This is a genomic window from Amycolatopsis sp. lyj-109 (assembly GCF_046548995.1).
Lineage (GTDB): Bacteria > Actinomycetota > Actinomycetes > Mycobacteriales > Pseudonocardiaceae > Amycolatopsis.
On the sequence record NZ_JAJPWR010000032.1, the window covers coordinates 1 to 54940 of the forward strand.

Genomic DNA, 54940 nt, shown 5'->3' on the forward strand with positions numbered 1-54940 from the left:
TTGTGTGCGTGACCTGGGGAAACAAGGTCACCGTTTGCCGTGGCTGGTGGTCGTGAGTGGTAATTCGGGTTCTAACCCGAATTACCACTCACGACCAGCTGCGGCAGACCGGCAGGCCGACGTCCAGGATTGTCCTGGCAGGCTGTCTTCGGCCGCACCGAACAAAGATCTCGCCCTGCAGTACTAGAAGCCGAACGCCGTGCAGCTCGCCGTCGCCGTCTTCGACGGGTCGCTCACCGACGTCGCCGTCAGCTTCACCCTCGCCGCCAGGTCGGCGCCGTGGCCGCGCTTCGCGTACGCCGGCACCTTCACGTGCCCGCCGGCCTTCGCCGTCGCCAGCTCGTTCGGCAACCGGACCTCCCAGCCGCGCGCGTCCGTCGACACGCTCAGGCGGTACGTGTCCGTGTCGTACGGTGCCGCCACACCAGCGGCCGATCCCGTGTTGAGCAGGCCGAAGTCGCACGTTGCGAGCCCGCCGCGGGCGACGGCCGGGAGAGCGGGAGTCAGCGCCGCCCCGCGCGCCTGGCTGCCCGCGCCGTCCAGCGAGGCCACCGTCACCGTGTACGACAGGATCCCGCGGCGGTCGCGGGCCACGTCCGTGATCAGGAACCGCAGCCGGTTCGCCTGGTCGGTGTACTCGTACGGGCTCGCCGCCTCGGTGCCCGCCTTGAACATGGCGTCGTTGAGCTGCCGGTAGTCGCCGATGGTGATCTTCACCGGGGTGCCGTCGGCCTTCGTGTAGTCGGTGATGCCGATGTCGGCCGGGTTCGCGTCGATCACCCACTCGAAGGGCGCGTTGTCCTTGTTCTTGGTCTTCGCGATCAGTACCCCGGAATCCGGGGCGAAGGAGTCGGCACCCATCCGGTCGACGACCTCGACGGTGTAGTTGTCGTAGCCGCCGCCGTCGCAGAACGGGTCCGTCGCCTTGTCGCACCTCGGGCTCTTGTCGCCGCCGGTGAGCTTGATGTTCAGCCCGGTGAACGCCCCGGGCTGCGCTTCCGCCTCCCGGGCGGTGACGCGGGCCGACACCGGCCCGGTCGCGGCCAGCTCGTTCCGGTCGAGCTGGAGGACGTCGGCGGGGTCGACGATGCCGAGCTTCAGCTTGTTGCGCAGCATGTGCTGGGCACCCATCGAACTGCCCTGCGTCGCCGGGATCTGCCAGCGGGTGTGCGGGCCGCCAGGACCGTTGAACGTGCCGCGCGAGAGCATCTCCCACGCGCCGGAGTAGTCACGCCAGGGCGGGATGCCGAACGGGTTGTTGTAGTTGTCGCCGATGCCCAGGATGTGGCTGAACTCGTGGGCGTAGGTCGACTGGCCCGAGCTCTCGGCCTGCACCGAGCTGCCGTTCTGGGCGTTCGGCCAGATGCTGGCCGCGGACGCCCACGACGTCCACGGCACGTACCGGGTGGCCGCGTAGTTGGGCAGGTCGTGGTTGGGTGGGCCGAAACTGTCGGGCACGTTCTCCTTCGTCCCGAACTTCATCTCGCCGAACTCCTGCCAGGTCGAGCTCTCGTCCTGGCCGGCGGAGAGGTAGAAGACGAAGTCGAACTGGTTCGCGGTGTCGCCGACGGCGGCGCGCCAGGCGTCCCCGGCGTCCTTGCGGATGTCCCGGTTGCAGTTCGCGCTGGGCGGGCAGGCGCCCGGCTGGAACTCCATCCCGTACTCGTAGGACTTCCCGGGCATCCGGTACGGCCCGAACGCGGTCAGTTGCACGCCGAACCGGCCGCCGGAGTCCTCCATCCAGTACTCGTTGATCGTGTGGCCGTTGTTGAGGGCTTCGGGCTTGTTGAGGAAGTCCTGGTAGTACTTCGCGACGTTCGCCCGCGGGATGTTCGCGGCGGCCGGCGCGGGGTTGCCGAACACCGTCGAGTTCGCCGGCTTCGTGACGACGAAGTCCTGGTCCGGGTAGTCGGCGAGGACGACGGCGCCCTTGAAGGTGCGCTGGGTGGGTTTCACCTTCGGGTCGGCCCAGTTCGTGCCGGGGATCTTGCGGTAGTCGGACCAGGTCATGTGGTCCTGGTTCTCCCAGTGCGCGGCGTCGATCGGGGCGGGCCAGCCACGGGTGAGCGGCTCCGCCGCGGCGGTACCGGTACCGAGCCCGGTCAGGACGGCGACGGCGGCGAGCAAGGCGAGCGCTTTCGGGGTTCTGGGGCGCATCTGCGGCTCCTTCACTGGGAACCCACGGGGGTGGTGGTTCCCGAAGATCGACCGTATTGAGCCCCGCTGTCGTGGTTGTGCCTCGCGGCGAGGTCCACCCGCTTGCCCCACGACGAAAGTCTGGCCGGTTGTCAGCCCGGGCAACGAGCGCTCGGCGGACGTCTTGAATGACTCATTCCTGTCGTCGGAGGTCTTGAATGAGTCATTCAAGACGTGGGCCGAGGTCGCCGAGTGCTGTGGACAAGTCGGGCCGCGGACGCCGGGAACGCCGGAAACTGTCGGTGCTCGCCGGTAGCGTGGAAGACGGGGGGCGCCCCCGAGGGCGGCCGCGCCCGCCGGGCTGGTGTGACGCGGCGAACGCCTCCGCAGGCAGCGGGACTACGCTTGGCGCCCATGAGCGTGGTCTACGACTGCAGCAAGCGGGAGACCCGGGCCGACGGGCTCGCCGCCGCGGCCGGGGCGGTCCGGTCGAGCCGGCTGGTCGTCCTGCCGACCGACACGGTCTACGGGATCGGTGCCGACGCGTTCGACGCCGGTGCCGTCCAGGCGCTGCTGCGTGCCAAGAACCGCGGCCCGGACATGCCGGTCGGCGTGCTCGTCGGCTCCTGGTCCACTGTGGACGGCCTGGTGCTCGGCGTTCCGCCGCAGGCCCGGGCGCTCATCGAAGCCTTCTGGCCCGGCGACCTCTCCATCGTGCTGCCGCACGCGCCGAGCCTGCAGTGGAACCTCGGCGACGCCCGCGGCACAGTCATGCTGCGGATGCCGCTGCACCCGGTCGCGCTGGAGCTGCTGCGCGACGTCGGGCCGATGGCCGTCTCGAGCGCGAACGTCTCCGGGCGGCCGCCGGCCAGCACCGCGCAGGAAGCCCAGGAGCAGCTCGGCGACTCGGTCGCGGTGTACCTCGACGGCGGGTCGAGCGGCGAGGCCGTCGCCTCGAGCATCGTGGACCTCACGGGCACCGAACCGGTGGTACTGCGCGAAGGCGCCGTGGGCAAGGAAGCCATCGCGGAGGTGCTCGGTGTGCCCGCGGAATCGTTGGCCTGAAGCCGGATCAAGCGGAAAACGGCGGCACGATAGCGTGTCGCGGGTGACCCCGACCTCGCGAGCGTGACATCCCCGTGCCGCCCACATCCGGTCTCCTCCCCATCCGGGAATACATCCTCGTCGCGCTGACCGCGACGGCCGTGACCTACCTGCTCACCGGCGTCGTCCGCCGGCTCGCGATCCGGGTCGGCGCGATCGCCAACCCCCGCGCCCGCGACGTCCACGTCGCCCCGATCCCGCGGATGGGCGGGATCGGCATCCTCCTCGGCGTCGCCGGCGCGATGGGCCTGGCCCACCAGCTGCCCGCCCTGTCGCACGGCTTCGACGCCTCCTTCGACTCGGTCGGCGTGCTGCTGGCGGCCGGGGTGATTTCGCTGATCGGCGCGCTCGACGACCGGTTCGAACTCGACGCCTGGACGAAACTGGCCGGTCAGGTCATGTGCGCCGGCATCCTGGTCATCTTCGGCGTGCAGTGGGTGTCGTTCTGGGTGCCGTGGGGCGGCACCGGCGGCTCGTTCGGCTCGGTGCTGGTGCTGGACAAGAACCAGGGCGCGCTGCTCACCGTGGTGATGGTCGTGGTGATGGTCAACGCGATGAACTTCGTCGACGGCCTCGACGGGCTGGCCGGCGGCCTCGGCTTCATCGCCGCCGCCGCCACCTGCGCGTTCTCCCTCGGCCTGCTCGACAGCTCCGGCGGCGACGTCGGCACCTACCCGCCCGCGCTGATCGCGGCCACGCTCGCCGGCGCCTGTCTGGGGTTCCTGCCGTACAACTTCCAACCCGCGAAGATCTTCATGGGCGACTCCGGCTCGATGATGATCGGCCTGATGCTCGCGGGCGCGACGACGTCGGCGTCCGGGCGCGTGCCGTACCCGCAGTTCAGCGGCAAGGACGCGATCGCGCTGCTCTCGCCGCTGGTGGTCGTGGCGGCGGTGCTGTTCGTGCCGATGCTGGACCTGATCATGGCGGTCGTCCGGCGCACCCGCCGCGGGGAGAGCCCGTTCGCGGCCGACAAGATGCACCTCCACCACCGGCTGCTGGAGATCGGCCACTCCCAGCGGCGCGCGGTCCTGCTCATCTACTTGTGGGCCGGGATCCTCGCGTTCGGCGCGGTGTCGGTGACGCTGTTCGACGACGCCGCGGCGCTGTGGATCATCGGGGTCGGGCTGCTGTTCGCGGTGGTGGTCTCGGTCGTCCCGCGGCTGCGCTCGCGCAACCAGGCGGGCACCTGATCCGCCGGGGTCTCTACACTCGGGGTCAACCGAGCAGGGAGCCAGGTGTGAGCGAAACCGAACCGCACGAGCAGGAGAACCCGCACGCCAAGGTGGTGCTGCAGGCGGCCCGCGCGATGACGAAGGCCTCGCTGCTGGTGACCCCGCCCGCGGTGCTGGTGTGCATCGCGCTGTTCAGCATCCTCAACGGCCTGCCCGGCTTCCTGGGCTCGCTCGTCGGCGGGGTGCTCGCGATGCTGGCGTCGCTGTCGACCCTGGGCATGATGCGCTTCAGCGCGGGCCAGGACCCGATGTTCGTCATGGTGATCGCGCTCGGCGGGTACGTGGTGAAGGTCGTCCTGCTCTTCGGCGCGCTGACGCTGTTGAAGGGTGTCACCGCGCTGCACCCGATGTCGCTCGGCATCACGATGATCGTGGCCATCCTGCTCGCCGCCGCGGCCGAGTTCGCCGCCTTCCGCAAGACCAAGATCCCGACGATCATCCCGTCCTGACGCGGTCCGGTTGCCCGCTCGTTCCGTTACGGACGGTGAGCCGGGCTGCGGCCACCCGAGTGTGACCGGGACCACGTCCGAATATCTGCCCGCGCGCGCCGGGACCCGGCCGGAGCCGGTGCCTGCGACGTTGCGAACGCGGTCCCGGCCCGCACCGGACCTGGGTCCCGGGACGACCCGGGACCTAAGTCCTGGGCTGATCGGTTGGTTAGGAGTACGCCTGTCCGGCACTGATTGACCTGCTGGTATGGTCCGCGTCAAGGGTGGCGGCCTCGACCGCGCACTCCCTCAGACGAACCGCGATCAGCAGTGTGGCGACCGTGTAGTTCCGCCGCCCGGCCGCTGGTCCGAAGTAGACCGCAGGGCAGTGTTCACACGAGACAACCCCGTGTGCAGAACGTGAAGCCGTGTTCAGCGCACAGTGGGGCAGCCGCCTCCGACGTCCCGATACGTATCGGGTACGTTAAGTCCAGATCGTGACGATTCCCCCGGCGGAGTGAACGCCGGCCGGGAGAACCGGAAGGAGCCCAGTGGGCGCGCTGGTACTGACCGAGGGTGGCATTTTCACGCCCCCCGGTGCCGAAAGCTTCGAGTTGCCGGCGCTGGTCGCCGGTGTCACCAAGCCGATGCTGCTCGTCGTGCTTTCGGTTGTCATCATCGCGACGTACTTCCTGCTCGCCACCCGCAAGCTACAGGTCGTGCCGGGCAAGGGGCAGTTCGTCGCCGAGTCGATCTACGACTTCAGCCGCAACAACATCGCTCGCGAGCAGATCGGGTCGAAAGACTTCAAGCCGTTCGTGCCGCTCGTTTTCGCTTTGTTCACCTTCATCCTGGTGAACAACCTCTACGGGATCATCCCGCTGCTGCAGTTCCCGACCATGGCGCGGTTCGGTTTCCCGCTCGCCCTGTCGGTCCTCGTCGTCTACCCGGTGTACCACTACGTCGGGTTCAAGCGGCACGGTTTCAAGGGGTACTTCAAGAAGGAACTTGCGCCGGCGGGCGTGCCCAAGGCGGTCCTGCCCCTGTTCGCGCTGATCGAGTTCGCGGAGAAGTTCTTCCTCAACCCGCTCACGCTCGCCATCCGTGTTTTCGCCGCCATGTTCGCGGGTCACCTGATCCTGGCGGTGTTCACCCTCGGCGGCACCTTCCTGCTGACCGAGACCTCGGGCTGGGCGCTGAAGCCGGTTTCCCTGGTGGCGTGGATCTTCGCCATCGGGATGACGTTCCTCGAGGCCTTCATCCAGGTGCTGCAGGCCTACATCTTCGCCCTGCTGTCGGCCGGGTACATCGGCGCCGCGCTGGCGTCGGAGCACTGAGAACACAAGCCCCCGATCCGCGCGAGCGCGTGGACCGAAGTGAAGGGAAATGCACGTGAGCAACATCGTTCTGGCCCAGGCCGCGGAGCAGGCCGTCAACATCAACCCCGGTCTCGCCGCCATCGGTTACGGCCTGGGCGCGATCGGCCCGGGCATCGGTGTGGGTCTGATCTTCGCCGCCGTCATCAACGGCACCGCGCGTCAGCCGGAGGCGCAGGGCAAGCTGCAGGGCATCGGCTTCTCGACCTTCGTTCTGACCGAGGTGCTCGCCCTGATCGGCATCGTCATCTACTTCATCGCCTCCGCTCAGGGCTGAGTCACGCTCACCTCGCTTAAGGAGACGCCGTGCTGAACAGTGCCTTGGTCCTCGCTGCAGAGGGCGAAGTTCACAACCCGATCATTCCGAACATCTCGGAACTGATCCTCGGCATCGTCGCCTTCCTGATCCTGCTGTTCATCCTCAAGAAGTACGTCGTCCCTCGCTTCGAGGCCGCGTACGAAGAGCGTGCGCAGAAGATCGAGGGAGGCATCGAGAAGGCCGAGCGGGCCCAGGCCGAGGCCGAAGAGGCGCTGGCCAAGTACAAGGCCCAGCTGCAGGAAGCCCGCACCGAGGCCGCGAAGATCCGCGACGACGCCCGGCTCGAAGCCGAGCAGATCAAGGCGGAGCTGCGGGCCGAGGCGGAGGCCGAGTCCCAGCGCATCGTCGCCCAGGGCCAGGCCCAGCTGCAGGCCCAGAAGGCGCAGATCATCGCGGAACTGCGGGCCGACATGGGCCGCAACGCCGTCGAGCTGGCCAGCCGCATCGTCGGCGAGTCGCTCGAGGACGAGGCGCGCCGCCGCGGCACCGTCGACCGGTTCCTCGCGGAGCTTGACACAGCCGGTGCCTACCGTGCCTGATTCGGAAGCGGGGAAGTAGCCAAAGATGACGCTGCATGCTGCGAGCCGTGAAGCGCTCGGCCTCGCCGAGGAACGCCTCGGCGAGGTTCTGGCCGACGCGGGAGCCGACGCGAGCACGGTCGGCGACGAGCTGCTCTCCGTCGTCGACCTGCTGGACCGGGAGATCGGCCTGCGCCGGGCGGTGAGCGACGCTTCGGCGACGCCGGAGTCACGCTCCGAGCTGGTGCGCCGGCTGTTCGACGGCAAGCTGTCCGAACCGGCCCTCAAGGTGCTCGACGTCGTGGCGGGCAGCCGCTGGTCCAGCCCTCGTCAGCTGGTCGACGGACTCGAGTCGCTCGGGCACTCCGCGCTGCTCACCGCGGCCGAAAAGACCGGCAACATCGACGCCGTCGAGACCCAGCTGTTCCAGGTCGCGCGCGTGGTGGCCCACCACCCGGAGCTCGAGACCGCACTGTCGGACCTGGCCGGTCCCGCGGATGCCAAGCGGAACCTGGTGCGCGGGCTGTTCGCCGACAAGGTGGACGTGGTCACCGAGACCCTCGTCGAGCAGGTCGTCCGCCGGGCCAAGGGGCGCGGTGTCGGCGTCGGCCTCGACGCGCTGGTCAAGCTGGCCGCGGAGCGGCGTCAGCGCTCGGTGGCCTACGTGACCAGTGCGAGCGCCCTGACCGACGAGCAGACCGCCCAGCTGGGCACGAAGCTGAACGCCATCTACGGGCGGTCGATCGCGCTGCACGTCGAGGTCGACCCCAGTCTCGGCGGCGGGCTCGTGGTCCGCGTCGGCGACGAGGTCATCGACGGAAGCGCGGCGGGGCAGCTCGCGGCGTTGCGCAGGCGGCTGGCCCGGGCATAGCCCCAGGTCACACAAGACTTTGCATACTGGCAAGAACGAAGCGAGAGCGGGAAAGACATGGCCGAGCTGACGATCTCCTCGGATGAGATCCGTAGCGCGATCGAGAACTACGTCTCGAGTTACGCCCCGGACGTGAGCCGGGAAGAAGTTGGCGTCGTGATCGACGCGGGTGACGGTATCGCCCACGTCGAGGGCCTCCCCTCGGCCATGGCCAACGAGCTGCTCGAGTTCCCCGGCGGCGTCCTGGGCGTCGCTCTGAACCTGGACGCGCGCTCCATCGGTGCCGCGATCCTCGGTGACTTCGAAGGCATCGAAGAGGGCCAGCAGGTCAAGCGCACCGGCCAGGTCCTGTCGGTGCCGGTCGGCGACGGCTACCTCGGCCGCGTCGTGAACCCGCTGGGTGCCGCCATCGACGGCCTCGGCGACATCGAGACCACCGACCGTCGCGCGCTGGAGCTCAAGGCCGCCTCGGTGGTCGAGCGCCAGCCGGTGTCGGAGCCGCTGCAGACCGGCATCACCGCCATCGACGCGATGACCCCGATCGGCCGCGGCCAGCGCCAGCTGATCATCGGTGACCGCAAGACGGGCAAGACCGCCGTCGCCGTGGACACGATCATCAACCAGAAGGCCAACTGGGAGACCGGCGACCCGAAGAAGCAGGTCCGCTGCATCTACGTCGCCGTCGGCCAGAAGGGCTCGACGATCGCCGCGGTCAAGAAGTCCCTCGAGGACGCGGGCGCGATGGAGTACACCACCATCGTCGCCGCCCCGGCCTCGGACTCCGCCGGCTTCAAGTGGATCGCGCCGTACACCGGCTCGGCCATCGGCCAGCACTGGATGTACGAGGGCAAGCACGTCCTCATCGTGTTCGACGACCTGACCAAGCAGGCCGACGCGTACCGCGCGATCTCGCTGCTGCTGCGTCGCCCGCCGGGCCGCGAGGCGTTCCCCGGCGACGTCTTCTACTTGCACTCCCGCCTGCTGGAGCGCTGCGCGAAGCTGTCGGACGAGCTGGGCGCCGGCTCGCTGACCGGGCTGCCGATCATCGAGACCAAGGCGAACGACGTGTCGGCCTACATCCCGACGAACGTCATCTCGATCACCGACGGCCAGTGCTTCTTCCAGTCGGACCTGTTCAACGCCGGCCAGCGCCCGGCCATCGACGTGGGTATCTCGGTGTCCCGCGTGGGTGGTGCCGCGCAGGTCAAGGCGATGAAGTCGGTCTCCGGTTCGCTCCGGATCGACCTGTCGCAGTACCGCGAGCTGGAGGCCTTCGCGGCCTTCGCCTCGGACCTCGACGACGCGTCGAAGGCGCAGCTCGAGCGCGGTGCGCGCCTGTACGAGGTGCTCAAGCAGCCGCAGTACTCGCCGATCCCGGTCGAGGAGCAGGTCTGCACGGTGTGGCTGGGCACGAACGGCCACTACGACTCGGTCCCGGTCGAGGACGTCCGCCGCTTCAACCACGAGTTCCTCGACTCGGCTCGCCGCAAGCACGACGACGTCCTGGGCGCGATCCGCGACACCGGGAAGTTCGAGGACGAGACGGCCGACAAGCTGGTCGCCGCGGTGAACGAGTTCAAGAAGGAGTTCACCACCTCCGAGGGCAAGTCCCTGGTCGAGGCGGACGCCGACGCGATGGACGCCGACAAGGTCGGGCACGAGACCGTCAAGGTCAACAAGCCCGCCCCGAAGAAGTGAGCTGATAGCTCATGGCCGCACAACTGCGGGAACTCCGGTCGCGCATCAAGGCGACCAAGTCGATCGGCAAGATCACCAAGGCGATGGAGCTCATCGCCACCGCGCGCATCACCAAGGCGCGGGCGAAGGTCGCCGCCTCCCGGCCGTACGCGGACGAGATCACCAAGGTGCTCTCGGCGCTGGCCGGTGCGGCGGCCAACCTCGACCACCCGATGCTGGTCGAGCGCCCGAACCCGAAGCGGGCCGCTGTCCTGGTCGTGACCAGTGACAAGGGTCAGTGCGGTGGCTACAACTCCAATGTGCTGCGCGCGACCGAAGAGCTGCTCGCCCTCCTGCGTTCCGAGGGCAAAGAGCCGCAGGTCTACGTCACGGGCAATAAGGGCCTGAACTACTACCGGTTCCGCAACCGCCCGGTCGTGGACGGCTGGACGGGCTTCTCCGACCAGCCGACCTACACCGGCGCGGTGGCGGCCGGTGAGGCCCTGGTCGAGTCGTTCATGGCCGGTGTCGACGACGAGCACGGCAACACCGACGGCGTCACGGGTGTCGACGAGATCCACATCGTCTACACCGAGTTCGTGTCGATGCTGACGCAGCGCCCGGTCGCCAAGCGCGTCGCGCCGCTCGAGGTCGAGTACACGGATGGCACTGACGAGCAGAAGCCCGCCGGTGAGCTGCTTCCCAGCTACGAGTTCGAGCCGAGTGCCGAGAAGCTGCTGGCCGCGCTCCTGCCGAAGTACATCAACACGCGGCTCTACGCCGCCTTCCTCGAGTCCGCGGCGTCCGAGCTGGCCGCCCGCCGGACCGCGATGAAGGCCGCGTCGGACAACGCGAACGACCTGGTCGGCAACCTGACGCGGGAGATGAACCAGGCCCGCCAGGCGCAGATCACCCAGGAGATCTCCGAAATCGTCGGTGGCGCGAACGCGCTCACCGCAGCAGGAAGTGATGATTGATGACCAGTACTGAAGCCCCGCGCGCCAAGGGGCGCATCGTGTCGGTGACCGGTCCGGTCGTCGACGTCGAGTTCCCGCGCGGTTCCGTTCCCGAGCAGTTCAACGCGCTCAAGGTCGAGATCGAGTTCGAGCAGCTGCGCAAGACGGTGACCCTCGAGGTCGCCAGCCACCTGGGCGACAACCTCGTCCGCACGATTTCGCTGCAGCCGCAGGACGGTCTCGTCCGCGGTGCCGAGGTCACCGACACCGGCGGCCCGATCACCGTCCCGGTCGGCGACAAGGTCAAGGGGCACGTCTACAACGCCCTCGGCGAGTGCCTCGACGAGCCCGGCTACGGCGACGACCTCGAGCGCTGGGGCATCCACCGCAGCGCGCCGTCCTTCGACCAGCTCGAGGGCAAGACGGAGATGCTGGAGACCGGCCTCAAGGTCGTCGACCTGCTGACCCCGTACGTCCAGGGCGGCAAGATCGGCCTGTTCGGTGGGGCCGGCGTCGGCAAGACGGTGCTCATCAAGGAGATGATCACCCGCGTCGCCCGGAACTTCGGTGGTACCTCGGTGTTCGCCGGCGTCGGCGAGCGCACCCGTGAGGGCAACGACCTCTTCCTGGAGATGTCCGAGGACGGCGTCATCAACGACACCGCCCTCATCTTCGGCCAGATGGACGAGCCGCCGGGCACGCGTATGCGCGTCGCGCTCTCCGCGCTGACCATGGCGGAGTACTTCCGCGACGTCCAGAACCAGGACGTGCTGCTGTTCATCGACAACATCTTCCGGTTCACCCAGGCCGGTTCCGAGGTGTCGACCCTGCTGGGCCGCATGCCTTCGGCCGTGGGTTACCAGCCGACGCTGGCCGACGAGATGGGCCAGCTGCAGGAACGGATCACCTCGACCCGAGGCCGTTCGATCACCTCGATGCAGGCGATCTACGTCCCCGCGGACGACTACACCGACCCGGCCCCGGCCGCGACGTTCGCCCACCTGGACGCCACCACCGAGCTCTCCCGGTCGGTGTTCCAGAAGGGCATCTTCCCGGCGGTGGACCCGCTGGCGTCGACGTCGACGATCCTCGACCCGGCCATCGTCGGTGAGGACCACTACCGCGTGGCTTCCGAGGTCATCCGGATCCTGCAGAAGTACAAGGAACTGCAGGACATCATCGCGATCCTCGGTATGGACGAGCTCTCGGAAGAGGACAAGCTGACCGTTCAGCGTGCGCGCCGCATCGAGCGGTTCCTGTCGCAGAACATGCTGGTCGCCGAGGCGTTCACGCAGATCCCGGGCTCGACGGTGCCGCTGGCGGAGACCATCGAGTCGTTCGACCGCATCTCGAAGGGCGACTTCGACCACTACCCGGAGCAGGCGTTCCTGGGTATCGGTGGCCTCGAGGACCTCGAGAAGAAGTACAAGGAAATCACCAAGAAGTGATTTTCCGGGCGCGGCGGGGGTGGTGTCCTATGTGGACTTTCACCCCCGCCGTTCTCGTAGTCTGAGTCAGACCTATTACACTCGGTGGTAACACCCCGAGCGAAGGAGTGCTACGTGGCTGAGATGTCCGTGGAGCTGGTGGCCGTCGAGCGCCGTCTCTGGTCGGGTACTGCCACTTTCGTGGTGGCCCAGACCACCGAGGGTGAGATCGGCATCATGGCCGGTCACGAGCCCGTGCTCGGGCAGCTGGTCGAGGGCGGCGTGGTCAAGGTGACGACCACCGACGGTGAGACGGTCTGCGCGGCCGTCCACGGTGGGTTCCTCTCCGTGACCGGCACCGGGGTGAGCATCCTCGCCGAGAGCGCCGAGCTTTCGGACGAGATCGACGTAGAAGCGGCGAAGGCGGCCCTGACCGGGGACGACGAGACCGAGCGGGCGAGGGCCTCGGCCCAGCTCCGCGCAGCGGGCCAGACGGCCTGAGCGCGAGACGGGCAGGAGCCGGACCGTGATGATCACCGTGGTCGTAGCAGGGCTCCTGATCGTGCTCGCGGTACTGGCCGCCTGGTACGGCCAGCGCTGGATCCGGATGCGCCGCGGTGGTGGCGTGAGCGTCGCGCTGCGGTGGCGTCCGGACAGCCCGCGGTCCAGCTGGCACCTGGGGCTGGGCCGCTACGAGGGCGACGAGTTCGTCTGGTACCGGGTGTGGAGCCTGCGGACCGGCGCCGACCGCGTCTTCCAGCGTGAAAGCATGCAGATCGCCGACCGCCGTGACCCGTCCGGCACCGAGGCCTACGCCGTGCCCGAGGGTTCGACGGTGCTGCGCTGCGAGTCCGAGACCCAGGAAGCGATCGAGATCGCCATGGGGCCGGGCGCGTTGACCGGCTTCCTCTCGTGGCTCGAATCCGCCCCGCCGGGCCGACGCCTCCCGCGCGCCTCCTGACGTTCCAAAGCGGCACTTTCACGTGAAAGTGCCCCGACCCGGGTCTACGGAGAGCGGCACTTTCACGTGAAAGTGCCCCTCTCCGTAGACTTGGATCGTGACTCTCGTCGAGATCCCCGGCTCCAAGTCCGTCACCGCCCGTGGCCTGTTCCTGGCCGCCGCCGCGCACGGCACCACCACCCTCGGCCGTCCGCTGCACTCGGATGACACCGAGGGCTTCGCCGAGGGCCTGGTCAAGCTCGGTTACCGCGTCGACCGGCAGCCGGGCGAGTGGACCATCGAGGGCCGGCCGTCGGGACCGGGAGTCGCCGAAGCCGATGTCTTCTGCCGGGACGGCGCCACGACGGCCCGGTTCCTGCCCGCGCTGGCCGCGGCCGGCACCGGAACGTTCCGCTTCGACGCGTCCGGCCAGATGCGCCGCCGCCCGCTCGGGCCGCTGACCGACGCACTGCAGGAACTGGGCGTCGACCTGACCTTCGAGGGCGAGCCGGGCCACCACCCCCTGACGGTCCGCGCGAACGGCATCAAGGGCGGCGAGCTCACCCTCGACGCGGGGCTGTCCTCGCAGTTCCTGACGGCGTTGCTGCTGGTCGGGCCGCTGACCGCGGAGGGCCTGCGGATCACGGTGACCGACCTCGTGTCGGTGCCGTACGTCGAGATCACGCTGGCGATGATGCGCCGCTTCGGCGTCGACGTTCGCCGCGAGGGCCAGACGTTCGTGGTCCCGGCCCAGCCGTACCAGGCGTGCGAGTACCCGGTGGAGCCGGACGCGTCGACGGCGAGCTACTTCCTGGCCGCGGCGGCGGTCACCGGCCGCACGGTGACCATCCCGGGGCTGGGTTCCGACGCTCTCCAGGGGGACGTGAAGTTCGCCGACGTGCTGCGCGAGATGGGCGCGCACGTGGAGCTGTCGCCGGACTCGGTGACGGTCGCGGGCCCGTCGGACGGCCTGCGCGGCATCACGGTGAACATGCGCGACATCTCGGACACGGTCCCGACCCTGGCGGCGATCGCCCCGTTCGCCTCGGGCCCGGTGCGCATCGAAGACGTCTACAACACGCGCATCAAGGAGTGCGACCGGCTCGACGCCTGCGAGGAGACCCTGCGCGCGATGGGCATCGAGGTGGCGACCGGCCGCGATTGGATCGAGGTCCAGCCGGGCGAGCCGACGGGCACCCTGGTGGCGTGCCGCCGCGACCACCGGATCGCGATGGCGTTCAGCATCACCGGCCTGCTGGTCGACGGCGTCACGCTGGACGACCCGGACTGCGTGAAGAAGACGTTCCCCGGCTTCCACCAGGCGCTCGCCGACTTGCGTACGCAGTGGGCCTCGTGAGTGGTAATTAGGGTTCTAACCCGAATTACCACTCACGACAACTTGCGCCGAGACCTACTGGGGCTGCCCGCCCGGCTGCCACAGCACGTCACCCTCGGGATTGGCCAGCCGGGCGAGGATGAACAGCAGGTCCGACAGCCGGTTCAGGTACTTCACCGCCACCGGGTTGGTCGCCTCGGGCTCCTCCTCGTGCAGGGCCCACGCCGACCGCTCCGCCCGGCGCGCCACCGTCCGCGCCTGGTGCAGGAACGCCGCCCCCGGCGTGCCGCCCGGCAGGATGAACGACGTCAGCTTCGGCAGGCGCTCGTTGAACTCGTCGCACCAGCCTTCGAGCCGTTCGACGTACTTCTCGGTGATCCGCAGCGGCGGGTACGGCGGGTCGTCGGAGATCGGCAGGCAGAGGTCCGCGCCGACGTCGAAGAGATCGTTCTGGACCGCACGCAGCACGTCCGTCACTTCGGAAGGCAGAGAGCCGACCGCGATCGCCAGGCCGAGCACCGAGTTCGTCTCGTCGGTGTCCGCGTACGCGCCCAGACGGGCTGAAGTTTTGGGCACGCGGGACCCGTCGCCGAGCGCGGTCGTGCCGTTGTCGCCGACCTTCGTGTACACGCGGTTGATGCGAACGACCATGGACCCCACCATAGCGGCCCCCGCCCGGGCCGAATCCGGGCGAGAGGGCATGATTGGCGGCCATGAGCGAGCACTTCGACGTGCATGGCGGAGCCCGGCTGGTCGGCGAGGTCGACGTGGTCGGCGCCAAGAACAGCGTGCTGAAGCTGATGGCCGCCGCCCTCCTCGCGGAGGGCACCACGACCATCACGAACTGCCCGCAGATCCTCGACGTCCCGCTGATGGGAGACGTGCTGCGGAGCGTCGGCTGCGAGGTCGTGATCGAGGGTGACACCGCCACCATCACGACGCCGGCCGAACTGTCGTACCGCGCCGACTCGGCGGCGATGGGCAAGCTGCGCGCGTCCGTCTGCGTGCTGGGCCCGCTGGTCGGCCGGCTGAAGCAGGCCGTCGTGGCGCTGCCGGGCGGGGACGCGATCGGCTCGCGCCCGCTGGACATGCACCAGAACGGCCTGCGCAAGCTGGGCGCGACGAGCACGATCGAGCACGGCTGCGTCGTCGCGAAGGCCGAGACGCTGGTCGGCGCGCAGATCTGGCTGGACTTCCCGAGTGTCGGCGCGACCGAGAACATCCTGATGGCGGCCGTGCTGGCCGAGGGCACCACGGTCATCGACAACTGCGCGCGCGAGCCCGAGATCATCGACATCTGCACGATGCTCATCGAGATGGGCGCGAAGATCGAAGGCGCCGGGACGTCGACGCTGACTGTGCACGGCGTGGAGCAGCTGCACCCGACGACGCACAGCGTGATCGGCGACCGGATCGTGGGCGCGACCTGGGCGTTCGCCGCCTCGATGACCCGCGGCGACATCACCGTGCGCGGGGTCAACCCGCACCACCTCGACCTGGTGCTGAACAAGCTGCACCAGGCCGGCGCCGAGGTCGAAACGTTCGGGGACAAGGGTTTCCGCGTGATCCAGCCCGAGCGCCCGAAGGCGGTCGACTGGGTGACGCTGCCGTACCCCGGCTTCGCGACCGACCTGCAGCCGTTCGCGGTGGCGCTGTCGGCGGTGTCGGAAGGCACGTCGATGATCACGGAGAACGTCTACGAGGCGCGCTTCCGCTTCATCGAGGAGATGGTCCGCCTGTCGGGCGACGCCCGCACGGACGGCCACCACGCGGTGGTCCGCGGGGTCGAGCAGCTCTCGAGCGCGCCGGTCTGGGCGTCGGACATCCGCGCGGGCGCCGGGCTGGTGCTGGCCGGCCTGTGCGCGGACGGCGTCACCGAGGTCTGGGACGTCTTCCACATCGACCGCGGCTACCCGCACTTCGTCGAGAATCTGAACCGGCTGGGCGCGAACATCAAGCGCGTCGCCGGTGACCCCGACCGAAGCTGACGTCAGGCGCCCTGCGCGCCCAGTGCGCGCAGGGCGTAGGCCACCAGCCGGTCCAGGTAGTCCGGCTCGGCGGGAGCCTGCCGGACCACCAGACGCCAGTAGATCGGCGCGGCCAGGACGTCCAGCGCCAGCTCCATGTCGAGGTCCCCGGGTAGTTCGCCGCGCGCGATGGCCCGGCGCAGCATCGCCTCGCCGACCTCGCGCCGCGGCCCGCCGATGCTCGTGCGCGTGCTTTCCGCGGTCTCGGGGTTCCGCACGCCCTCGGCGACCAGGTCCGGCAGGATGCGCGAAAACAGCGGGTGCGTCAGCCAGTCGATCAGGGCCTGCATCGTTTCGCGCAGGTCGCCGCGCAGTGAGCCGGTGTCGACGTCGGCCGCGCGGGTCACGCTGAACTCCACGACGACCGCGGTGATCATCTCGTCCTTCGAACGCCACCGCCGGTAGAGCGCGCTCTTGCCGACGCCGGCGCGCTTGGCCACGGCCTCCATCGACAGCCGGCCGTAGCCCTGGTCGGCGAGTTCCTGCAGGACGGCGTCGGTGATCGCCTGCGTGACCTCGGGCTGGAGGACCGCGGCGCCGGTCGGGGTGCGTGCCATGGAGCGCAGTCTAGCGGGTGGACGAGACGGTATCGTCCCGTCTATGGTGACGTTGGGACGGTACCGTATCGTCCGAACGATGAAGGAGGCTGCGATGCGCGACTTCGTCGAGCACGCGCTCGATCTGCTGCTCGAGCACGACATGGCCGGCTTCGCCGGGCTCTGGTCCGAGGACGGCGTCCTCGAGTTCCCGTTCGCCGGCCCGGGCTACCCGAAGCGCGTCGAAGGGCGCGACGCGATCCGCGAGTACCTGCGCGACTACCCGAACCTGCTGGACATCCGGGAGGTCACCGCGAAGACCGTGCACGAAACCGCCGATCCGGCCGTGGTGGTCGCCGAGTTCACCGTCGCCGGGGTCGTGGTGGCGACGCGGAAGCCGTACGAGCTGTCCTACGTCGCGGTGATCACCGTCGAGGACGGCGAAATCCGCTCCTACCGCGACTACTGGAGTCCGCTCGCCGCGGCCGAGGTCCTCGGCGGTGTCGCGGAGCTGACGGCGGCGTTCGGTGGCTGACGTCCTGGTCCTCGGCGGCACCGGCACGACCGGCCGCCGGGTCGTCGCGGGCCTGCGCGGGAACGGCGTCCCGGCCCGGGCGGCCACGCGCAAGCCGGGCGAGCCCGGTCAGGTCCGGTTCGACTGGGCCGACCGGTCGACCCACGCCGGCGCGCTGCGTGGGGCATCCGCGGTGTACCTGCTGGCCCCGATCGGCGAGGCCGAGCCCGCGGCGCTGGTCGAGCCGTTCCTAGCGGACGCGATGGAGGCGGGCGTGCGGCGGGTCGTCCTGCTCAGCTCGTCGGCGGTCACGACGGACACCCCGGGCCTGGGCGACCTGCAGCGGCTGGTGCGCGCGGCGCCGGAGTGGGCCGTGCTGAAGCCGTCCTGGTTCATGCAGAACTTCACCGGCGAGCACCTGGTCGCCCAGGGCGTCCGGGACGGCGAGATCGTCACGGCCACCGGCGACGCCCGGGTCGCGTTCGTCGACGCCGGCGACATCGCGGCGGTCGCCGTCCGCGCGCTGACCGATCCCGAGCCGCACAACACCGAACACGTCCTGACCGGACCGGCCGCGGTGAGCTACGCCGAAGCGGCCGCGATCGTGGCCGCGCACCTCGGACGTCCGGTGCGGCACCGCGCGGTCGGCACCGCCGAGTTCGCCGAGCGCGTGACGGCGTCGGGGATCCCCGCCGGGTTCGCCCGCGTGCTCGCCGCGCTCGACGAGGACATCCGGCGCGGCGCCGAAAACCGCGTCACCCCGGTCGTCGAGCAGGTCACCGGGCGGCCGGCCCGTTCGTTCGAAACGTTTGTGCGGGAGGAAATCCGATGAAGCAGCTGATGTTCGAAGAAGACCCGCAGTTCTGGTTCGAAACCCTGCGCTTGTTCGGCCACGCGGCCTACGGCGGCTCGGACTTCGGCGAGGTCCTCGCGGCGGCGTCGACGGTGACGCCGGGCGACTACGACGGCTGGCACGACGCCTACCGCGCGCTGGCCGACCGGCTGTACGCCGAAGCCGCCGGCGCCGGGCCGGTCACCGCGCGCGACCTGCTGCTGCGCGCGTCGACGTACTACTTTTCGGCGGAGTTCTTCCTGCACGGCGATCCGGCGGACCCGCGGATCGCGGCGGCCTACGACCGCAGCGTCGAATGCTTCCGGCGCGCGGAGGTGGCCGAGCCGGTCGAAATCCCTTACGCGGGAACGGTTCTGCGCGGGTACTTCTACCGGGCGCCGGGTGCCGGCCCCAAGCCGTTGCTGATCATGCACAACGGCTTCGACGGCAGCGCCGAGGAATGCCACTTCATGGGCGCGGCGGCCGGTGCGTCGCACGGCTACCACGTGCTGACGTTCGACGGACCCGGCCAGCCGAGCGCGGTCCGGCGCGAGAAGCTCCTCTTCCGCCCGGACTGGGAGCACGTGGTGACGCCGGTGGTGGACTTCGCGCTGGCGCTCGACGGAGTCGACCCGGCGCGCATCGCACTGCTGGGGGTGAGCCTGGGCGGCGTGCTGGCCCCGCGCGCGGCGGCGTTCGAGTCTCGCCTGGCGGCGGTGGTCGCGGTGGACGGCGTGTACGACGCGGGTGCCGCGGTGACGTCGATGCTGCCGTGGCCGCGCGAGGAGATCGCGCGCCGCGCCCGGGCCCCGTACGACGAGGAGTTCGACGCGCTCCTCCTGGCGGGCCGCCGCGCGAGCCCGACGCTGCGCTGGGCCTGCGACCACGGCCGCTACGTCCTGGGTGCGGCGACCGACCGCGAGTTCATCGCGAAGTACCTGGAGTACACGCTGGAGGGTGGCGTGGCGGAGAAGATCGCCTGCCCGGTCCTGGTCTGCGAAGCGGCGGACGACCTGTTCTTCGGCGGCGAGCGGGAGACCGAGCCGCGGCGGCTGTACGCGCACCTGACGGGCCCGAAGACGCTGCTGACCTTCACCGCGGAGGAGGGCGCGGACGCGCACTGCCACGTCGGCGCCCAGCGGCTCGCGGCAGGCCGGATCTACGACTGGCTGGACCGGACGCTCTAGTGTTCGCCGGGCCGGCTCGCACCGCCGGCCCGGTCAGCCCTCCAGGGCGAGCACTGCGCCGAATCCCACCAGCGCGGTGCCCGTCGCGCCGTCCATCACCCGCCGCACCTTCCGCTGCCGCAACCAGCCCCGCACCCGGTGCACGAAGAACAGCAGCAGCACCTGCCACACCACGCCCAGCGCCGCCACCGTGTACGCCAGCAGCAGCGCGTCCGTCTGGTCCGTGACTCCCGGCGTCAGGAACTGCGGCAGCACCGACAGGTAGAGCACGATCACCTTCGGGTTGGTCATGTTGGACAGGAACCCTTCGCGGAACCGCCGTCCGCGGGAGGCGCGGGCCTTGCGGACGTCGTCGAGGGCTTCGTAGTTTCCGCGCCAGGCGCCGCGGAGGGCCTGGATGCCCAGGAAGACCAGGTAAGCCGCACCGAGCCACTTCACCGTCTCGAACACCGGGTGGTAGCGGGTGATCACCGCGCCGAGGCCGAGGGCCGCCGCGGTGCCCTGCAGGAAGTTCGCGACGGTGATGCCGGCGCACGCCCAGCCGCCGCCGCGGGCACCGCCGGTCAGGGCGTTCTTCAGCACGACCATCGTGTCCGGACCCGGCATCATCGCCAGGAAGGCCATCATCCCGGCGAAACCGGCGTAGGTGCTCCAGGTCATCAGGACTCCAGGGCGAGCGCGGCGCCGAAGCCGAGCAGCGCGGTGCCGGTGACGCCGTCCAGGGCACGGCGCACCCGGCGGCGTTCCAGCCAGGCCCGCACGCGGTGCACGAACACCAGCAGCACCAGCAGCCACAGCACGCCGAGCACGGCGACGGTGTAGGCCAGCGCGAGCGCGTCCCACGTCGTCGTGCGCGCCGGGTCGAGGAACTGCGGCAGCACGGACAGGTACAGCACCAGCACCTTCGGGTTGGTGATGTTGGAGAGGAAGCCTTCGCGGAACCGCCGGAAGCCGCCGCCCCGGCGCCGCTGAGCTTCTTCGACGGCGTGGTAGTGGCCGCGGAACGCGCCGCGCAGCGCCTGGAACCCGAGGAAGACGAGGTAGGCCGCGCCGGCCCACTTGAGCGCGACGAACACCGGCTGCGACCGGGCGATGAGGACGCCGAGCCCCAGCGCCGCGGCGCTGCCCTGCACGGCGTTGCCGGCGAAGATGCCGAGCGACGCGAGCAGCCCGCCCCGGAACCCGCCGGACAGCGCGTTCTTGAGCATCACCATCGTGTCCGGCCCCGGCGCGAGGACGATCAGCACCACGATGACCAGATAACTTCCGTACGAACTCCACGTCACGGCTGCCCACGCTAATCGACGGGGATGGCCCGGTCTCGCGGATTTCGGTCACACCGTTCGTCGCGTAGCGTGGAGCCATGAACCGGGGGGAACTCAGGCTGGCCGACGGCGAAAACCTGCTCTGGCAGTGCTCGCCGCGGCCCGTGCCGTCCGCGGCGAAGAACAAGAGGCTGCTCGTCGCGCTGTCCCTCGTCTGGCTGAGCGTGACCGGCTGGTTCGTGATCGACGGGAACGTCACGGGCGCCGTCTTCTCGATCGCCGCCGGCGGCATCGGCGCGCTCGTCGCCCGGCAGCGGGAGAACGCGATCGAGTTGGTCGAGTACTTCGTGACCGACCGGCGGATCGTGGTCCACACCGACGAGGAAGGCAAGTTCGAGGAGCGCGTCTACCCGCTGGCCGAGCTGCCGGAACCGGTGCTGGAGCCGCACCCCGACGGCACCGGCACGATCACCTTCGCCGGCGCGGAAGACCGGCGCCGGCGCCGGGTCGTCCACATCGACCGGTACGCCGAACGCGATCTGGTGCTCCGTGCGATCGACCACGCACAGAGGGTGTACGACCACATCCGGCGCGCGCGGGACTCGGCGGGCGGGGCCTCGGCAGAGTAGTGTTCGGCCATGTCAGCAGGGGAAATCGATCTTTTGCCCGGTGAACGCGTGCTCTGGGCGGGCGAGCCGGTCCAGCGCCCGCTCTACGTCGCCGCGGACGGGGTGATCGCCCCTGCCGGGCTCGTCCTCGCCGCCGTCGCGCTCTGGTTTCTGCTCACGCGCGAACCCAGCGGCCTCACCATGGCCGCGGCCGTGGTCGCTCTCGTGCTCGGTCTCTACGGCGCGATCGGCCGGTCGGTCGTCCGGTACCTCGCACTCGGGCGCACCACCTACGCGGTGACGGACAGCCGGGTCATCGCGCGCTCGGGCCTGTTCCGGCTGAAGGAACGCTCCAGCGAGCTGGCCGGCCTGCCGGCGCCGGCCCTCAAGACGGGACCGTCCCGCACCGGGACCATCGCCTTCGGCGGGTCGGGCACGGTGACGCTGATCGGCGTCGGCGAGCCCAAGCGGGTCCGTGACCTGCTCACCAAGGCGATCGACGAGGCCAAGGCCCGTCAGGCGCCACCGGAACCGGACAGCTCGGCCGCCTGAGCCGCGAACCGGGGCAACCCGCACGGCCTCCCGGAGCGTCAGCCCGGCAAAAGAGGAGGCCGCCGTGGACGAGCCCTTGATCGCCCTGGAACCCGGTGAACGGCTGCTGTGGTCGGGACGGCCGCAGCGGGTCGCCCCGACGCGCTTCGAGTGGTATCGCATCGCCTTCGGCTCGGTCATGGTGTCGGGTTTCGCCATCGCCGCCGGGCTGCCGGTCCCGGACGGCGGGTTCCCGGTCGCGACCGTGGTCGTGGCGGTCATCGGGCTTGCCGTCGTGGCCGGGCCGGTGCTGTGGCGGCTCCGGAGGACGCGCCGCGCGGTGTATGCGGTGACCGACCAGCGGGTCGTGGTGGCCGACCGCGGTTCGGGCCGCACCCGCACGTCCGAGTACCTGAGCAACCTGGACCGGCCGGTCGTCTGGCCCGGCCGGCACTTCACCGGCACGGTGAGCTTCGTGAGGCGGGACGCGACCACGAACGTTCTCGGCGTCTCGGTGCCGGTGCGCGGCGCGGGGGGCCCGATCGAGCTGTTCGCCGTCCTGGAGGCCGAACGCGTCCGGGAGCTGGTCGTGCGGGAGCAGGCCGCGGACTGACATCACCCGGACGTGTCCGATTGCACTGCCACCATAAGTTACCGGTCGGTACACTCGACGAAACGTCCACCGCCGGAGGTGCCCCGTGCCGTACCCAACGGACCGCGAACGAGACCGCCCCTGGGTGATGCGCACCTACGCCGGGCACTCGTCCGCCGCCGCGTCGAACGAGCTCTACCGGCGCAACCTCGCGAAGGGGCAAACCGGCCTCTCGGTGGCCTTCGACCTGCCCACCCAGACCGGCTACGACCCGGACCACCAGCTTTCCCGCGGCGAGGTCGGCAAGGTCGGCGTCCCGGTGTCACACATCGGCGACATGCGGCGGCTCTTCGACGGCATCCCGCTCGCCGAAGCGAACACGTCGATGACCATCAACGCGCCGGCCATGTGGCTGCTCGCGCTTTACGTCTCCGTGGCGCGCGAGCAGGCCGAGGCGGAGGGCCGGGACGTCGACGAAGTCCTCGCGAAGCTCGCCGGCACCACGCAGAACGACATCATCAAGGAATACCTGTCGCGCGGGACCTACATCTTCCCGCCCGGGCCGAGCCTGCGGCTGATCACCGACGTGATCGCCTGGACCGTGCACCACGTCCCCAAATGGAACCCGATCAACATCTGCAGCTACCACCTGCAGGAAGCCGGGGCGACGCCGACGCAGGAGGTCGCGTACGCGCTGTGCACCGCGATCGCCGTGCTCGACGCCATCCGCGACTCGGGGCAGGTCGACGCGGCCGACATGGCGAAGGTCGTCGCGCGGATCTCGTTCTTCGTCAACGCGGGCGTCCGGTTCGTCGAGGAGATGTCCAAGATGCGCGCGTTCACCGCGCTCTGGGACGAGCTCACCCGCGACCGTTACGGCGTGACGGATCCCAAGGCGCGCCGGCTGCGCTACGGCGTGCAGGTCAACTCGCTCGGGCTGACCGAGGCCCAGCCGGAGAACAACGTCCAGCGCATCGTGCTGGAGATGCTCGCGGTGTCGCTCTCCCGTGGCGCCCGCGCCCGCGCGATCCAGTTGCCCGCGTGGAACGAGGCCCTCGGCCTGCCCCGGCCGTGGGACCAGCAGTGGGCGCTGCGGATGCAGCAGGTGCTCGCCTTCGAGACGGACCTGCTGGAGTACGAGGACATCTTCGACGGCTCGCACGTCATCCAGGCCAAGGTCGACGAGATCATGGCCGGCGCCCGCGAGGAGATCGCGCGCGTGCAGGACCTCGGTGGTGCGGTGGCCGCGGTCGAGAGCGGCTACATGAAGTCGCAGCTGGTCACCTCGCTGGCCGAGTACCGCCGTGAGATGGAGAACGGCGAGCGGGTCCTGGTCGGGGTCAACAAGTTCGGGACGACCGAGCCGTCACCGCTGCAGGCCGAAGGCGCGAAGGCGATCGAAACGATCGACCCCGTCGTCGAGAAGGACGCCGTCACCGCCATCGAGGAATGGCGCTCCCTGCGTGACAACGAAGCCGTCGAGCGGTCGCTGGCCACGCTGAAGGAACGCGCGCAGACCACGGAAAACCTCTTCGAGGCCACTGTGGACTGTGCGAGGGCCGGCGTGACCACCGGCGAGTGGGCCGGCGCGCTGCGCGAGGTGTTCGGCGAATACCGGGCACCGACCGGTGTTTCCGCCTCCGCGGTCGCCGGCGTGGGCGACCCCGAGCTGGAGCGGGTGCGCGCGCGGGTCCGGGAAACCGAGGCGGAGCTGGGCGAGCGGCTGCGGATCCTGGTCGGCAAGCCGGGCCTGGACGGGCACTCCAACGGCGCCGAGCAGGTCGCCGTCCGGGCGCGCGACGTCGGCTTCGAGGTCGTCTACCAGGGCATCCGGCTGACGCCCGAGCAGATCGTCGCGGCCGCGGTGCAGGAAGGCGTGCACGTCGTCGGGCTTTCCGTGCTCTCCGGCTCGCACCTCGAGGTCGTCCCGCACGTCGTCGACGGCCTGCGTGCCGCCGGGGCGGGTGACGTGCCGGTGATCGTCGGCGGCATCATCCCGCCGGACGACGCCGCGCTCCTGGCCGAACGCGGCATCGCCCGGGTGTTCACGCCCAAGGACTACGAGCTCACCGGGATCATGGACGGCATCGTCAGCCTGATCCGGGAGCGGAACGGCCTCGGCTGAGCTCGCCGAGGATGTCCTTTGTGGACTTCACGGTGGCGAACTGGTTCGCCAGGTTCGCCGCCGTGACGCGGTAGAGCTCGTCGGCGGTCACGCCCGGGAGGTCGAACGTGAACGTGGCGTCGAGCGCGAAAGTGACGTCGTAGCCGAGGTTCCCGCCCATCCTCGCGGTGGTTTCGCAGCAGAAGTTCGTCTGGATGCCGGCCACGACGAAGCTCGTGATGCCGCGCTTGCGCAGCCACGCGTCGAGGTCGACGTCGCCGATGAAGGCCGAGTTGACCTTCTTGCCGAACACCAGGTCCGGCCGGGCCCCGTCGAGCTCGGGCTTGAAGTCGTTGCCCGGCTGGCCCGGCCGCAGCGGCGAGCCGGGTTTCGGCGAATCGTGGTGCACGAGCACCACCGGGAGCCGCCGCTCCTGCCACGCTTCGAGCAGCGCCTGCATGTTCGCTTCGGCGCCCGGGTTGTTGCGCGGGCCCCAGAACTCCGGGTCGTCGAACCCGCGCTGGACGTCGATCAGGATGAGTGCCGTTTCGGTCATGCCGCCGAGTCTGGCTACTCGGCGCGGCTTCGGGGAGTGGCATAAGACGCGCGATGCGGTACTTTCCTGCCATGCGCACCATCGGCGTCCTCCTGCTGCCGGGCACCCGGATGTTCGACCTCGCGGTGATCGGCGAGGTCTGGGGTCAGGACCGGACCGACAGCGGGATCGGCCCGTTCACGGTCCGGCGGTGCAGCCCCGGCCGGGTGCGGACGCCCGCGTCGCCGTTCGGCGACGTCGCGGCCACGCACGGGCTCGCCGGGCTCGACGGCTGCGACCTCGTGCTGGCGCCGGGCCGCGACGACCCCCTTGCTCTCGTGCCGCCGTCCGCCGTCGCGGCGCTGCGCCGGGCACATCGGGCCGGGGCGACCGTCGCCGGGTTGTGCTCCGGCGCGTTCACGCTGGCCGCCGCCGGCCTGCTCGACGGCCGCCCGGCGACCACGCACTGGCGCGACCTCGACGCTCTCGCCGGCGTCGCCCCGCGCGCGGACCTCCAGCGTGACGTGCTCTACACCGACGACAGCGGGGTCCTGACCTCCGCGGGCGTCGTCGGCGGCCTCGACCTCTGCCTGTACCTGGTCCGGCGCGACCACGGCGCCGACGTCGCGGCCACGCTGGCGCGCCGCCTGGTGATGCCGCCGGCGCGCGAGGGCGGGCAGCGCCAGTACGTCGACAACCCGCTGCCGCCGTCGGCGGCCCAGCCCGGCATGGCGTCCACAATGGACTGGGCGCTGGCCCGCCTCGGTTCCGGGATCGGCGTCGAGGACCTGGTCGGGCACGCGCGGATGAGCGAACGGACGTTCCACCGCGAGTTCGCCGCGGCCACCGGCGTGACCCCGGGACGCTGGCTGCGCGTCCAGCGCGTCCGGTACGCGCAGCGGCTGCTGGAGACGACGTCGCTGCCGGTCGAGCGCGTGGCCGAACGGTCCGGGCTGGGCACGGCCGCGAACCTGCGCCGGCGGATGCGGGCCGAAGTCGGCGTCGGCCCGGACAGCTACCGGCGCACGTTCCGGTCCGGAGGGACTACCTTCGGGGAATGTACGAGCACCTTTTGCTGAGCCGGGACGGCGACACCGTCACGATCACCATGAACCGGCCGGCACGGCGCAACTCGCTGTCCGCCGACCACCTCGCCGAGCTGCTCGCCGCGTTCCGCGCGGCGGGGGCGTCCGACGCGACCGGCATCGTGCTGGCCGGCGCGGGACCGGTGTTCTCCGCGGGGCACGACTTCGGCGACGTGGCCGCGCGCGACCTGATGGGCGTGCGCGAGCTGCTCACGGTGTGCACGGACCTGATGCGGACGATGCAGTCGATCCCGCAGGTGGTCATCGCGCGGGTGCACGGCCTGGCCACCGCGGCGGGCTGCCAGCTCGTGGCGTCGTGCGACCTGGCCGTGGCCGCCGAGTCGGCGGCCTTCGCGCTGCCGGGCGGCAAGGGCGGCTGGTTCTGCCACACGCCGGCGGTGCCGGTGGCGCGCTCCATCGGCCGCAAGCGGCTGATGGAGCTGGTGCTGACCGGGGACGTCATCGACGCGCCCACCGCGCTCGACTGGGGACTGGTCAACCGGGTGGTGTCCGACGAACAGCTCGACGACGCCGTCGGGGATCTGCTGTCGCGGGCGACGCGCGGCAGCCGCGCCAGCAAGTCGATGGGCAAGGTGACGCTCTACGCCCAGCTCGACCGGCCCGAGGCCGACGCCTACGCGATCGCGCTGGAGGTCATGGCCGCGGCGTCCCAGCTGCCCGGCGCCCGCGAAGGCATGGCGGCGTTCCTGGAGAAGCGCAAGCCCGACTGGCCCGACTGAGCTTCCCCGCTCCGGCCGGTTTCGTCGTGGCCACGAACCGTACCATACGGTATGGTATGGCCATGGCGGGCAAACGGGACTGGCTGGACGCGGGGCTGGCGCTGCTGGCCGAACACGGGGCGCCGTCGGTGACCATCGAGCGGCTCACCGAGCGCCTCGGGCTGTCGAAGGGCTCGTTCTACCACCACTTCAAGGGCATGACCGGCTACCGCACCGCGCTGCTGGAGCACTTCGAGGCCGAACGCACCACGCGGTTCGTGGAACAGGCCGAGCAGGCCGACGGCGACCGCCTGCGCACGCTCATGGACCTCGTCCTCGTGCCCGGGCCCGGCCCCGACCTCGAGATCGCCGTCCGGGCCTGGGCCTTGCAGGACGCCGAGGCGCGCACGGTCCAGGAGCGCATCGACCGCACCCGCACGGCCTACCTCACCGAGATCTGCGGCGACGCCGAACTCGGCCGGGCGCTCTACCTGATCGTCGTCGGGGCCGGGCAGGTCGTGCCACCGCTGTCCGGCCGGCAGCTCAAGACCGCGTTGGAACTCGTTCTGGGGAGCAGGAAATGACCGAGCTCAAGCCCTTTCTCGACGGCGCCGACTACGTCGAGTTCAAGGAAATCGCCAGCGAGAACAGCCTGCGCGAGTTCGTCGCGGGCGTCTTCGGCTGGTCGCCGTTCTGGGTGAAGGCCCTGTTCGGCGTCCGGTACGTGCTCGCCAAGGCGTTGCGGCTGGACACCGCGTCCGTGCCGCGGACCGGCCGGCTCCGGCCCGAGGACGTCGGCTTCGCGCCCGGCGACCGGATCGCGTTCTTCACCGTCCGGTCCGGCGATCCGGAGCGGTACCTGGTGGCGGGCGCGGACGACAGTCACCTGACCGGGTACCTGACGGTCGAAGCGCTGCCGCACGGCTTCCGGCTCGGCACGATCGTGCACTTCCACAACCGCGTCGGCCCGGCCTACTTCGCGCTGATCAAACCGTGCCACCACCTGGTGATCCGCGGGATGCTCAAAGCTGGTGCCGCTCGTACAGCAGGAGCTGGGCCCACGCGGCGATCGACTGCGCGTCGGTGATCTCGCCGGCGAGGATCATCTTCTCGACGTCGGCGCGCGCGAACCACGCGCTGCGCATGTCCTGTTCCTCGTGCTCGCGCTCCGGTTCGCCTTCGACGATGTCCGTGGCGAGGAACACCCAGCCGCGCTGGCTGCTCATGCCGGCGGCGACGTCGAGCTTGCCGAGCGGGACCATCGAGCCGGCCCGCAACCCGGTCTCCTCGCGCAGTTCCCGCACGGCGAGTTCGGCCGGCGGCACGTCGGCGAGGTCCGGCGCGGTGCCCTGCGGGAACTCCCAGCGCCGCTCGCCGAGCGGGTAGCGGAACTGTTCGACCAGCCGGAACCGGTCGCCGTCCCGGGCGATGACCAGCGCGTACGACGGCTTGTCGATCACGCCGTAGATGCCCGGCGAGCCGTCGGAGCGGCGGATCTCGTCCTCCCGCACCGTCATCCAGTTGTTCCGGTACACCTCGCGGGACGCGACACGCTGAATGGGGTCCACGCGCTCAGTATCACCGACCCTGTCCTACCCTCCTCGGGTGCGTCTAGTGATCGCGCGGTGCCAGGTCGACTACGCCGGCCGGCTCACCGCCCACCTGCCGATGGCTACCCGGTTGCTGCTCGTGAAGTCCGACGGCTCGGTGTCGGTCCACTCCGACGACCGGGCGTACAAGCCGCTGAACTGGATGAGCCCGCCCTGCTGGCTGATCGAGGACGGCAAGATCTGGATCGTGGAAAACAAGCAGGGCGAGAAGCTGGTGATCTCGATCGAGGAGATCTTCCACGACTACTCCCAGGCCCTGGGCGCGGAACCGGGTCTGCAGAAGGACGGCGTCGAAGCGCACCTGCAGGAACTGCTGGCCGAGCACATCAAGACCCTCGGCGACGGCTACACGCTGGTCCGCCGCGAATTCCCCACGGCGATCGGCCCGGTCGACATCATGGCCCGCGACGCCGACGGCGGCTCGGTGGCGGTCGAGATCAAGCGCCGCGGCGAAATCGACGGCGTCGAACAGCTGACGCGCTACCTGGAGCTGCTCAACCGCGACCCGCTCCTGGCACCGGTGCAGGGCGTGTTCGCGGCCCAGATCATCAAGCCCCAGGCCCGCACGCTGGCCGAGGACCGCGGCATCCGCTGCCTGACGCTGGACTACGACGAACTCCGCGGCATCGAGTCCGACGAGTTCCGGCTGTTCTGACGTGGAACCCGGTCGCTACGTCCACTACAAGGGCGGCGAGTACGAAGTGGTCGGCGTCGCCCGGCACAGCGAGACCGAAGAGGAACTCGTGGTGTACCGGGCGCTCTACGGCGAGCGCGGGCTGTGGGTCCGCCCGGAACCGATGTTCACCGAGACCGTCGAGACGCCCGCCGGCCGCGTACCGCGGTTCCGGCGGGTGGCGGACTGACCGCGTATCGTTGAAAAATCGGCCCCGGGTTGCCCGAAGGGGCGGATCTCGGTGCCGATACCGAATCGATGCCGAAAATCTCGTATCTGATTCGTTGATTGTGACTCCGCCAGCAAATCGTTAACCCGATAGGTCGGCGCGCAGTGAGAAGAAACTTTTTCACTGCGATTCCTGCGCTGTTCGGGTGAGCTCGGGATCTTATTCGACGTTGTTGTGCGACACTCGATTCGAGGGGTTCCGCCGGTGTGTCCGGTGTGCCGGAGGGTGGTGCGCTCGGCCGTCTTTTCTTCGTCGTGCCAACGTTTCAGTCCGCCTTCGAGCTCGGGGTGTGCATGCCAGCCGGCCGGCGTGTACGCATTTTTGCCTGCACGGAGGAGGAAGTCATGCGTTATCGCCCACTCGGTTCCGACCCGGTCGACCCGCGCCTCGGCCGGTTCATTCCGGACGACTGGCGGCACGTGGAAAGGTATCCGCTCGGCGCGCTGGCCGATGAAGACCGGCCCACCCGGGCGCCGGTCGTGATCGGCGTCAACTGGTACTCGGCGTTCGACCAGCCGGAGCAGGACGAGAAGTCCGGTGAGTTCTTCATCGCGAGGGCCGGCGTCAAGAAGCTCGGCCACATCCGCGGCGGCCACTGCGTGTGCCTCGAGCCGGGTGGCACCCCGGACACCGACGCCTGGTACGCGTTCTACGACCAGGGCCACGAGGGCGCCTGCGTCGGCTTCGGCTGGTCGCGGTGCATGTCGATCTTCAACGGCAGCGAGTACGCGGCTCGCTGGCTCTGGGACTCGGCCAAGAAGCGCGACGAGTGGCCCGAGACGAACCCCGGTGACGAGAACGGCACGTCGGTCCGCGCCGCGGCCGAGGTGCTCAAGGACACCGGCCACGTCCTGTGGGACGAGTCCTACGCCGACAACGACTGGCACACCCGCGAGAAGTACACGCCCGAAGCCAAGCAGGGCATCAAGGCGTTCCGCTGGGCGAAGTCGGTCGACGACGTGCATTCCGTGCTCGCCAACCCGCGTGCCGACGAGCTCGGCGCCGTGCCGATCCTCAATTCCTGGGGCCCGGGCTTCCCGCACCGGACCTACCTGCCCGACGCGGTGCTCGCCAAGCTGATCGAGGAGGACGGCGAGATCGCGGTACCGACCGACCGGTGAGTCCAGCCGCTCCCGCGGCGCGTGGACGAGGGCGCGTTTCCCCTGGTGGTGACCAGGGGAGGCGCGCCCTCCGGCCATTGTGGACCTGTCGGCGTGCCGACCCTGAATCCATGCAGTACTGTCCGGATCCGACGGAATACTGGTGATTCCTGTCGGATCTTGTCCTGTCCGAAAGTACTGCCGGAGGTGGGTCGGGTGCTCGTCCTAGCCGATGCGAACCTGCGACTCGACGCGAGCGCGATCGACTACATCGAGTTGGCGTTCTACTTCGCGCTCGTGCTCGGCATCGGGTACCTGGCGCGGCGGCAGGTGTCGAGCAGCCTCGACTTCTTCCTGTCGGGCCGGTCGCTGCCCGCCTGGGTCACCGGCCTGGCCTTCATTTCGGCGAACCTCGGCGCGGTCGAGGTGATGGGCATGTCCGCCAACGGTGCCCAGTACGGCCTGCCGACCGTGCACTACTTCTGGATCGGCGCCATCCCGGCGATGCTGTTCCTCGGCATCGTGATGATGCCCTTCTACTACGGCTCCAAGGTCCGCAGCGTCCCGGAGTTCATGCGGCGGCGCTTCGGCAAGCCGGCCCACCTGGTCAACGGCGTCAGCTTCGCCGCGGCCCAGATCCTGATCGCGGGCGCGAACCTCTTCCTGCTGGCCAGCGTGGTGAACCTGCTGCTGGGCTGGCCGCTGTGGGTGTCGATCATCATCGCCGCCGCGATCGTGCTCTCCTACACCGCGCTCGGCGGCCTGTCCGCCGCGATCTACAACGAGGTCCTGCAGTTCTTCGTCATCGTCATCGCGCTGGTGCCGCTGACGATCATCGGCCTGGTCAAGGTCGGCGGCTGGCAGGGCCTGGTCGACAAGGTGACCAACAGCCCGGGTGGCACCGCGCAGCTGCACTCGTGGCCCGGTGACAACCTGACCGGCTTCGGCAACAGCCTGCTTTCGGTGCTGGGCATCGTCTTCGGTCTCGGCTTCGTGCTGTCGTTCGGTTACTGGACGACGAACTTCGTCGAGGTCCAGCGCGCGATGGCGTCGAAGAGCATGTCGGCCGCGCGGCGCACCCCGATCATCGGTGCGTTCCCGAAGATGTTCGTCCCGTTCATCGTGATCATCCCGGGCATGATCGCCGCGGTCACCGTGTCCGAGTACGTCAAGGACAAGCAGGTCCTGCTCGACGGCGGCACCGCCGAAAGCGGCGTCACCTTCAACAACGCGCTCCTGCTGCTGATGCGCGACCTGCTGCCGAACGGCATGCTCGGCATCGCCATCGCCGGTCTGCTGGCCTCGTTCATGGCCGGCATGGCGGCGAACCTGAGCTCGTTCAACACCGTCTTCACGTACGACATCTGGCAGACGTACGTGAAGAAGGACAAGCCGGACCACTACTACCTGAACCTGGGCCGCGTGGTGACCTCGGCCGGCACGATCCTCGCGATCGGCACCGCCTTCATCGCGTCGAACTCGGGCAACATCCTGAACTACCTGCAGGACCTGTTCTCCTTCTTCAACGCGCCGCTGTTCGCGACGTTCATCCTGGGCATGTTCTGGAAGCGGATGACCCCGCACGCCGGCTGGAGCGGCCTGGTGTTCGGCACCCTGTCCGCGATCACCGTCTGGGGCCTCTCGCAGGCCGGGGTGCTGGGCCTCACCGGCCAGGGCATCAGCTTCGTCGCCGCCGGGACCGCGTTCGTCGTCGACATCGTGGTGAGCGTCGCCGTCTCGCTGGCGACCAAGCCGAAGCCGGACGAGGAGCTGGTCGGCCTCGTCTACTCGCTGACGCCGAAGGAGACCCGGCAGCACGACTCGACCGGCGAGAACGCGGGCTGGTACCGCAAGCCGGGCCTGCTCGCGGGCATCGTGCTCGTCCTGACCATCGCCCTGAACATCATCTTCTAGGAGGTCGGAATGGCTACCGAGTCGCAGCCGCGCGCGCACAAGGCAGGCGCCTTCGACATCCGGCTGATCATCGCCCTGCTGATCGGCGTCTACGGCGTCATCCTCACGGTCATGGGCATCGGCTTCACCACCGACGCGGAGATCGAGAAGGCCGCCGGCGTCAACATCAACCTGTGGGCCGGCATCGGCATGCTGGTGGTCGCGGCGCTGTTCGTCACCTGGGCCCTGGTGCGCCCGCTCGTCGTGCCGGCCGACCCCGAGGCCGAGACGGGCGACACACCGACGGTGGCGGGCGAATAGCCGGGTTGTCCGGACAGCGGCGCGAGGGTGCCGCTACCGTGCATCGCGTGTTCCCAGACGCTCGGCGCCGCCGTCTCCCGAAGCTGTTCCTGCTGGTCACCGCACTCGCGCTGCCGCTGACGGCGTGCGGGCCGGACCTCGGCAAGTCCAACTTCGCCCGGACGACGGTGCCCGCCGCGGCCGGCGCCGGCCAGGTCGCCGACGGCCCGATCACCGACGCCGCCGTGGCGGCGGGCGTGCTCCGCACGATCCAGCCGTGCCAGTTCCTGACCAAGGACGCCCTCGGCGCGCTGGGCCTCGGCACGGTCGAGGACGACCCGTCGCCGTCGTCCATCGCCTTCGACACCTGCAGCAACAAGGTGAAGGACCCCGGCGGCAAGGAGATCCGGCTCGAACTCGAGATCGGCAGCACCGTGGTGCCGCGGACGGACAAGACGACCGGGGTGGTGAGCGGGCTGCCGCTGCGCGTCGACAAGACCGGCGACACGGACTGCACCGTCGCCGTGATGACGGCGCTGAACCCGGACATGGCGCTCGCGGTGTCGGTCGGCTACCCCGGCGACCCCTGCCGTCCCGGGCAGACGTTCGCCGCGGCCGTCGTCCAGAAGCTGCACGACTCGCCGGAGAAGTACCCGACGCCCGCGGGCACCGTGCTGACCGCCGATCCGTGCGCGATGGCCGATCCGGCGGTGGTGACCGCCGCCGTGCCGGCCGCGAAGCCCGCGCCCTCGGGCCTGCACTCGTGCGAGTGGAAGGACCGGGGCCCGACGGCGACGGTCCGGTTCCTGCCGGGCCTGCCCCCGCTCGTCGGCGACGGTTACTCCAAGGTGGACCTCGGCAACGGCGTGACCGGCTTCCAGAAGCAGGCGACAGGGGGTTCGGCGCGGTGCAAGGTCGAGTGGCAGCACCGGCCGTGGCAGGGCGACGACGTCGAACTGGCCCAGGTGGACTACCAGGGCTATGCCGACAATGACGCCGATCCGTGCGGCAAGGCGGTGACCGTCGCGAAGAACGTGGTCACCAAGCTCCCCAAACCCTGATCTGGCGGCGGGCCGCGCGGAGAGGTAGGAAGGGAACCCCACCCGCCGATGTGCCGGAGGCTGCCGTGAAGAAGATCATCAACGATCCGGCGAACGTGGTCGCCGAGTCGCTGCGGGGGCTCGCCGCCGCACACGCCGACATCCTCCGCGTCCAGTACGACCCGGACGTCGTGATCAGAGCCGACGCGCCGGTCGCGGGCAAGGTCGCCGTCATCTCCGGCGGCGGGTCCGGGCACGAGCCGCTGCACGGCGGCTTCGTCGGCCACGGCATGCTCGCCGCGGCGGTACCCGGCGCGGTGTTCACCTCGCCGACGCCGGACGCGGTGCAGGCCGCCGTCACCGCGACCACCGGCGAAGCGGGCGCGCTGCTCATCGTGAAGAACTACACCGGCGACGTGCTGAACTTCGAGACGGCCGCCGAGCTGGCCGCCGCCGAGGGTCTCGAGGTGCGCAGCGTCGTGATCGACGACGACGTCGCGGTCAAGGACTCGACCTACACCGCGGGCCGCCGCGGGGTCGGCGGCACGGTGCTGCTGGAGAAGATCACCGGCGCCGCCGCCGAGCGCGGCGACTCGCTCGACGCCGTCACCGCGCTGGCACAGAAGGTGATCGGCCAGGTCCGGTCGATCGGCGTCGCGCTCACCGCGCCGACCGTGCCGCACGCCGGCACCCCCAGCTTCGACCTCGACGACGACGAGATCGAGTTCGGCATCGGCATCCACGGCGAGCCCGGCCGCGAGCGGACCCCGCTCGAACCGGCCGACGCCCTGGTGGCGCGGATGGTCGAGGCCGTTGTCTCGGACCTGCCCTTCGAATCCGGCGACCGCGTTCTGCTGTTCACCAACTCCATGGGCGGCACCCCGCTCGTCGAGCTCTACCTGGCCCACGGCATCGCCGAGCGGCTGCTGGCCGACCGTGGGATCGTGGTCGAGCGTCGGCTGGTCGGCCCGTACATCACCAGCCTCGAGATGCAGGGGATGAGTCTGACGTTGCTCAAACTGGACGACGAGCTGACCGAGCTGTGGGACGCCCCGGTCAACACCGCAGCCCTGCGGTGGGGGCTCTGATGGCCTGCCCGGCCGAGGGGGTCGCGGCGGCCGTGCGCGCCGCCGCGGCGGTGGTCGCCGAGCACCGCGTGGAACTGATCGACCTCGACCGTGCGATCGGCGACGGCGACCACGGCGAGAACCTCAACCGCGGCTTCACGGCCGTCGTGGCGGCGCTCGACGCGGCTCCGCCGGACACCCCCGGCGGGGTGCTGAAGCTCGTCGCGACGACGCTGATCTCCAAGGTCGGCGGAGCCGCGGGCCCGTTGTACGGCACGGCTTTCCTGCGTGCCTCGGCCAAGCTGGGCGCTGTCGACACCCTGGACGTCCCGGCGCTGCTGGACGCGCTGCGCGCCGGCCTCGAAGGCGTCCAGGCCCGCGGCAAGGCGGTGGGCGGCGACGCGACCATGGTCGACGCCCTGATCCCCGCGGTGGCGGCCGCGGAGAAGGCGGCCGGGGACGGCGGGGACGTCGCCGCGGTGCTGACCGCGGCGGCCGACGCGGCCGACACCGGCGCGGAGTCCACTGTGGACCTGGTGCCGCGGAAGGGCCGGGCGTCCTACCTCGGCGAGCGGGCCGTGGGGCACCTGGATCCCGGCGCGCGGTCTTCGGCGCTGCTCCTGCGGGCGTTCGCGGAGGCTGCCCGGTGAGCGTGGGAATCGTGCTCGTGTCGCACAGTGCGAAGCTGGCCGAAGGCCTGGCCGAGCTGGCCGCCCAGATGGCGCCGGACGTCACCATCCGTCCGGCCGGGGGCCTCTCCGACGGCTCGATCGGCACGGACTACGACGAGGTCGTCGCCGCCACCCAGCGCGCCGACTCCGGCGACGGCGTCGTGCTGCTCTACGACCTGGGCAGCGCCCAGATGACGGCCGAGCTCGCCGTCGAATCGCTGGCCGACCCGTCGGCCGCGATCGTCGCGGACGGCCCGCTGGTCGAGGGCGCGATCGCGGCCGCGGTCGCCGCGCAGGCCGGGCAGGATCGCACGGCGGTGGCCGAAGCCGCCGCGTCGGCCGGTATCCCCGAGGACCTGGCGCCCGCCGAGGCCCCGGCCGACGCCGCCGAGGTCGAACTGGAGCTGCACAACAAGGTCGGGTTGCACGCCCGGCCCGCCGCGGTGCTGGTGCGCACGCTCAGCGAGTTCGACGCCGAGGTGACGGTGCGGCTCGGTGATCAGGAAGCCGACGGCCACAGCGTCCTGGCCCTGATGTCGCTCGGCGCGCGCCAGGGCGACCGGATCCGGGTGCGGGCGCGCGGCCCACAGGCTTCCGCCGCGCTGGAGAAGGCGAAGGAGCTGGTGGACGGCAATTTCGGCGAGTGAAGCCGGCCTCGCCGACCGGGTGACTTGAGCGGTACTGACTCGATTCCGTCTGGGCTTCCGGTGGTGCCCGTGGCAGTATCGAGGCCAATTACCGGCGAGTAACATCTCTGGAGGCCTCGATGGCGCGGGAAATCTCGACGGTCGGTGTGGTCGGCCTGGGCACCATGGGGGCCGGCATCGCCGAAGTGCTCGCGCGCAGCGGGCTCGACGTCGTCACGGTCGAGCTCGACGAAGCCGGCGTCGCCCGCGGCCGCGGCCACCTCGAGCACTCCACCGAACGGGCGCTCTCCGGCGGCAAGCTGGATGCCCCCGGGCGCGAGGCGCTGCTGGGCCGGATCCGCTACAGCACGTCCCTGTCGGACCTGTCCGAAGTGGACCTGGTGATCGAGGCGATCCCGGAGAGCCTCGAGCTGAAGGCCGACGTCCTCGCGGAGCTGGACAAGATCACCAGGCCCGAGGTGGTCTTCGCGTCCAACACGTCGTCCCTGTCGATCACCGAGATCGGCGTGCACACCGCGCGGCCCGGCAAGGTCGTCGGCATGCACTTCTTCAACCCGGCGCCGGTGCAGAAGCTCGTCGAGATCGTCAAGACGGTGGTGACCGAGCCCGACGTGGTCGCCGAAGTCGTCGAGTTCGCCGAGCGGCTCGGCAAGGTGCCGGTGGTGATCGGCGACCGGGCCGGCTTCATCGCCAACGCCCTGTTGTTCGGCTACCTCAACCACGCGGTCCGGATGTACGAGCAGCGTTACGCCACGCGCGAGGACCTCGACGCGGCGATGCGCTTCGGCTGCGGCTACCCGATGGGCCCGCTCGCGCTGCTCGACCTGATCGGGCTGGACACCGCGAACGAAATCCTCGACACGATGTACCACCAGTCCCGCAACCGCCTGCACGCGCCCGCGCCACTGCTCAAGCAGATGATCACGGCGGGCCTGCTGGGCCGCAAGACCGGCCGGGGCTTCTACACCTACGACGCCCCGGACTCGCCCAACGTGGTCGCCGCCGGTGCGGTGTCCACAGTGGATTCTGTCCCGCCGCGCCCGGTGGCGCGAGTCGGCGTGGTCGGGACGGGCACGATGGCCACCGGCATCGCGGAGGTGTTCGCCAAACGCGGCCTCGACGTCGTGCTGCGCGCCCGGAGCCTGGAGAAGGCCCAGGCGTCGGTGGCTCGCGTGAAGAAGTCGCTCGACAAGGCCGTGGTCAGGGGCAAACTGTCCGAAGAGGACGCTGCGGCGGCGCTGGTCCGGATCACCCCGGTCACCGACTTCGAGGACCTGGCCGACGTCGACCTGGTCATCGAGGCGGTGGCCGAGGAACTGTCGGTCAAGCAGGCGGTGTTCGCCGCGCTCGACGAGGTGGTCCGCCCCGGCGCGGTGCTGGCGACGACGACATCTTCGCTGCCGGTGATCGAGTGCGCGGCCGCGACCTCCCGGCCGTCCGACGTGGTCGGTCTCCACTTCTTCAACCCGGCCCCGGTGATGAAGCTGGTCGAAGTGGTGTCGACGATCGCGACCGCCCCGGACGTGGTGGCGACGGCGAGCGCGGTCTGCGCCGCGGTGGGCAAGCACGCAGTGCACTGCGGCGACCGCGCGGGCTTCATCGTCAACGCGTTGCTGTTCCCGTACTTGAACGACGCGGTGAAGATGCTGGAGGCCCACTACGCGGGGGCGAACGACATCGACACGGCCATGAAGGTCGGCTGCGGCCTGCCGATGGGCCCGTTCGAACTGCTGGACGTCGTCGGCCTCGACGTCTCCCTGGCCATCCAGCGGACGCTGTACAACGAGTTCCGCGAGGAGGGCTTCGCGCCGGCGCCATTGCTGGAGCACCTCGTGACCGCGGGGCGGCTGGGCCGGAAGACCGGGAAAGGCTTCAAGGACTACTGATCAGTGCCCGAGGCTGAGTGCGACCTTCCCGGTCCGGGCGTCTTCGGGCTGCACCATGATCCGGCCCCGGTGGGACACCTCGACGAGGTAGAACTTCTCGCCCGCCGGCACCTTCGGTGCGGCGAGTGAGAAAATGCAAGTGCCGGTACCTTCCGGACGTCCGGTTCCGAGCGCGCCTTGGGAGAGCACGGTTCCCGCTGCGTTGTAGACGGTGACCGCCGTCCCCGTGGTGATGTCCGAGTAGCCGCCGGAGCCGCCGCACGCGCTGTAGCCGTACCCGCTGCTGTACAGCGTGAACGTGCCACGGAGGTCGAACGCCGTTCCCGGGCCGCCGGTCGGCGCGGTCGGCGAGCCCGAGTGGGCCAGATCCAGGCCGACCCACAAGGAACCCACCAGAGCTGCGCCCGCCACACCCGCGAAGAACAGGTGCCAGAGGTTCGTCCTGGTGCGCACCGGTGGCAGGGGCTGCGGTGGCAGCCACGGGTCGGGCAGAGCGGGCTCGAATGCGCTGGTCATCGCGGCTCCTCCGTTTGGCGCTCGGCATTGCTCCGATCGCACGAAGAGGAGGTCGCCCGGGCAACGGTGGTCGTTACCCCGGAGCCCGGATCGTGATCGTCCGGCTCAGCGCCCGGCCACCTCGCCGAGGACGGGTTTCACGTCGAGCACCGGGGTGCCGTCGATGGCTTCCAGACCCGCGACCGTCAGCGTGGCGCCTTCGACCGTCGTCACCGTGACCGGGTGGAGGCCGATCGGGTTCGGGCGGTCCGGTGAGCGCGTCGAGAACACCCCGGTGCTCGGGCGGTCCCGGTCGCCGCGCGGGTGGACCGCCTGGACGTCGCGGTCCGCTTCGTGCAGCCACGTCAGGAGGACCAGGCGATCGCCGGGCCGGAGGTCGGCCGCCGCCGGGGCGAACTCCGGCTCGAACACCACCCGGGACGGCGGCGCGCCCTCGTCGCCCTGCTTCGGGGCCGTCGAGCGGTCCGTCAGGGGCGACTCGATGCGCGCCACCGGGCGCACCCGGTAACTCGTCACCGGTAATAGCCCTCGACCGGCACGCGTGCCTCGTCGAACAGCGCCGGGCCCTCCAACTTGTGCTCGCCCCAGGTGAGCGGCGGGCGCAGGGTGAGGAACTGTTCCGTCGACAGCGCGTAGACGACGCGGCCGAGGCCGGACCGCTCGATCGCCCCGGTGCACATTCCGCACGGCTGCGTGCTGGTGAACATCGTCGTGGCCGCCGCGGCTTCCGGGGCCAGGTTCTGCGCCGCCCAGCGGGCCAGTTTCAGTTCCGGGTGGGCCGTGATGTCGTTGTCGGTCAGCGAGGTGTTGCGGTCTTCGGCCAGGATGTTCCCGTCGGCGTCGGCCAGCAGGGAGCCGAACGGCGGGTTGCCGTGTTCCTCGCGCGCTTCACGGGCGAGCTCGATCGCCCGCCGCAGCAGGGTTTCTTCGGTGTCCTTCACCGGTTCTCCTTCCAGGACGCGGCCACTGCCGCGAGGTCTCGCCACGCCACCTCCGGGCGCAGCGTTTCGGCCGGGTCCGAATCGAACGGGTCGAGCACGACGGTGTCCGCACCCAGCGCTCGCAACTGCGTCAGATCGTCGATGACCTGCTCGAGGGTGCCGTGCCCGGCAAGCCGCTCCGGGACGGTCACCGGTGCCGCCGTCAGCCGCAACAGGATCCGCGGCGCGAAGGCAGGCACCGGCCGGTCGCCGGCCAGCTTTTCCAGGCGCCCCAGCGTTTCCCGGAACCCGGCCGGCGTCAGCCGCAGCGGGTGCCAAGCGTCGCCGAGTTCCACCGCCCGGCGCAGCCCGGCGTCGCTGTGCCCGCCGAGCCACAGCGGGATCGGCCCCACGCGGTAGTCGGCGCGCTCGGCCCACGCGGCGCGGATCGTGCGCAGGTATTCGCTGGTGAGCTTGCCGCGCTGCTCGAACGGCACGCCCAGCGCGTCGAACTCCTGCTTCGCCCAGCCGATCCCGGCGCCGAGCACGAGCCGTCCGCCGCCGCTGAGCTCGTCGAGGTTCGCCGCCATCCGCGCCACCAGCAGGGGATGCCGGTACGGCACCACGAGCACCGTGGTGCCCAGCCGCACCCGCTGCGTCACCCCGGCCAGCCACGACAACGTCGTGAACGGCTCGTAGAACGGCGCTGGGTACTGCCCGGCGACGTCCGGCGTGATGGCGATGTGGTCGGACACCATCAGCAGGTCGTAGCCGAGGCCTTCCACCGTCTGCGCCCAGGCGCGCAGGACGCCCGGGTTCGTGCCGGGCCCGAAATTGGGGACGTTCACGCCGATCTTCACCGGGAAAGGCTATCGACGTTTTGCCCGAATCCGGAAGGGATTGTCCACGGCGTTCGGCCCGGTCGGCCGTGGATCCCACGGTATGTTCGAGGAATGACCGAGAGTCTCGATCCGACGGACTGGGCCATCCTGACCGAGCTCCAGCGCGACGCCCGGCTGCCACTCACTGAGCTCGGCCGCCGGGTGAACCTCAGCGCGTCCGCGGCAACCGAACGGCTCCGGCGGCTCGAGACCGCCGGCGTGATCAGCGGCTACCGCGCGGAAATCGACCTCGGCAAGGTCGGCTACCCGGTGCTCGCCGTGGTCCGGCTCAAGTACCCGGGCAGCCGGCACGAGCCGTTGCACAAGCTGCTCGCCGAGCGCTCGGAGATCCTCGAATGCCTGCGCACCACCGGCGACGACTGCTACACGCTCAAGATCGCCGCGGCCTCCATGGCTCACCTCGAGCGCACGGTGGACGAGCTGTGCCAGTTCGGCAGCACGACCACGAACCTCGTCTACAGCCAGACCCTGCCCTACCACGCACCACGGGAGCCCGCCCGTGACCTCGAGGCCTGACCGCATCGTCGTCGTCGGGGTGACCGGCTCGGGCAAGTCGACGCTCGCGGCCCGGATCGCCGAGCGCACCGGCCTGCCCTACCACGCCGCGGACGACATCGGCTGGCAGCCGGGCTGGATCGGCACCCCCGACGAGGAACAGCGCCGCCGGGTCGCCGAGGTGTGCGCGGGGGAGCGCTGGGTCCTCGACGCCGTCTACAGCAAGTGGCAGGACATCGTCCTGCCGCGCACTCAGCTGATCGTGGGCCTCGACTACCCGCGCTGGCTTTCGCTGAGCCGCCTGGTGCGCCGGACGTTCGTGCGGGCGGTGACCCGCCGGCGGATCTGCAACGGCAACGTCGAATCGTTCCGCCAGATGTTCTCCGCGGACTCGATCATCCGCTGGCACTTCACGTCGTTCGCGCGCAAGCGGGACCACATCCGGGCGTGGGCCGCCGAGCCACCCGGCCCGGCCGTCGTCCGGCTGACGTCGCCGCGCGAGACACGCCGCTGGCTCGAGACGTTCTGAGCTCAGGCCCCCGGCGGCAGCAGCGGGCCGCCGCTCCAGTGCTGGAACACCAGGTTGGTGTGGACGCGCGCGACCTCGTCCCGCGCGGTCAGCTCGTCGAGGACCAGCCGCTGCAGCTCCCCGGCGGAGCCGGTCGCGACGTGCGCGAGGAAGTCGTCCGGGCCGGTCAGGTGGTAGACCGCGCGCACCTCCGGCAGCGAGAGCAGGTGCTCGATGAACGGGTCCACCAGCAGCCGCCGGTGCGGGCGGACCTGGACGAACAGGAACGCCTCCAGTGGCCGGCCCAGCTTCGCCGCGTCGACCGACGCGTGCTGCCCGGTGATCACACCGGTGTCTCGCAGGCGGGCGACGCGGTCCAGGCACGTCGACGGCGCGATGCCGACCGCGGCCGCCAGGTCCTTGTTGGTGATCCGGGCATCGTTCTGCAGGAGGCGCAGGATTTCGAGATCGACCGGACTCAGTTCGACGGAAGCGGACATCGCCGAATGATATCCGAGACTGTTGCTCCTGGTCCGGCGAAAGCCCGACCATGCAGCCATGACCTCCTCGCTGCGCACGCGAGCCGTCCACGCCGGCCGTGACGATCTCACGGACCTCGGCGTGCACGCCGCTCCGCTCGACCTGTCCACGACCTACCCGTCCCGCGACAGTGCCGCCGAAGCCGCCCGGATCGACGCCTTCGCCGCCGGCGCCGAACTCGACGGCCCGCCGATCTACGGCCGGGTGGGCAACCCGACCGTAGAACGGTTCGAGCGGGCGCTCGCCGAGCTCGAAGGCTTCGACCACGGGGTCGCGTTCGCCAGCGGCATGGCCGCCGTCTCGGCCTGCCTGCTTTCCGCGGTGGCGCGGGGGAAACGGCACGTCGTCGCGGTGCGCCCGCTGTACGGCTGCAGCGACCACCTGCTCGAGTCCGGGCTGCTCGGCACGGAGGTCACCTGGGCCGCGCCCGATGCCGTCGCCGCCGCGCTGCGGCCCGACACCGGGCTGGTGTTCGTCGAGACGCCGGCGAACCCGACCCTGGCCGAGGCCGACATCGCGGAGCTGGCTCGTGCCTGCGGGGAGGTGCCGCTCCTGGTGGACAACACGTTCGCGACCCCGGTGCTCCAGCGCCCGGGCCGCCACGGCGCGCGGATCGTGCTGCACAGCGCGACGAAGTTCCTCGGCGGCCACGGCGACGTGATGGGCGGGATCGTCGCGTGCGACGCCGAGGAGGCCGCCCGGCTGCGCCAGATCCGCTTCGCCACCGGCGGTGTGCTGCACCCGCTTGCCGGATACCTGTTGCTGCGCGGGCTTTCCACGCTGCCGCTGCGGGTCGGCGCGGCGTCCGCGACGGCGGCGACCCTGGCGGCACGGCTCGGCGAACACTCGGCCGTGACCGCCGTCCACTACCCGCGGATCGGCGGCCCGCTGGTGGCGTTCGAGGTCGAGGGCGACCCGCACGCCCTGATCGGGGCCGTCCGGCTGATCACGCCGGCCGTCAGCCTGGGCAGCGTCGACACGCTGATCCAGCACCCGGGCTCGATCAGCCACCGGATCGTCGACGAGGGCGACCGCCACGGCGCCGGGGTGTCCGACCAGCTGATCCGGCTGTCCGCCGGCCTCGAAGACGTCGAGGACCTGTGGGCCGACCTGGAGCAGGCGCTGAAGGCGCGTTAGCCGCAGCAACCGCCGCCGCAGCAGCCACCGCCACCGCCGGCCGGGGCCGCGGGACCGCTCGCGGACCCGGTGAGGGCGACCGTGGTGAGCAGCTTGACGGTGTCGGCGTGGCCCTCCGGGCAGCTCGCCGGCGCGCCGGATTCGCTCATCGGGCGCAGGAGCTCGAACGTCTCGGTGCACTCGCGGCAGCGGTAGGCGTAGGTCGGCATGCCGCGATTATCGCCGGTGGCGCCCGGGGATGGGAAGCTGGGCGCGTGCAGCCGCCCTCGCTCGCCGACGTCCCGCACCTCGGCCAGGTCGTCCCGTCCCTGCTCGCCGCGCTCGGGGTGCCCGGCTGCGGGAACTCACTGGCCTTGCCGGAGGCACGCAGCGCCGGCGTGCTGCTCGTCGACGGGCTCGGCTGGGAGCTGCTCGCCGAGCACGCGGCGGACGCCCCGGTGCTGACCGAGCTCGCCCGCGAATCGCTGCGCGTGGGCTTCCCGTCGACGACGGCCGCCGGGGTCGCCGCGATCGGCACCGGGCTCGCGTCGGGCGAGCACGGGATGGTCGGCTACACCTTCGAAATGCCCGGCACCGGCGTGCTCAACGCGTTGCGCTGGTGCAGCCACGAAGACGGCAGCGATCTGCGTGGCGCCCTCCCGCCCCGCGAGGTGCAGCCGCTGCCGACGACGTTCGAGCGCGCCGCCGCGGCGGGCATCGACGCCGCCGTGGTGTCTTCCGCCCAGTTCCGCGACACGGCCTTGACCCTGGCCACCCAGAGCGGGGCCCGGTACGCCGGGGTCCACGCGCTGGGCGACCTCGCCGCGAGGACGTTGTCGGTGCTCGACGGGCGCGCGTTCTGCTACGCCTACCACAGTGAACTCGACCTGCTGGGGCACGTCTACGGCCCCGGTTCGACCGCCTGGCGGATGCAGCTGCGGCAGATCGACCGGCTCGTCGAGTCCCTTGTGGACGGTCTGCCGTCCGGCGCGCTGCTCGCGGTGGTGGCCGACCACGGGATGGTGACCGTCGACGACAAGCTCGACCTCGAAGACGCCCCGGAGCTGCTGGCCGGCGTCCGGACGTTCGGGGGCGAGGTCCGGGCCCGGCACGTCTACACCGAGCCGGGCGCGGCCGCGGACGTCCTCGCGGCCTGGCGGGAGGTGCTGGGCGAGCGGGCCTGGGTGCGCTCGCGCGAGGAGGCTGTCGCGGCGGGCTGGTTCGGGCACACCGTGAGCGACCGGGTGCTGCCGCGCATCGGCGACGTCGTCGCCGCGGCCCGGGACCGGTTCGGGATGGTGCGGGGGCTCGCGGAGGCCGTGGAGACGTCGCTGGTCGGGCAGCACGGGTCGCTCACCGAAGCCGAGCAGCTGGTGCCGCTGGCGCTGGCCCAGGGGTAAGGCGCAGCGGTTTTTCGGGAACTTGCACGCGCGGGAACTTTCGCCTTGCCGGTGCCGACCTGTCCACTGCGTACCGGGCTGACGGGAGTGGGCGGAATGAGCGTGCTGGACGGGATCGGGGTCGTCGGGGCGGGCGGCGAGGGACGGGCCGTGGCCGCGTACCTCGCCGCGCGGGAGCTGCCCGTGCACCTCTACACGCGGGATCTCGAGGCCGTCGGGGAGATCGCGCGCCGCCGGGAGATCGTCGCGCACGGGGTGCTCGACGGGCGGTTCCCGCTCCGGGAGGTGACCACGGACCCGGCCGGGCTGGGTGCGCGGGCCGTCGTCCTGGTCGCCACTGTGACCACCGCCTACCCGGAGGTCGCCGCCCGGCTGGCACCGCACCTGCGGCCGGGGCAGGTGGTGGCGCTGTTCTCCAGCAAGCTCTGCGGGAGCGTCGAGTTCGCCTGCGCACTGGCCGCCGCCGGGGCGCCGGGCATCGACGTCGTGGAGACCGATGCGCTGTTCGCCGCGCGACCGTCCGGGACCGAGGGTGTCACCGTGCTGGGCGCCAAGGGCTGGAACCTCATTTCCGGCAGCAGCGAGGCCGCCGTCGCCCGGCGCGCCGGACTGCTGCGCGAGTGGTTCCCGATGCTGGAGATCGCGCGCAACCCGTTGGAGCGCGGCCTGCACGACTTCGGCGCGGTCGCGCACGTGCCGATCGCCCTGGCCAACCTTGGCACCATCGACCGTGCCGAGGAGCTGCTTTTTTACGTCGAGGGTGTCTCGGCGCGGACGATCGCCCTGCTCGAACGCACCGAGGCCGAGTTCGCCGCCGTCGCGGCCGCCTACGGCGCCCGGCTGCTGCCCATGACCGAGGTCCTCGATCGCTACTACGGCTGCCCGGCCACGACGTTGCTCGACGCGTTGCGGACGGTGCAGCCGTACCGGACGATCGCCGCGCCGACCAGTCTCGACCACCGGTTCCTCACCGAGGACATCCGCTCCACGCTGGTGCCGCTGCAGGCGCTCGCGCGCTGCGCCGGCGTCGCCACGCCGATGGTCGACGCGGCGATCACGATCATGTCCGTGGTCGGCGGCGAGGACTACCGCCGGACCGGCCGGACCCTCGGCCGCCTCGGCTGGGACGGCCTTGCCCACGACGCGATCCTGCACCGGTTGGGCGCCGGCGGCGGGGTGACGGAGCGGGCGGCGTGAGCATCGCGCGCCGCCGGGGCGTCTCCCCGTGCTCGGGGAGGCATCACGGGTGATTGAGCGGGCATCACTCGTGATCGGAGGGTCATCACACGTGATTGGAGGGTCGACTCGCGTGATTGGAGGGTCGACTCGCGTGATTGGAGGGTCGACTCGCGTGATTGGAGAGTCGACTCGCGTGATTGGGGGGTCGACTCGGGTGCTGGGCGGGAGGGCGGGGGTGGCGGTTAACGTTTGGGCGTGCCACGACGTAACCGCCCCGGCCGCCGTTCGGAGGGCGGGCCGCCCGAACGCGACCTCGGGGCCGCCACCGGGTGGGCGCGGGCCGAGGCCGGGGTGGACGGGGACTGGCTCGTGCGGACCGTGCCCGGGAGCCAGGCCACCAAGGTCTACCGCTGTCCCGGCTGTGACCACGAGATCCGGCCGGGGACTCCGCACCTCGTCGTCTGGCCAGCCGACGAGACCGGGTCGGTCGCCGACCGCCGGCACTGGCACCGGGCCTGCTGGGAAGCCCGGGCCCGGCGGCGGCCGCAGCGCCGCCGGTGAGTTCGCTCTGGAGTTGTCAAACATCGGCCGGCGATCAGCGCCGGTAGTGCCTCGACATCGCGCCCTCGTACTGCTCCTCCGTGTACTGCGTGAAGCCGAGGCGCTCGGCCACCCGCAGCGAGGGCTTGTTCGCGATGCTCACGCTCGCCAGCACTGGCACGGACGGCAGCTCGCGGGCGCACCACTCCAGGACCGCCCGCCCCGCCTCCACCGCGTACCCCTTGCCCCACGCCGACGGCCGGAACCGGTAGCCGAGGTTGAGCACCTTCTCTCCATGGAACTCCCGCAGCCGGACGCCGCACATGCCGAGCACCTCCGAGCCGCCGCGCTCGAGGACCGCGGGGTAGCCGAAGCCGTGCTCGGCCCAGTGCGCCAGCCAGCCCGAGAACATCGCCGACGCGCGCGGGACGTCGGGTGGGTCGGGGTGGAAGCGGTTGGTGCGCGGGTCGGTGTGGATGTCGACCATCGCCTGCCTGTCCGCCTCTTGGAGCGGCCGCAGCCGGAGCCGGTCGGTTTCGATGTCGGTGAACACATCGGCGAAGCTAGCGAGGGGGTCCGACAAAATAACGCGCATGACCGAATTGCCGCTGGTCCTCCTCCACGCCTTTCCCCTGGATTCCCGCATGTGGAACGCGGTGCGCGAGCCCCTCGCTTCACACCTTCGGGTGATCACCCCGGACCAGCGCGGGCTCGGCCGCTCGCCGCTGCCGGAGACCGACCGCGAACCGAGCCTCGAAGACGCCGCCCGTGATGTCGTCGCCCTGCTCGACCGGCTGGACCTCGACCGCGTCGTGCTCGGCGGCTGCTCGATGGGCGGCTACCTCGCCATGGCGGTCCTGCGGCTCGCGCCGGAGCGGATCGGCGGGCTCGTGCTCATCGACACCAAGGCCACGCCCGACACGCCCGAGGCCGCGCAGACGCGGCTGGACGTCGCGGCCCGCGTCGAGAGCGAAGGCACCGAGACCTGGCTCGCCGAGGCGAACCTGCCCAACCTGCTGGCCGCGTCGACGCGGGAGCAGCGTCCCGAACTCGTCGAGACGGTCCGGGAGATCATCGAATCGCAGCCACCCGCCGGGATCTCCTGGACGGCGCTCGCCCTGGGCACCCGGCCCGACTCCCTGGACCTGCTGCGGAACGCGGAAATCCCGGCGCTGGTCATCGTGGGGGAGGAAGATCCGATCACCCCGGTCGCCTCGGCGAGTGAAATCGTCGAGGTCATGGACGGCGCGACGCTCGTCGTGCTGCCGGACGCCGGCCACCTGACCCCGCTCGAAGACCCCGCGGGCGTGGTCGAGGCGATCCTGTCCTGGTACCCCGCGACTCACGAGAAATAAGCGGCGAGCGCGGAGCGGGCTTCGGGGAGCCGGTGCGGGAACCGCTGGGCGATGACGAAGCGCCAGGCGACGGCGAAGAGTTCTCGCAACTGCGTGCACGCGCGAAGGGCGTCCTCGGGCACGGAACCGGGGTAGGCGGCCAGGTACTCCGGGCCGCCCTGCCGCGCCAGGATGCCGAGGTCCCAGGCGAGCGGCCCCAGCCAGGTGTCCTCGAAGTCCAGCCAGCAGGGCCCGGCCGCCGTCGCGATCAGGTTGCCGGGGTGGGCGTCGCCGTGCAGCGGCCGGACCGGGCCGTCCGGCAAGGCGGCTTCGATCCGGGCGGCTTCCGCATGCAAGCGGGGGTCGAGACCGAACCGCCCGAGGAGTCCCTCGAGCTCGGAAAGAGGCCCGCGGCGGGGCAGTTCACCCGGGTATTCGAGCAGGGCCGCGTGCACGTCGGCGAGGGAGCGCGCGACGACGTCCGGCGCGTACCGGTGGTCCGGATCGTGCGGGGTGTGGTGCCAGAGCGTGACCGGCAGACCGTCCGCGAAATGCGGGCCGGCCGGGGGATCCGTGGTGGGTGAGACGACGAGCACACCACGTTCGGTGAGGAACCTGGAAAGCGCCACGTCCCGCGCCAGCCAGGCCGCCGGTTCCGGGCGGAGCAGCCGGGTCGTGGCCGGCACCCTGGCGACCAGCGGACCCAGCCTCACCAGCACGTTCGACCGTTCGTGGAGCACTTCGGGATCGTGGGCGGGCAGACCCAGCCGGGCGGTCACGGCGAGGGCCGCGCGCACCGCCGCGCGGGTGTAGTCGTCGGCCACGCCCCGATCTTGCCAGCCGGTGCGCGCGACTGTCGGTAGCGAGGGCTACGATCCCCCTAAGCCGCCGGATCGGGTCTTCCGAGCCCCGGTGGCGCGACGATGACCACCACAAGGTTTCAGTGTTGGAGGCAGGAGTGACGGCCGTAGCCCCCAAGCCGATCGCGACGCGCCCGTACCCCGCGCGCGAGTCGGTCAAGGGTTCGTACCTGCTGCGGTTGTTCCGCACGACGGACCACAAGCAGATCGGGATCATGTACCTGGTCACGTCGTTCGCCTTCTTCATGGCGGGCGGCGCGATGGCCATGCTGATCCGCACCGAACTGGCGCGGCCCGGGCAGCAGTTCCTTTCGCAGGAGCAGTACAACCAGCTCTTCACCATGCACGGCACGGTGATGCTGCTGCTGTACGCGACGCCGATCCTCTTCGGCTTCGCGAACTTCGTGCTGCCGCTGCAGATCGGCTCGCCGGACGTCGCCTTCCCGCGGCTGAACGCGTTCTCGTACTGGCTGTACCTCTTCGGCGGCCTGATCGTGATGTCCGGCTTCCTGACCCCGGGTGGCGCCGCCGACTTCGGCTGGTTCGCCTACACCCCGCTGTCGGACGCCATCCACTCGCCGGGCGTCGGCGCCGACCTCTGGATCTCCGGCCTGATCGTCGGTGGTCTCGGCACCATCCTCGGCGCGGTCAACATGATCACCACCGTGGTCTGCCTGCGCGCGCCGGGCATGACGATGTACCGGATGCCGATCTTCACCTGGAACATCCTGGTCACCAGCATCCTGGTCCTGCTCGCCTTCCCGATCCTGACCGCGGCCCTGATGGGCCTGCTGGCGGACCGGCACCTCGGGGCGCACGTGTTCGACCCCGAAAACGGCGGCGTGATCCTCTGGCAGCACCTGTTCTGGTTCTTCGGCCATCCCGAGGTCTATATCGTCGCGCTACCGTTCTTCGGGATCGTGTCGGAGATCTTCCCGGTGTTCAGCCGCAAGCCGCTGTTCGGCTACAAGAGCCTGGTCTGGGCGACGCTGGCCATCGCGGCGCTGTCGGTCGCGGTGTGGGCGCACCACATGTACGCCACCGGCGCTGTGCTGCTGCCGTTCTTCTCCTTCATGACGTTCCTGATCGCCGTCCCGACCGGCATCAAGTTCTTCAACTGGATCGGCACGATGTGGAAGGGCCAGCTGTCCTTCGAGACGCCGATGATCTTCTCGATGGGCTTCATCGTCACGTTCCTCTTCGGCGGCCTGACCGGCATCCTGCTGGCCGCGCCGGCGATCGACTTCCACGTGTCGGACAGCTACTTCGTCGTCGCGCACTTCCACTACGTGCTCTACGGCACGATCGTGTTCGCCACCTTCGCCGGCATCTACTTCTGGTTCCCGAAGATCACCGGCCGGATGATGGACGAGAAGCTCGGCAAGTGGCACTTCTGGACCACGTTCATCGGCTTCCACGGCACGTTCCTCGTCCAGCACTGGCTGGGCGCCGAGGGCATGCCGCGCCGGTACGCGGACTACCTGACCAGTGACGGCTTCACCACGCTGAACACGATCTCCACGATCGGCGCGTACATCCTCGGTGCCTCGACGCTCCCGTTCATCTGGAACGTCTTCAAGAGCTACCGGTACGGCGAGATCGTCACGGTGGACGACCCGTGGGGCTACGGCAACTCGCTCGAGTGGGCGACCTCCTGCCCGCCGCCGCGGCACAACTTCACCGAGCTGCCCCGGATCCGCTCCGAGCGGCCCGCGTTCGAGCTGCACTACCCGCACATGATCGAGCGCATCCACAAGGAAGGCGAGATCGGCTTCTTCGGGAAGCAGAAGGTCAACAGCCACGCGGCGCCGTCGCAGCTGCTCACCGAAGCGGTGATCCCGGGAGACCACTCCAAGGACAACGCGAGCGAGCAAGGCGACAAGTAACCCCCTGATCGAGTGAGCGCGTGCCCGGCTTATGTGAAGCCGGGCACGCGCTCTACTTATGCCCGACCCCGGACCGGCAGACTGGTCGTGCAGCGTTGCCGAACGAGGGATGACCAGTGACCCAGACCCCCGTCCTGATCACGACGACCGGCCCCGACAAGCCGGGTGTCTCGTCCGTGCTGTTCGCCGTGCTGACCAGGCACGATGTCGACGTGCTCGACGTCGAGCAGGTGGTCATCCGCGGGCAGCTCGTGCTCGGGGTGCTCGCCGGGGTCTACCGCGACCCGGAGGGGCTGCAGGAGACGGTCGAGCAGGCGATGGCCTCCGTCGGCATGGAGGTCGACGTCAAGATCGGCAGCGCGATCGGTGCCGACCCGTTCGCGCTCGGCCGCCGCGACTCCTCCCACGTGCTGGTCATTCTGGGTCGTCCGGTCACCGCACGGGGCTTCTCGGAGGTCGCGCGCCGGCTGGCCGCGCTGGGCGCCAACATCGATGCGATCCGCAGCGTCGCCGACTACCCGGTGACCGGGCTCGAGCTGTACGTGTCGGTCCACGAGGACAGCCTCGACGCCGACGCGGCGCTGCGCTCCCAGCTCGCGGACGCCGCCGTCGAGGCGGGCGTCGACATCGCCGTGGAGCGGGCGGGCATCATGCGCCGGGCGAAGCGGCTCGTCGTGTTCGACGTGGACTCGACCCTGATCCAGGGTGAGGTCATCGAGATGCTGGGCGCGCACGCCGGCGTCGAGCCGGAGATCCGCGAGATCACCGAAGCGGCCATGCGTGGCGAGCTGAACTTCACCGAGTCGCTGGAACGGCGGGTCGCGCTGCTGGCCGGCCTGCCGGCGTCGGCGATCGACCAGGTCGCCGCGTCGCTCGAGCTGACTCCGGGCGCCCGCACCACGGTCCGGACGCTCAAGCGGATGGGCTTCCGCACCGGTGTCGTCTCGGGCGGCTTCACGCAGGTCATCGCGGGCTTGGCGGAAGAGCTCGGGCTCGACTTCGCCGTGGCGAACGAGCTCGAGATCGTGGACGGCAAACTCACCGGGAAGGTCGTCGGCGACGTCGTCGACCGCGCGGGCAAGGCGAAGGTGCTGCGTCGCTTCGCCGCCGAGTACGACATCCCGCTCGAGCAGTGCGTTGCCGTCGGAGACGGCGCCAACGACATCGACATGCTTTCGGCCGCGGGCATGGGCGTCGCGTTCAACGCGAAGCCCGCGCTGCGCGAGGTGGCCGACACCGCGCTGTCGCACCCGTACCTCGACGCCGTGCTGTTCGTGCTCGGCCTCACCCGCGGCGAGGTCGAAGCGGCCGACGCCGCCGACGGGCTCGAGCTGATGCGTCCGTGAGCAGCGTTCTCGACCCCTTGGGTGCCCGCTACGCCTTTTGGCTGGGGCTTCCGGCCGAAGACACTTCGGACACCTCCGACGAGATCCCCGAGGAAGTCCGCGCGATGCCGGTCATCCTCCGCATCGAACGGGCCGAGCCACCGGGCCGCACCCCGCTGCTGGAGGCGGCGGCCGCGGCGGCGCTGGCGGTCTGCCTCGACGAGCGTTCGCAGCCCGGCGGCGAATGGGCCGAGCCGATGCACGCGTGGCTCGACAACCGGATCCGGAAGGTCGCGCGGCGGGCGCGGGGCGCGCACTGGGCGGCCGTCCAGGACCTGCCGGGCATCACGGTCGAGGTCGACGGTGCCGAAGCGCGGGCGCTCGTGCCGGGGCTGGTCACCGAGACGCCCAAGGAAGTCGCGCGGCTGCAGATCTCCGGCAGCGAACTGCCGCCGGACGAGCCGGGCCCGCTCCCGGAGGGCGTCCCGCTGCTGCTGCTCAACCCGCACGTGCCGATGACCGTCGGCAAGGGCGCCGCCCAGGTCGGCCACGCGACGATGATCCTCGCCGCGTTGCTGGGCGACGCGGAGCGGGCCGCCTGGGCCGCGCGGGGCTTCCGGGTCGCCGTCCGGACGGCGAGTCCCGTGCAGTGGAAGGAACTGCACCCCGGTGACGATCCGGAAGGAGCGTGGCGGCGTGACCGCGTCGTCGCCGTGCGGGACGCCGGGTTCACCGAGGTCGACCCGGGCACGATCACGGTTCTCGCCCAGTGGGCGCCGGAACAAGCGGCGTCCTGACCTGGTTGGAGCGGGCATGGCACTGGAAGTGGAACGCACGGGCGAGCACGCGTTCGTCGGGCGCAACGAGCGCGGGGCGGAGGTGCGGCTGGGCCGCAAGGGCGCCGAAGGGGCGTTCTCCCCGGCCGAACTGCTGCAGATCGCGGCGGCCGGCTGCAACGCGGTGACCGCCGAAGAGCTGATCACCCGGAGGATCGGCGAAGACGCGAAGTTCCGGGTCACCGTCGACGCCGATCGGCGTGAAGGCGCTTCGGAGCTGGACGCTGTCCACGTCGTGTTCGATGTCGACGTGTCGACTTTGACGGCGGATCAGCGAGACGCGCTGGCCGGCGCCGTGGACCGGGCGATCGATCGGCTCTGCACGGTGAGCCGCACGCTCAAGAAGGGGATCCCGGTGACGGAGGAGTTCCCGGCGTAGCGTCGGGGGCGACCGGGATCAGGGTGTCCCACTCCTTCGCGAGCTTTTCGCGGTCGTCCTGGGCGAGGAACGGCAGCACGACGCCGCACGAGCGGCACGCGCGGGCGCGGCGCCCCACGAAGGCCGGACGCGACTCCAGGAACCCGGGACGCTTGAAGCGCAGGACAAGCCAGTTCGCGGCGTCGAGATCGGCGAGCGGGCTCAGGCTTTCTTCGCCGCAGACCGGGCAGCGCACTTCAGTTCTGGCCGGATTCCCAGACGACGTAGGCCTGGTCGGCGTCGGTCGTCATGGCCTCGATGAACTTCTCGTTGTCGAAGCCGGGCAGGGACTGCAGGCGCTCGATGAGCGCGTCGGCCGCCGGGTCGCCGCTCGGGACCGCCGTGCCCTTGCCGTCGGTGCCCACCAGCATGAAGAAGACGTCTTCGTTCCACGGGCCGTCGGGGATCACCCGCACCATCACCGACGACAGGCCGGCCCACGTGACAGCCTCTTCGCTGCCGTCCGCGAGCCGCCGCCGCACGCCGGTGTCGTCGACGCTGACGGTCCGGGACTGGGCGCTGGACGAATCCTGGGTCAACCGGTGCTCCCTTGTTGCTTCGGTGGCTTCACCGTACCGGGCGAGGCTGTCGACCGCGTCACGCGGGCGCGGCTGCGTCCAGCCGGCGCAGCGCTTCCCGCACCACCTTCGGGTCCATCGTCGGCCAGAACGGCGGCAGCGACGCCCGCAGGAAACCGCCGTAGCGGGCGTTCGCCAGCCGCGAATCCAGCACCGCCACCACCCCGCGGTCGCTGACCGCCCGGTGCAGCCGCCCGGTGCCCTGTGCCAGCAGCAGCGCCGCGTGCGTGGCCGCCACCGTGAGGAACCCGTTGCCGCCGCGGGCTTCCACCGCGCGCTGCCGCGCCGAGGACACCGGGTCGTCCGGGCGTGGGAACGGGATCCGGTCGACCACCACGAGCTGCAGCGACGGCCCGGGCACGTCCACGCCCTGCCACAGGCTCAGCGTGCCGAACAGGCACGTGCGGACGTCCTCGGAGAACTTCTGGACCAGCAGGGACGTCGCGTCGTCGCCCTGGCACAGGATCGGGAAGTCCAGCCTTCCCCGCATTTCCTCGGTGGCCTGCTTGGCCGCCCGCATCGAGGAGAACAGCCCGAGCGTGCGGCCGCCCGCGGCCTCGATCAGCTCGGCCAGTTCGTCCATTGTGGACGGCGTCAGGCCGTCGCGGCCCGGCGGCGGCAGGTGCTTGGCCAGGTACAGGATGCCGTTGCGCCGGTGGTCGAACGGGGAGCCGACGTCCAGGCCGGTCCACTTCGGGCCCGAGGTGTCCGACGGCGCTTCCTTCTCCGTCGCGGCTCCGGGCGCCTGTTCCACCCGGGGCGCGCCGGGCGGGAGACCCCATTGCCGCGCCATCGTGTCGAACGTGCCGCCCAGCGTCAGGGTCGCCGACGTCAGGATCGTCGTGTGCTGGTTGAACACCCGCTCCCGCAGCAGGCCGGCGACGCCCAGCGGCGCCACCTTCAGCGCCGGCGGCCGCGGGTTCGACGCGTACTTGTCGCCGGAGAGCCAGACGACGTCGCGCTGGTGCGCCTGGTCGTCGTCGAACGCCTCCAGCAGCCGCACCGCGGTGTCGTGCACCTCGTCGAGCAGCGACCGCGCCAGCTTGCGCGCGGTGGCTCCCTCGACGTCCTCCTTGCGGTCGGAACCCAAAGCCGTGATGCACCGGTGTGCGGCATCGCGGACCGCCGGGATGATGCCCTGCAGCGGCCGCGGCAGCTCGTCCATCCGGCCCGCGGGCAGGTCGTCGACGATCAGCGCCAGCCCGTCACCCGCCTCCAGCAGGCCGTCGGCGACGTCGGCGTCGATGAGCTTGCCGCAGCGGCGCGCGGCCGCCGCGCACATCGCGCTGGTCAGCTCGCCGGTGGCGACCGAGGTGACCCGGTCGACGAGGTCGTGGGCCTCGTCGATGATCACCACGTCGTGGTCCGGCAGGACCTGGTAGCCCTGCAGCGCGTCGATCGCCAGCAGCGCGTGGTTGGTGACGATGACGTCGGCGCGGCCGGCCTCGGCGCGGGCCTTCTCGGCGAAGCAGTCTGTGCCGATCGGACAGCGCGAAGCGCCGAGACATTCCTTCGCCGTCACCGAAACCTGGCGCCACGCCTGGTCGGTGACGCCGGGGACGAGCTCGTCGCGGTCGCCGGTTTCGGTGTCCGACGCCCACTCCCGCAGCCGC

At 70.6% G+C, this 54940-nt stretch carries 63 protein-coding genes (1 of these 63 cut by a window edge); 46 read left to right on the forward strand and 17 right to left on the reverse strand.

The window, feature by feature from the left end; all coding sequences use genetic code 11:
- Window positions 1-183 precede the first annotated feature (183 nt).
- Window positions 184-2157: a M6 family metalloprotease domain-containing protein gene (locus ACLJQF_RS42550; protein ID WP_410615994.1), complete on the reverse strand. Its 1974-nt coding sequence runs from the start codon at window positions 2155-2157 to the stop codon at window positions 184-186.
- A 393-nt stretch (window positions 2158-2550) separates the two neighbouring features.
- Here ACLJQF_RS42550 and ACLJQF_RS42555 point away from each other — a divergent pair, with 393 nt between their 5' ends.
- The 13 genes from ACLJQF_RS42555 to aroA all read left to right on the forward strand — a co-directional run bounded on the left by ACLJQF_RS42555 (window position 2551) and on the right by aroA (window position 14344).
- The gene (locus ACLJQF_RS42555) at window positions 2551-3201 is read left to right on the forward strand and encodes an L-threonylcarbamoyladenylate synthase (protein ID WP_013229531.1); all 651 of its coding nucleotides are present in this window, start codon (window positions 2551-2553) and stop codon (window positions 3199-3201) included.
- A gap of 74 nt (window positions 3202-3275) precedes the next feature.
- A complete protein-coding gene (locus ACLJQF_RS42560; protein WP_410615995.1) occupies window positions 3276-4433 on the forward strand; it encodes a glycosyltransferase family 4 protein in 1158 nt (385 codons plus the stop codon).
- A 47-nt stretch (window positions 4434-4480) separates the two neighbouring features.
- A complete protein-coding gene (locus ACLJQF_RS42565; protein ID WP_410615996.1) occupies window positions 4481-4924 on the forward strand; it encodes a hypothetical protein in 444 nt (147 codons plus the stop codon).
- 530 nt (window positions 4925-5454) lie between these two features.
- Window positions 5455-6240, forward strand: a complete 786-nt coding sequence (gene atpB / locus ACLJQF_RS42570) for a F0F1 ATP synthase subunit A (RefSeq protein ID WP_410615997.1) — start codon at window positions 5455-5457, stop codon at window positions 6238-6240.
- A 55-nt stretch (window positions 6241-6295) separates the two neighbouring features.
- Window positions 6296-6556: an ATP F0F1 synthase subunit C gene (locus tag ACLJQF_RS42575; protein WP_410615998.1), complete on the forward strand. Its 261-nt coding sequence runs from the start codon at window positions 6296-6298 to the stop codon at window positions 6554-6556.
- Window positions 6557-6585: 29 nt separating this feature from the next.
- Window positions 6586-7137, forward strand: a complete 552-nt coding sequence (locus ACLJQF_RS42580) for a F0F1 ATP synthase subunit B (RefSeq protein ID WP_410615999.1) — start codon at window positions 6586-6588, stop codon at window positions 7135-7137.
- A 25-nt stretch (window positions 7138-7162) separates the two neighbouring features.
- Complete coding sequence (locus tag ACLJQF_RS42585) at window positions 7163-7987, forward strand: F0F1 ATP synthase subunit delta (protein ID WP_410616000.1); 825 nt, start codon at window positions 7163-7165, stop codon at window positions 7985-7987.
- 57 nt (window positions 7988-8044) lie between these two features.
- Window positions 8045-9685 carry a F0F1 ATP synthase subunit alpha gene (atpA, locus tag ACLJQF_RS42590; RefSeq protein WP_410616001.1) on the forward strand — a complete coding sequence of 547 codons (1641 nt, stop codon included), beginning with the start codon at window positions 8045-8047 and terminating at the stop codon, window positions 9683-9685.
- 11 nt (window positions 9686-9696) lie between these two features.
- Window positions 9697-10641, forward strand: coding sequence for a F0F1 ATP synthase subunit gamma (locus ACLJQF_RS42595; RefSeq protein WP_410616002.1), 945 nt, complete (start codon window positions 9697-9699; stop codon window positions 10639-10641).
- Entirely contained in the window at window positions 10641-12068 is a 1428-nt protein-coding gene (gene atpD, locus ACLJQF_RS42600) for a F0F1 ATP synthase subunit beta (RefSeq protein WP_410616003.1), read from the forward strand. The genes ACLJQF_RS42595 and atpD overlap by 1 nt, the downstream gene beginning before the upstream one ends.
- A gap of 114 nt (window positions 12069-12182) precedes the next feature.
- Window positions 12183-12548 carry a F0F1 ATP synthase subunit epsilon gene (locus ACLJQF_RS42605; protein ID WP_013229521.1) on the forward strand — a complete coding sequence of 122 codons (366 nt, stop codon included), beginning with the start codon at window positions 12183-12185 and terminating at the stop codon, window positions 12546-12548.
- A gap of 25 nt (window positions 12549-12573) precedes the next feature.
- Window positions 12574-13008 (forward strand): DUF2550 domain-containing protein, encoded by a 435-nt coding sequence (locus ACLJQF_RS42610; protein WP_410616004.1) that lies wholly within the window; start codon window positions 12574-12576, stop codon window positions 13006-13008.
- Window positions 13009-13105: 97 nt separating this feature from the next.
- The gene (gene aroA, locus ACLJQF_RS42615) at window positions 13106-14344 is read left to right on the forward strand and encodes a 3-phosphoshikimate 1-carboxyvinyltransferase (RefSeq protein ID WP_410616005.1); all 1239 of its coding nucleotides are present in this window, start codon (window positions 13106-13108) and stop codon (window positions 14342-14344) included.
- A 54-nt stretch (window positions 14345-14398) separates the two neighbouring features.
- Here the strand turns inward: aroA and ACLJQF_RS42620 are convergent, their stop codons facing one another.
- A complete protein-coding gene (locus ACLJQF_RS42620; protein ID WP_410616006.1) occupies window positions 14399-14974 on the reverse strand; it encodes a cob(I)yrinic acid a,c-diamide adenosyltransferase in 576 nt (191 codons plus the stop codon).
- A gap of 62 nt (window positions 14975-15036) precedes the next feature.
- On the opposite strand from ACLJQF_RS42620, the gene murA reads away from it, so the two are divergent.
- Complete coding sequence (murA, locus tag ACLJQF_RS42625; RefSeq protein WP_410616007.1) at window positions 15037-16311, forward strand: UDP-N-acetylglucosamine 1-carboxyvinyltransferase; 1275 nt, start codon at window positions 15037-15039, stop codon at window positions 16309-16311.
- A 2-nt stretch (window positions 16312-16313) separates the two neighbouring features.
- Here the strand turns inward: murA and ACLJQF_RS42630 are convergent, their stop codons facing one another.
- Window positions 16314-16907, reverse strand: coding sequence for a TetR/AcrR family transcriptional regulator (locus ACLJQF_RS42630; RefSeq protein WP_410616008.1), 594 nt, complete (start codon window positions 16905-16907; stop codon window positions 16314-16316).
- Between the two features lie 94 nt (window positions 16908-17001).
- Here ACLJQF_RS42630 and ACLJQF_RS42635 point away from each other — a divergent pair, with 94 nt between their 5' ends.
- Genes ACLJQF_RS42635 through ACLJQF_RS42645 form a run of 3 tightly spaced genes read left to right on the forward strand, consistent with a single transcriptional unit; the run spans window position 17002 to window position 19419 of the window.
- Window positions 17002-17421, forward strand: a complete 420-nt coding sequence (locus tag ACLJQF_RS42635; RefSeq protein ID WP_410616096.1) for a nuclear transport factor 2 family protein — start codon at window positions 17002-17004, stop codon at window positions 17419-17421.
- A complete protein-coding gene (locus tag ACLJQF_RS42640; protein WP_410616009.1) occupies window positions 17414-18232 on the forward strand; it encodes an NAD(P)H-binding protein in 819 nt (272 codons plus the stop codon). The genes ACLJQF_RS42635 and ACLJQF_RS42640 overlap by 8 nt, the downstream gene beginning before the upstream one ends.
- Window positions 18229-19419: an alpha/beta hydrolase family protein gene (locus ACLJQF_RS42645; RefSeq protein WP_410616010.1), complete on the forward strand. Its 1191-nt coding sequence runs from the start codon at window positions 18229-18231 to the stop codon at window positions 19417-19419. The genes ACLJQF_RS42640 and ACLJQF_RS42645 overlap by 4 nt, the downstream gene beginning before the upstream one ends.
- A gap of 33 nt (window positions 19420-19452) precedes the next feature.
- Here ACLJQF_RS42645 and ACLJQF_RS42650 read toward each other — a convergent pair whose 3' ends face one another.
- On the reverse strand, window positions 19453-20079 hold the full coding sequence (locus ACLJQF_RS42650; RefSeq protein ID WP_410616011.1) for a LysE family translocator: 627 nt from the start codon (window positions 20077-20079) through the stop codon (window positions 19453-19455).
- Entirely contained in the window at window positions 20079-20705 is a 627-nt protein-coding gene (locus tag ACLJQF_RS42655) for a LysE family translocator (RefSeq protein WP_410616012.1), read from the reverse strand. The genes ACLJQF_RS42650 and ACLJQF_RS42655 overlap by 1 nt, the downstream gene beginning before the upstream one ends.
- Window positions 20706-20782: 77 nt before the next feature.
- Between ACLJQF_RS42655 and ACLJQF_RS42660 the strand changes: the two genes are divergently transcribed.
- From ACLJQF_RS42660 to ACLJQF_RS42675, 4 genes are all read left to right on the forward strand, one after another.
- Entirely contained in the window at window positions 20783-21313 is a 531-nt protein-coding gene (locus ACLJQF_RS42660) for a hypothetical protein (protein WP_410616013.1), read from the forward strand.
- A 9-nt stretch (window positions 21314-21322) separates the two neighbouring features.
- Window positions 21323-21844, forward strand: a complete 522-nt coding sequence (locus ACLJQF_RS42665; protein WP_410616014.1) for a PH domain-containing protein — start codon at window positions 21323-21325, stop codon at window positions 21842-21844.
- Window positions 21845-21908: 64 nt separating this feature from the next.
- On the forward strand, window positions 21909-22436 hold the full coding sequence (locus tag ACLJQF_RS42670; RefSeq protein ID WP_410616015.1) for a hypothetical protein: 528 nt from the start codon (window positions 21909-21911) through the stop codon (window positions 22434-22436).
- An 85-nt stretch (window positions 22437-22521) separates the two neighbouring features.
- Window positions 22522-24540, forward strand: coding sequence for a protein meaA (locus tag ACLJQF_RS42675; protein ID WP_410616016.1), 2019 nt, complete (start codon window positions 22522-22524; stop codon window positions 24538-24540).
- On the opposite strand, the gene ACLJQF_RS42680 is transcribed toward ACLJQF_RS42675, so the two are convergent.
- A complete protein-coding gene (locus tag ACLJQF_RS42680; protein ID WP_410616017.1) occupies window positions 24506-25075 on the reverse strand; it encodes a cysteine hydrolase family protein in 570 nt (189 codons plus the stop codon). The genes ACLJQF_RS42675 and ACLJQF_RS42680 overlap by 35 nt on opposite strands.
- 71 nt (window positions 25076-25146) lie before the next feature.
- On the opposite strand from ACLJQF_RS42680, the gene ACLJQF_RS42685 reads away from it, so the two are divergent.
- From ACLJQF_RS42685 to ACLJQF_RS42700, 4 genes are all read left to right on the forward strand, one after another.
- Complete coding sequence (locus ACLJQF_RS42685; RefSeq protein ID WP_410616018.1) at window positions 25147-26133, forward strand: GlxA family transcriptional regulator; 987 nt, start codon at window positions 25147-25149, stop codon at window positions 26131-26133.
- Window positions 26112-26879 carry an enoyl-CoA hydratase-related protein gene (locus ACLJQF_RS42690; RefSeq protein ID WP_410616019.1) on the forward strand — a complete coding sequence of 256 codons (768 nt, stop codon included), beginning with the start codon at window positions 26112-26114 and terminating at the stop codon, window positions 26877-26879. Before ACLJQF_RS42685 ends, ACLJQF_RS42690 begins: the two co-directional genes overlap by 22 nt.
- 62 nt (window positions 26880-26941) lie before the next feature.
- A complete protein-coding gene (locus tag ACLJQF_RS42695) occupies window positions 26942-27442 on the forward strand; it encodes a TetR/AcrR family transcriptional regulator (RefSeq protein ID WP_410616020.1) in 501 nt (166 codons plus the stop codon).
- Complete coding sequence (locus ACLJQF_RS42700; protein WP_410616021.1) at window positions 27439-27945, forward strand: DUF2867 domain-containing protein; 507 nt, start codon at window positions 27439-27441, stop codon at window positions 27943-27945. The genes ACLJQF_RS42695 and ACLJQF_RS42700 overlap by 4 nt, the downstream gene beginning before the upstream one ends.
- On the opposite strand, the gene ACLJQF_RS42705 is transcribed toward ACLJQF_RS42700, so the two are convergent.
- Window positions 27881-28426 carry an NUDIX domain-containing protein gene (locus ACLJQF_RS42705; protein WP_410616022.1) on the reverse strand — a complete coding sequence of 182 codons (546 nt, stop codon included), beginning with the start codon at window positions 28424-28426 and terminating at the stop codon, window positions 27881-27883. The genes ACLJQF_RS42700 and ACLJQF_RS42705 overlap by 65 nt on opposite strands.
- 37 nt (window positions 28427-28463) lie before the next feature.
- Between ACLJQF_RS42705 and nucS the strand changes: the two genes are divergently transcribed.
- The 10 genes from nucS (at window position 28464) to ACLJQF_RS42755 (ending at window position 37974) form a co-directional block, all read left to right on the forward strand.
- Complete coding sequence (gene nucS, locus ACLJQF_RS42710) at window positions 28464-29123, forward strand: endonuclease NucS (protein ID WP_410616023.1); 660 nt, start codon at window positions 28464-28466, stop codon at window positions 29121-29123.
- A gap of 1 nt (window position 29124) precedes the next feature.
- The gene (locus ACLJQF_RS42715; protein WP_410616024.1) at window positions 29125-29331 is read left to right on the forward strand and encodes a DUF1653 domain-containing protein; all 207 of its coding nucleotides are present in this window, start codon (window positions 29125-29127) and stop codon (window positions 29329-29331) included.
- 383 nt (window positions 29332-29714) lie between these two features.
- Window positions 29715-30491 carry a hypothetical protein gene (locus tag ACLJQF_RS42720; protein ID WP_410616025.1) on the forward strand — a complete coding sequence of 259 codons (777 nt, stop codon included), beginning with the start codon at window positions 29715-29717 and terminating at the stop codon, window positions 30489-30491.
- A 195-nt stretch (window positions 30492-30686) separates the two neighbouring features.
- Window positions 30687-32384, forward strand: coding sequence for a sodium:solute symporter family protein (locus tag ACLJQF_RS42725; protein WP_410616026.1), 1698 nt, complete (start codon window positions 30687-30689; stop codon window positions 32382-32384).
- 9 nt (window positions 32385-32393) lie between these two features.
- Complete coding sequence (locus tag ACLJQF_RS42730) at window positions 32394-32684, forward strand: hypothetical protein (protein WP_410616027.1); 291 nt, start codon at window positions 32394-32396, stop codon at window positions 32682-32684.
- 47 nt (window positions 32685-32731) lie between these two features.
- Complete coding sequence (locus tag ACLJQF_RS42735; protein ID WP_410616028.1) at window positions 32732-33724, forward strand: DUF3558 domain-containing protein; 993 nt, start codon at window positions 32732-32734, stop codon at window positions 33722-33724.
- A 65-nt stretch (window positions 33725-33789) separates the two neighbouring features.
- Window positions 33790-34791, forward strand: coding sequence for a dihydroxyacetone kinase subunit DhaK (dhaK, locus tag ACLJQF_RS42740; RefSeq protein ID WP_410616029.1), 1002 nt, complete (start codon window positions 33790-33792; stop codon window positions 34789-34791).
- On the forward strand, window positions 34791-35420 hold the full coding sequence (dhaL, locus tag ACLJQF_RS42745) for a dihydroxyacetone kinase subunit DhaL (RefSeq protein ID WP_410616097.1): 630 nt from the start codon (window positions 34791-34793) through the stop codon (window positions 35418-35420). The genes dhaK and dhaL overlap by 1 nt, the downstream gene beginning before the upstream one ends.
- Window positions 35417-36088: a dihydroxyacetone kinase phosphoryl donor subunit DhaM gene (gene dhaM, locus ACLJQF_RS42750; protein ID WP_410616030.1), complete on the forward strand. Its 672-nt coding sequence runs from the start codon at window positions 35417-35419 to the stop codon at window positions 36086-36088. The genes dhaL and dhaM overlap by 4 nt, the downstream gene beginning before the upstream one ends.
- A gap of 119 nt (window positions 36089-36207) precedes the next feature.
- Window positions 36208-37974: a 3-hydroxyacyl-CoA dehydrogenase family protein gene (locus ACLJQF_RS42755; RefSeq protein ID WP_410616031.1), complete on the forward strand. Its 1767-nt coding sequence runs from the start codon at window positions 36208-36210 to the stop codon at window positions 37972-37974.
- On the opposite strand, the gene ACLJQF_RS42760 is transcribed toward ACLJQF_RS42755, so the two are convergent.
- From ACLJQF_RS42760 to ACLJQF_RS42775, 4 genes are all read right to left on the reverse strand, one after another.
- On the reverse strand, window positions 37975-38490 hold the full coding sequence (locus tag ACLJQF_RS42760) for a hypothetical protein (protein WP_410616032.1): 516 nt from the start codon (window positions 38488-38490) through the stop codon (window positions 37975-37977). It lies immediately after the preceding gene.
- Window positions 38491-38595: 105 nt separating this feature from the next.
- Complete coding sequence (gene tsaA, locus ACLJQF_RS42765; protein ID WP_410616098.1) at window positions 38596-38991, reverse strand: tRNA (N6-threonylcarbamoyladenosine(37)-N6)-methyltransferase TrmO; 396 nt, start codon at window positions 38989-38991, stop codon at window positions 38596-38598.
- A gap of 11 nt (window positions 38992-39002) precedes the next feature.
- Entirely contained in the window at window positions 39003-39431 is a 429-nt protein-coding gene (locus ACLJQF_RS42770; protein ID WP_410616033.1) for a nucleoside deaminase, read from the reverse strand.
- Window positions 39428-40270: an LLM class flavin-dependent oxidoreductase gene (locus ACLJQF_RS42775; protein WP_410616034.1), complete on the reverse strand. Its 843-nt coding sequence runs from the start codon at window positions 40268-40270 to the stop codon at window positions 39428-39430. The genes ACLJQF_RS42770 and ACLJQF_RS42775 overlap by 4 nt, the downstream gene beginning before the upstream one ends.
- 93 nt (window positions 40271-40363) lie before the next feature.
- Here ACLJQF_RS42775 and ACLJQF_RS42780 point away from each other — a divergent pair, with 93 nt between their 5' ends.
- Both ACLJQF_RS42780 and ACLJQF_RS42785 read left to right on the forward strand, forming a co-directional pair.
- Complete coding sequence (locus ACLJQF_RS42780; RefSeq protein WP_410616035.1) at window positions 40364-40828, forward strand: Lrp/AsnC family transcriptional regulator; 465 nt, start codon at window positions 40364-40366, stop codon at window positions 40826-40828.
- Window positions 40812-41336, forward strand: a complete 525-nt coding sequence (locus ACLJQF_RS42785) for an adenylate kinase (RefSeq protein WP_410616036.1) — start codon at window positions 40812-40814, stop codon at window positions 41334-41336. Before ACLJQF_RS42780 ends, ACLJQF_RS42785 begins: the two co-directional genes overlap by 17 nt.
- Before the next feature lie 2 nt (window positions 41337-41338).
- Here ACLJQF_RS42785 and ACLJQF_RS42790 read toward each other — a convergent pair whose 3' ends face one another.
- Window positions 41339-41815, reverse strand: a complete 477-nt coding sequence (locus tag ACLJQF_RS42790) for an Lrp/AsnC family transcriptional regulator (RefSeq protein WP_410616037.1) — start codon at window positions 41813-41815, stop codon at window positions 41339-41341.
- A gap of 58 nt (window positions 41816-41873) precedes the next feature.
- Here ACLJQF_RS42790 and ACLJQF_RS42795 point away from each other — a divergent pair, with 58 nt between their 5' ends.
- Window positions 41874-42992, forward strand: a complete 1119-nt coding sequence (locus tag ACLJQF_RS42795; protein ID WP_410616038.1) for a trans-sulfuration enzyme family protein — start codon at window positions 41874-41876, stop codon at window positions 42990-42992.
- On the opposite strand, the gene ACLJQF_RS42800 is transcribed toward ACLJQF_RS42795, so the two are convergent.
- A complete protein-coding gene (locus ACLJQF_RS42800; RefSeq protein ID WP_410616039.1) occupies window positions 42989-43201 on the reverse strand; it encodes an FmdB family zinc ribbon protein in 213 nt (70 codons plus the stop codon). The genes ACLJQF_RS42795 and ACLJQF_RS42800 overlap by 4 nt on opposite strands.
- 45 nt (window positions 43202-43246) lie before the next feature.
- Here ACLJQF_RS42800 and ACLJQF_RS42805 point away from each other — a divergent pair, with 45 nt between their 5' ends.
- The 3 genes from ACLJQF_RS42805 to ACLJQF_RS42815 all read left to right on the forward strand — a co-directional run bounded on the left by ACLJQF_RS42805 (window position 43247) and on the right by ACLJQF_RS42815 (window position 46111).
- Complete coding sequence (locus tag ACLJQF_RS42805) at window positions 43247-44371, forward strand: alkaline phosphatase family protein (protein WP_410616040.1); 1125 nt, start codon at window positions 43247-43249, stop codon at window positions 44369-44371.
- A gap of 96 nt (window positions 44372-44467) precedes the next feature.
- A complete protein-coding gene (locus tag ACLJQF_RS42810; RefSeq protein ID WP_410616041.1) occupies window positions 44468-45568 on the forward strand; it encodes an NAD/NADP octopine/nopaline dehydrogenase family protein in 1101 nt (366 codons plus the stop codon).
- Window positions 45569-45805: 237 nt separating this feature from the next.
- A complete protein-coding gene (locus ACLJQF_RS42815; protein WP_410616042.1) occupies window positions 45806-46111 on the forward strand; it encodes a hypothetical protein in 306 nt (101 codons plus the stop codon).
- Between the two features lie 34 nt (window positions 46112-46145).
- On the opposite strand, the gene ACLJQF_RS42820 is transcribed toward ACLJQF_RS42815, so the two are convergent.
- On the reverse strand, window positions 46146-46685 hold the full coding sequence (locus ACLJQF_RS42820; RefSeq protein WP_410616043.1) for a GNAT family N-acetyltransferase: 540 nt from the start codon (window positions 46683-46685) through the stop codon (window positions 46146-46148).
- Here ACLJQF_RS42820 and ACLJQF_RS42825 point away from each other — a divergent pair.
- Window positions 46684-47445 (forward strand): alpha/beta fold hydrolase, encoded by a 762-nt coding sequence (locus tag ACLJQF_RS42825; protein ID WP_410616044.1) that lies wholly within the window; start codon window positions 46684-46686, stop codon window positions 47443-47445. The genes ACLJQF_RS42820 and ACLJQF_RS42825 overlap by 2 nt on opposite strands.
- Here ACLJQF_RS42825 and ACLJQF_RS42830 read toward each other — a convergent pair.
- Window positions 47433-48248 (reverse strand): phosphotransferase family protein, encoded by an 816-nt coding sequence (locus tag ACLJQF_RS42830; protein WP_410616045.1) that lies wholly within the window; start codon window positions 48246-48248, stop codon window positions 47433-47435. The genes ACLJQF_RS42825 and ACLJQF_RS42830 overlap by 13 nt on opposite strands.
- A 134-nt stretch (window positions 48249-48382) precedes the next feature.
- Here ACLJQF_RS42830 and ctaD point away from each other — a divergent pair, with 134 nt between their 5' ends.
- From ctaD to ACLJQF_RS42850, 4 genes are all read left to right on the forward strand, one after another.
- Window positions 48383-50170, forward strand: coding sequence for a cytochrome c oxidase subunit I (gene ctaD / locus ACLJQF_RS42835; protein ID WP_410616046.1), 1788 nt, complete (start codon window positions 48383-48385; stop codon window positions 50168-50170).
- 116 nt (window positions 50171-50286) lie between these two features.
- A complete protein-coding gene (gene serB / locus ACLJQF_RS42840) occupies window positions 50287-51516 on the forward strand; it encodes a phosphoserine phosphatase SerB (protein WP_410616047.1) in 1230 nt (409 codons plus the stop codon).
- A complete protein-coding gene (locus tag ACLJQF_RS42845) occupies window positions 51513-52292 on the forward strand; it encodes a peptidyl-tRNA hydrolase (RefSeq protein WP_410616048.1) in 780 nt (259 codons plus the stop codon). Before serB ends, ACLJQF_RS42845 begins: the two co-directional genes overlap by 4 nt.
- A gap of 16 nt (window positions 52293-52308) precedes the next feature.
- The gene (locus tag ACLJQF_RS42850; protein WP_410616049.1) at window positions 52309-52710 is read left to right on the forward strand and encodes an OsmC family protein; all 402 of its coding nucleotides are present in this window, start codon (window positions 52309-52311) and stop codon (window positions 52708-52710) included.
- Window positions 52711-52946: 236 nt separating this feature from the next.
- Here ACLJQF_RS42850 and ACLJQF_RS42855 read toward each other — a convergent pair whose 3' ends face one another.
- Entirely contained in the window at window positions 52947-53288 is a 342-nt protein-coding gene (locus ACLJQF_RS42855; protein ID WP_410616050.1) for a hypothetical protein, read from the reverse strand.
- 58 nt (window positions 53289-53346) lie between these two features.
- A protein-coding gene (locus ACLJQF_RS42860; protein WP_410616051.1) for an ATP-dependent DNA helicase crosses the window boundary here: on the reverse strand, window positions 53347-54940 show its 3' portion. It continues 455 nt past the right edge of the window; the window shows 1594 of its 2049 coding nt (coding positions 456-2049); its start codon lies beyond the right edge, outside the window; its stop codon occupies window positions 53347-53349.

Coding starts and splice junctions, on each gene's coding strand:
- ACLJQF_RS42730 (WP_410616027.1), top strand. CDS start 32,394: ATGGCTACCGAGTCGCAGCCGCGCGCGCACAAGGCAGGCGCCTTCGAC.
- ACLJQF_RS42720 (WP_410616025.1), top strand. CDS start 29,715: ATGCGTTATCGCCCACTCGGTTCCGACCCGGTCGACCCGCGCCTCGGC.
- ACLJQF_RS42795 (WP_410616038.1), top strand. CDS start 41,874: ATGACCTCCTCGCTGCGCACGCGAGCCGTCCACGCCGGCCGTGACGAT.
- ACLJQF_RS42630 (WP_410616008.1), bottom strand. CDS start 16,907: ATGGCACGCACCCCGACCGGCGCCGCGGTCCTCCAGCCCGAGGTCACG.
- ACLJQF_RS42650 (WP_410616011.1), bottom strand. CDS start 20,079: ATGACCTGGAGCACCTACGCCGGTTTCGCCGGGATGATGGCCTTCCTG.
- ACLJQF_RS42635 (WP_410616096.1), top strand. CDS start 17,002: ATGCGCGACTTCGTCGAGCACGCGCTCGATCTGCTGCTCGAGCACGAC.
- ACLJQF_RS42645 (WP_410616010.1), top strand. CDS start 18,229: ATGAAGCAGCTGATGTTCGAAGAAGACCCGCAGTTCTGGTTCGAAACC.
- ACLJQF_RS42620 (WP_410616006.1), bottom strand. CDS start 14,974: ATGGTCGTTCGCATCAACCGCGTGTACACGAAGGTCGGCGACAACGGC.
- ACLJQF_RS42760 (WP_410616032.1), bottom strand. CDS start 38,490: ATGACCAGCGCATTCGAGCCCGCTCTGCCCGACCCGTGGCTGCCACCG.
- murA (WP_410616007.1), top strand. CDS start 15,037: ATGAGCGAGCACTTCGACGTGCATGGCGGAGCCCGGCTGGTCGGCGAG.
- ACLJQF_RS42700 (WP_410616021.1), top strand. CDS start 27,439: ATGACCGAGCTCAAGCCCTTTCTCGACGGCGCCGACTACGTCGAGTTC.
- ACLJQF_RS42555 (WP_013229531.1), top strand. CDS start 2,551: ATGAGCGTGGTCTACGACTGCAGCAAGCGGGAGACCCGGGCCGACGGG.
- ACLJQF_RS42685 (WP_410616018.1), top strand. CDS start 25,147: ATGCGCACCATCGGCGTCCTCCTGCTGCCGGGCACCCGGATGTTCGAC.
- ACLJQF_RS42790 (WP_410616037.1), bottom strand. CDS start 41,815: ATGTCCGCTTCCGTCGAACTGAGTCCGGTCGATCTCGAAATCCTGCGC.
- dhaL (WP_410616097.1), top strand. CDS start 34,791: ATGGCCTGCCCGGCCGAGGGGGTCGCGGCGGCCGTGCGCGCCGCCGCG.
- ACLJQF_RS42690 (WP_410616019.1), top strand. CDS start 26,112: ATGTACGAGCACCTTTTGCTGAGCCGGGACGGCGACACCGTCACGATC.
- ACLJQF_RS42695 (WP_410616020.1), top strand. CDS start 26,942: ATGGCGGGCAAACGGGACTGGCTGGACGCGGGGCTGGCGCTGCTGGCC.
- ACLJQF_RS42550 (WP_410615994.1), bottom strand. CDS start 2,157: ATGCGCCCCAGAACCCCGAAAGCGCTCGCCTTGCTCGCCGCCGTCGCC.
- atpD (WP_410616003.1), top strand. CDS start 10,641: ATGACCAGTACTGAAGCCCCGCGCGCCAAGGGGCGCATCGTGTCGGTG.
- ACLJQF_RS42585 (WP_410616000.1), top strand. CDS start 7,163: ATGACGCTGCATGCTGCGAGCCGTGAAGCGCTCGGCCTCGCCGAGGAA.
- ACLJQF_RS42595 (WP_410616002.1), top strand. CDS start 9,697: ATGGCCGCACAACTGCGGGAACTCCGGTCGCGCATCAAGGCGACCAAG.
- ACLJQF_RS42660 (WP_410616013.1), top strand. CDS start 20,783: ATGAACCGGGGGGAACTCAGGCTGGCCGACGGCGAAAACCTGCTCTGG.
- atpA (WP_410616001.1), top strand. CDS start 8,045: ATGGCCGAGCTGACGATCTCCTCGGATGAGATCCGTAGCGCGATCGAG.
- ACLJQF_RS42755 (WP_410616031.1), top strand. CDS start 36,208: ATGGCGCGGGAAATCTCGACGGTCGGTGTGGTCGGCCTGGGCACCATG.
- ACLJQF_RS42680 (WP_410616017.1), bottom strand. CDS start 25,075: ATGACCGAAACGGCACTCATCCTGATCGACGTCCAGCGCGGGTTCGAC.
- ACLJQF_RS42810 (WP_410616041.1), top strand. CDS start 44,468: ATGAGCGTGCTGGACGGGATCGGGGTCGTCGGGGCGGGCGGCGAGGGA.
- ACLJQF_RS42665 (WP_410616014.1), top strand. CDS start 21,323: ATGTCAGCAGGGGAAATCGATCTTTTGCCCGGTGAACGCGTGCTCTGG.
- ACLJQF_RS42780 (WP_410616035.1), top strand. CDS start 40,364: ATGACCGAGAGTCTCGATCCGACGGACTGGGCCATCCTGACCGAGCTC.
- ACLJQF_RS42820 (WP_410616043.1), bottom strand. CDS start 46,685: ATGCGCGTTATTTTGTCGGACCCCCTCGCTAGCTTCGCCGATGTGTTC.
- ACLJQF_RS42825 (WP_410616044.1), top strand. CDS start 46,684: ATGACCGAATTGCCGCTGGTCCTCCTCCACGCCTTTCCCCTGGATTCC.
- ACLJQF_RS42850 (WP_410616049.1), top strand. CDS start 52,309: ATGGCACTGGAAGTGGAACGCACGGGCGAGCACGCGTTCGTCGGGCGC.
- ACLJQF_RS42800 (WP_410616039.1), bottom strand. CDS start 43,201: ATGCCGACCTACGCCTACCGCTGCCGCGAGTGCACCGAGACGTTCGAG.